Below are 42849 nucleotides of genomic sequence, written 5' to 3' on the forward strand. Positions count from 1 at the left end.
GCAAAGCGTTGCTGGAAAATTGACAAAGGCACCATTAACGGTTCCTTCGATAGTCCGTCGTGCGCAGTATGAGAATCTTAAGGCTCTTTTGGAGAAGCTTGAGACTGATAAACATTTTGTGGAACGTTGGCTTTGGGTTGAAAAAACGCGTATGAACAGAACAAGGAAGAAGCGTTATGAGTTAGTGAATTTGGACGATGCCGGACTACAAACTGCAGCTTGACAAACAAAAACTGGAGTTTTTTTCAAATTATCAAGATAAAAAATCCGAAAACTCAAGTATTTGGAGCAACCAAAATGAAAATCCAACCATTGAGCAACAGAGTTATCATCAAGCCAATAAAAGAAGAAGAGAAGACAGCCGGAGGTATTGTTATTCCGGACACTGCCAAAGAAAAACCCCAGGAAGGCAGAGTCGTTGCCGTGGGGCCGGGAAAGTGGGACGACTGCGGCAAACGCATGGCCCCGGAGGTTAAAAAGGGAGACCGTGTATTGTTTGGCAAATATGCCGGCAGTGAAATTAAAATCGATGGAGACGCGCATATCGTTATGCGGGAAGACGACATCCTGGGAATTTTAAATTAAAAAAGGAGGTACACACCATGCCTGCGAAAATGATCAGCTACGGATCAAAAGCCCGCGATGCAATGGTCTTGGGCGTCAACACCCTGGCCGACGCTGTAAAAGTAACCCTGGGTCCCCGGGGAAACAACGTGGTTCTGGAAAAATCCTGGGGCACCCCCCTTGTCACCAAGGACGGTGTCACCGTGGCCAAGGAGATTGAATTATCCGATAAATTTCAGAACATGGGGGCCCAAATGGTCAAGGAAGTGGCCAGTAAAACCAGCGACACCGCCGGTGACGGAACCACCACGGCAACGGTTCTGGCCCAGGCCATCTATGTTGAAGGCCAGAAACTGGTGTCCGCAGGGGTGAACCCCATGGCGCTGAAACGCGGCATTGACAAAGGGGTCGACGCAGTTGTGGCCCATCTTAAAAAATTATCCAAACCCACCCAGGATAAAAAGGAAATCGAACAGGTGGGAACCATCTCGGCCAACAATGATCACACCATCGGAAAACTGATCTCCGAGGCCATGGACAAGGTGGGCAAGGAAGGCGTCATCACCGTGGAAGAGGCCAAAAGCATGGAGACCACATTAGATGTGGTGGAGGGCATGCAGTTCGACAGAGGATACTTATCGCCTTATTTTGTAACGAATGCCGAAAAAATGGAAGCCGTGCTCAAAGATCCTTACATTCTTATCCATGAAAAGAAGATTACCGTAATGAAAGATATGCTGCCGTTGCTGGAAGAAATTTCCAGAAGCGGCAAGCCGCTTTTAATCATTGCCGAAGATGTGGACGGCGAGGCCCTGGCCACCCTCATTGTCAATAAACTGCGGGGCAGCTTAAAAGTGGCGGCGGTGAAAGCACCGGGATTCGGGGACCGCCGAAAGGCCATGCTTGAGGATATCGCAATTTTGACCGGCGGCCAGATGATTTCCGAGGATTTAGGCTTCAAACTGAAAAATATCAAAACAGGAAATCTGGGCACCTGCAAATCCGTCAAAATAGACAAAGACAGCACCACCATTGTGGACGGCGGCGGCGTCCAATCTGCCATTGAGGGCCGTGTGAAGCAGATCCGAATCCAAATCGAAGACACTACCTCGAACTATGACCGTGAAAAGCTGCAGGAGCGGTTGGCCAAGATCATCGGCGGCGTGGCGATCATCAATATCGGGGCGGCCACAGAAACTGAAATGAAGGAAAAAAAGGCGCGCGTTGAAGACGCATTAAACGCCACACGGGCTGCTGTTGAAGAGGATATTGTCTCCGGAGGCGGCGTTCCCCTGGTCAGGTGTATACAAGTTCTTGAAAACATCAAGGCCGAGGGCGAGGAACAAAACGGGATCAAAATATTAAAGCACGCATTGTCCGAGCCGTTGAAACAGATTGCCAGAAATGCCGGTATGGAGGGATCGGTCGTCCTGAACACGGTATTGCAAGGTGATGGCGACTTTGGATACAATGCCCGGACCGACACCTATGAAAATCTTCTGGCGGCCGGTGTTATTGACCCCGCCAAGGTAGTACGCTTCGCCCTTCAAAACGCCGCCTCGGTCGCAGGCCTGATGCTGACCACCGAAGCCATGATTGCTGAAAAACCTATAAAAAAGAAAGGGTCAACCGCTTCTGCCGGGAAAGGTATGGAGGATATCTACTAAATAGAAGCTTCCTGAAAAATATAGCCGGAGCGGGTTTCATAATCCGCTCCAACACCATAAACCGGGAAATAAACCGCCTGGGCTATCTTCTTTTTTAAAGTTGGGGCAACTAAATAATATCTTTTGCTATCCTTTTAATTTTAGTGTAGGAAAGGACTAAAAGATGCAAACAGCATCAAGCATCAATTTTGAAGAGCTGATGAATGCAGTGAATTGATGGCTTCTGAGCATCAAAGCTTATACAATTTATCTTAAATAAGTCAGGTCAACATGCCCCTCAAAGAAGAAAAAGACGTCAGCTTACCGCAATCAAAATCCAAGAGTCAAACAACCAGGAAAAAAGAAGCAACCGGCAATATTGAAAGAAAATCACCCCCCCAATTATTTCCGGTTGTGGGGTTGGGCGCATCAGCCGGGGGATTGGAAGCATTAAAGGCTTTTTTTGCAAAGGTGCCGCCAAAAAGCGGCATGGCTTTTATTGTTCTGGTACATATGGCGCCGAACCAGCCGAGCCTTATGCAGGAGCTACTTCAAAAAATATCATCGATTCCGGTGTCAACCGCAGAAGACGCAACGCCACTTGAGCCGAACAGAGCATATATCATTCCCCCGAACAAGGATATTTCAATTTACAACGGAAACATTCAGCTCCTGGATATGACAACAAAACGGGGCCTGCTGCCTATTGATTTCTTTTTCCGGTCGCTTGCCCAGGATCAGGGAAACCATGCAGCAGCTATTGTACTGTCAGGTATGGGCACGGACGGTACGCTGGGTATCAAAGAGATCAAAGTGAATGACGGGCTTGTATTTGTTCAATCCGAGGACTCGGCTGGATATGACGGTATGCCCCGCAGCGCAATCAATACCGGAATAGTCGATATGATCATGGCTCCGGCGGACATGCCTGAAAAACTCATCCAATATTTTTCACACGCTGTCCCGCGGTCCCAGGATACCCCAGCTGGGCTTCCCTTTAAGGAAGAGAGCTGGATCCATAAAATTTATGCCATTCTTCGATCACATGTCGGTCATGATTTTTCATCCTATAAGCTCAATACAATTCTCAGGCGCATCAACCGTCGGATGAGCCTGAACCATATCAGCCGTCACGAAATTTATGTGCGCTACTTAAGGGAAAACCCCGAGGAAATAGATGCCTTGTTTCGAGAGCTGTTGATTGGTGTGACCAATTTTTTCCGTGATCCGGAATCCTTTGAGGTGCTGAAGACAGATGTCCTGCCGGATCTTTTAGGCAGCCTAAGGCCTGACGCCACCTTCAGAGCCTGGATTCCGGGATGTTCAACCGGTGAGGAAGTTTATTCTTTGGCCATAATATTAAAAGAGGTCCTTGATAAGAATCCAAACCGGATAAACCTGCAAATATTTGGTACGGATATTGACAACCGGGCCATCAGCAAGGCCCGTGAGGGTGTTTACCCGTTCAGTATCAAAGCGGATCTGGGTGAGGAGCGTGTGAATCGTTTCTTCATTAAAGAGGGAGATTTTTACCGTATACGAAAGGAAATTCGGGATTGTGTGGTCTTTTCCGTTCAAAATATTATCAAAGACCCGCCGTTTTCCCGGCTGAACCTGATGTGCTGCAGGAATCTGCTGATTTACCTGAATTCGGATGCACAAAAAAAGCTGCTGCCCCTGTTTCACTATACACTGACCCCGGGCGGCGTTCTTATGCTGGGATCTTCCGAAACAATAGGGGGCGCAACGGATCTTTTCCAAGTCATCAATAAAAAATGGAGAATTTTCAGACGTCAGGAAGTGTCTAAAGCCATGCGGCATCTTGTCAACTTTCCCACCGGGCCATTGGACATAGAACATCCCAAGGATTCATCTGTTGGAACTTCTCAAATCAAAACGTTCGACTCCAGCTATCTGACACAAAAGGTGGTGTTGGAACAGTTTGCCCCAACTGCCGTTCTTACGAACACCGATGGCGACATCATAAATATACAGGGCCGGACCGGCAAATACCTTGAGACCCCCAGCGGTCCTCTCACCAACAACCTTCTGGATATGGCCCGCGAGGGTCTGCGCATAGAACTTTCAGCAGCCCTTAGGGCTGCCGGCTCATCAGGTGTTAAAGTGACCAAGAGAAGACTTTCTGTAAAAACCAACGGAGATTATCAACTGATCGATCTGCACGTTTGCCCTTTGAAGAAACCCGATGAACTTGCCGGACGCTTACTTGTGGTTTTTGAGGATATCAAATCAGAATCCTTGGACGAAGCCGGGAATCTTGTTGGTAAAGATGCTTCCTCGCTTGCACCACCCCGCATTACCGAGTTGGAACGGGAACTGCAGACGACCAGGGAAAGTCATCAGACGACCATCGAAGAACTGGAATCGTCAAATGAAGAGCTCAAATCAACCAATGAAGAAATTCAATCAGCCAACGAAGAGCTTCAGTCCACCAACGAAGAACTGGAGTCCTCCAAGGAGGAGCTCCAGTCGCTGAACGAAGAACTGCAAACCGTCAACGCAGAGCTCCAGGGCAAAGTGGAGGAGTTGTCGGCAGCCCATGATGACATGCGCAACCTGCTGAACAGTACGGAAATCGCCAATATTTTTGTGGACAATAACATGCGGGTCCGGCGATTTACACCTGAAGCCACAATGATTATCAATCTCATTCAGACAGATATCGGCAGGCCTATCCAGCATGTTGTCAGTAACCTGAAATACGGCAACATGATCAAAGATCTGGAAAACGTCCTGCAGTATTTGACACCCGTTGAAACCGAAGTGCAGACCAATGAAGACAAATGGTTCAACATGCGCATCATACCCTACCGTACCACGGATAACCGAATCGACGGCGCTGTGATGACGTTTACAAGCATTGAAGATCAAAAGAAAGTCCATAGCCGGCTTGAAACCTCGTTAAAAGAAGCGGAAAATGCTTGGGAACTCGTGCGGGCCATATTTGATATAAGCGAAGACCCAAAGGTGGTATTGGATGTAAACAGCTGCATAGTTATCGCCAACAATTGCTATATGACACTTATGGATATAGACCGGAAATACCTTACCGGAACGGATTTTATCCCCACCCTCAAAATAGTGTCTTCACAAAAAGAAACGTTGGGAACACAATTGAAAGCAGCTATGGAAACAAATAAAGATTTCATCTCGGATATGATTAGTTTTGAAACCGCCTCCGGGGAAAAAAAGTATACGATTAAAGGGACTATTCTTAAAGGGGATAAAAATTGCCCATACCGTATTCTGCTTCAATTCATACCCGAACAATCCCCAATAACAGCCATGGACTGACCTGGTCTATCAACACCCAGGCCCACCCCATAACAAAACATAAGAGGAATTTAAAATTCATTAACTTTTACATAAAATAATGCAGGTTCATTATGAATACCAAGGATAACCAACTCGATGGCAATGTTGAACTTAGATGCAAGGCTGAAAAAAAAATAAAACAAGAAGCAAAACTGTTGTCAAACGATTTAACCGCAGCCTTGTCACGCGAAGAAATCGGTCAACTAATTCACGAGCTGGAGGTGCACAAGATTGAGCTGGAAATGCAGAATGATGAACTACGTTTGGCCCAAGAGGAACTGGAGCGCTCCCACAAGCGCTATTTAGACCTTTATGATTTTGCACCGGTGGGCTATTGTGTCATCAATGAAAAAGGACTCGTTTTGAAGGCCAACCTCACTGCCGCCACCCTCCTCGGCCAGACCCGAAGTGACCTGATAAACAGACCGATCTCTCTGTTTATCTTATCTAGGGATTACTATATATTCAATCACCACTGGAAAATACTTTTTGAAACCGGTAAACCCCAGACCTTTGAACTGCGAATGCTGCGAAACGGCAAATCGCTGTTCTGTGCGCGGCTGGATTCTGTGGTCGCGGAGAACGGTGGAGAACCGCCAGTCGTCTGCCAGATTACCATCACTGACATCTGCGAATCCAAGCGTATAGAGTATGCATTAAAAAAAAGAGTCAAGGAGCTGAATCTTTTATTCCGTTTTTCCGATCTGTTGGAAAAACCGGATATCGGTTTGGATGAGGTAATGGAAAAAATGGTTCTGTTGATTCCCCAGGCCTGGCAGTTTCCTGAAATCACAGAAGCCTGTATTGATCTGGAAGGGCAAATTTTTCAAACAAAGGATTTCCGGAAAACGCAATGGATGCAAACAAGTGATATTGTCATTCAGAAAAAGAAAATCGGGCAAGTGATGGTATGCTATACAGAGAATCGGCCGGAATTTAATGGTGAATTGTTTTCGATAGAAGAGGTTTGTTTGCTCAATGCCATGACGGAAAGATTGGGGCATATCATAGAGCGAGTCCGGATGACAGAGGCAATAAGCCAAAACGAGATGTTCCTGAGAACGACCATTAATTCGATAACAAAGCCGTTTGCCGTTATAAACGCAATGGACTATACCGTTGAATTAGCCAATGAAGCTTACGGCGGGGAAAAGATGGTGGGGCTTAAATGCCATGAAATCTTATTCCAGCGGGGCACTCCTTGTACCGGTGATGACTATACATGCCCGGTGCAGGAAGTCAAGCGAACGGGAAAACCCTTTGTTGGAGAACAGTTATACCACGATGAGCAGGGAAATCCGTTAAACATCGAAACGTACGCCTTTCCGGTATTAGACCAGAACGGACGAATCGCTCAGATCATAAAATACCAGATTGATATTACCGCCCGCATACAAACCGAGTTAGAACTGCAACAAAAGGCTAATGAACTGGAAGATATGAATGCGGCTTTGAAAGTGCTGCTGAAAAGAAGAGAACTGGATAAAGACGAAATTGAAAAAAATATATTTGCCAACTATCAAATGCTGCTTACCCCCATTATTCAAAACCTGAAAAACACACTGACACAAGAAGATCAGGAAGAAATAGTCAAGATTCTGGAGTTGAGTTTAAAACACATCCTTTCCCCGTTTTCAAAAAAATTATCAGATAAACTGATAAATTTAACCCCTACGGAAATTCATGTGGCCCAACTTATCAAATCGGGAAAATCCAACAAAGAAATATCACAAATCCTGAACTGCTCTTTTCACACCGTCTCCCGACACCGGGATAATATCCGGGCAAAAACAGGGCTGAAAAACAAAAAAATAAATCTTCGGTCATTCCTGTTGTCCCTCGAATAATCCCCTATTTTTAATAGTCGGTTTATATGTTTTTTTATAGTCTTCTATCGTGTTGACTTGTAATCATCCCCCCCCTATCCTCATTTAGAAGTTTCCAGGCTCTGTAAGCTTGTTACATCTGGAAATCCATACACTCAATCAATTTGGAGAAGATAAGGAGAGAAATTATGACCATCAAAAAAAAATATCTAAAAAACAAATCACAGTGCAAGGTGACTTTCCTGGCTCAAAAAGAGATGACAGATGGTGCAAAAAAAATCCATGTGGTGGGTGAATTCAATCAATGGGACAAATGCGCAACGCCCATGAAAAAGAACAAAAACGGGACCTTTGCTGCTACGGTGAACCTTGATCTTAATAAAAAATATCAGTTCAGATACCTTGCGGATGGGGAGAACTGGTTCAATGACACGAAAGCCGATGCTTATATTCATTGCGCTTACGGGGATTGTGAAAACTCGGTAATTGTCATTTAACAAAGAAGGAGAATGTCTGAAATGGCGAGCGGAACAGTAAAGTGGTTCAATGAAGGTAAGGGGTTTGGCTTTATTTTACCGGATAGCGGTGGACGGGATATTTTTGTCCATCATTCTGCAATTAACACTCCCGGCTTTAAGGCTCTTAATGAGGGAGATAAGGTGACCTTTGATGTTGAACAGAGAGAAAAGGGACCTAATGCCGTGAATGTTATGGTTGTTTAGTTTGCCTCAGGCAGCGGAAGCCGGACGAAACACGGAGTTATATTATATCCAAATATCAGTGAGTTATATTCAGTATAAACATAATTTGAGTAAAAAAATAGTTAAGTTCAGAATATTTGGACTATAGGAGCGCCCGATGCCTCATGATTTTGAAAAGCCCAGAATTCTATTCGTAACGCCGGAAGTGTCTTATCTGCCGGAAAAAATGAGTGCCATGGGCACTTCCCTGAAGGCGAGAGCCGGTAAGTTGGCGGACGATTCCGCCGCACTCATTCATTCCCTGTATAAACAAGGTGCAGATATCCATGTGGCGCTTCCTGATTACCGCACCTTGTTCAATAATAATGAGAGTTCTTTGTTTCAACGACAGCTTAGCAGGACAAGAAACCACGACAAGGAAGCAAGGGTTCATCTGGCTGAAGATCAAATGTTTTTTTATAAAGAAAAGATATATTCCGATTTTGACCAGGAAAATATAAAAAGCTCACTGTCCTTCCAGCGAGAGGTGATCAACACGATTATCCCCCGCGTTCAACCGGACCTGATTCATTGCAATGATTGGATGACGGGGTTAATTCCTGCCATGGTAAAAAGACTTGGAATACCCTGCCTTTTCACTATTAATAATATTTATAACAATAAGGCCTTGTTGTCTTCCATCGAAGACAGGGGAATTGATACAGCGTATTTCTGGCAGGACCTTTTTTTTGAACGGCAGCCCTTGAATTATGAAGAAACCCGCGGCTCTAATCCGGTGGATTTTCTTGCCAGTGGTATCTTTGCAGCTCTTTTTGTTAATACGACCTGTCCTGAATTCCTAAAAGAAATGATTCAAGGGCAGCATCCGTTCGTTACTCCACCCATTCAACAGGAACTTTCAAACAAAGTCACTCAGGGATGCGCATCAGGGATCTTGAACTGCCCGGATGAATCATGCCTGCCAAAAAACGATACAGCCCTATTTAAAAATTATGATGAAAAAAACCATATCGACGGTAAAAAAACCAATAAAATTTTTCTCCAGGACAGTTTGGGATTGCCCAAAGATCCACTGAAGCCAATTTTATTCTTGCCGTCATGTATGGACAAGGTCCATAATAGCTCGTATTTCATTTCAACGATAATGTATGAGCTTCTTGCCAGGGCCCGGCATCAGAATTTAGAAATTATTTTTACAGCCGGAGGAACGATTAGGGGACTGATAAAGGATACTATTCGGGATGTTGGTTTAACAAACAGGGTCGCTGTCAGTACACCGGAGAATTCACTTTTACGGGCGGCCTATGCTGCATCAGACTTTGTGTTGGTTCAATTTTCAGTGGAACCCGTCAGTTCTGAAGAAATTACCGGGCTTTTATATGGGAGTCTTCCTATTGTGCATAATAATAACGGCAATCATCAATCCGTCACTCCCCTGGACGTTGTGCATAACAGCGGGAACGGATTTTTATTCAATCAATCTGATGTAGGCAGCTTGATGAGAGCAATTGATAAGGCGATGATGTTTTACAGCTTACCACGGGACGTAAAGAACCCTCAAATATCCAGGATCATGAAACAAAGCCATGAAAGGTTTGATCATTCGGTGACAGTAGAACAGTATCTTTTATTGTATGAAAAAATGCTGAAGCGTCCCGTTTGTTAATCAATAAAAAAGAGGCTGTTCCCTAAATTTTTACCCTTCAGGAAAGAGAATATTAATGGAAAATAGAAATAATAGTGAAAAAATAGTATCTTCTTATTATTCAACACAAATAACAGGAGACGTATCTTTCGGGACTTCCGGACATCGAGGCTCATCATTAGACGGTACTTTCAATGAGAAACATATATTATCTATTTCTCAAGCGCTTTGTGATTATCGAAAAAAAAACAAAATCTCTGGGCCCCTGTTTTTAGGTTATGATACTCACGCGCTTTCCTTCCCGGCTTTTAAAACCGCACTGGAAGTTTTTGCCGCAAACAATGTGGAGGTTTTCATCCACGGGAATTGTGAATATACGCCCACCCCAGTCATTTCGTTTATGATTCTGGAGTTCAACCGGACTAATAAAAAGAGTCTTGCAGATGGCGTTATTATTACGCCGTCTCATAATCCGCCCGAAGACGGCGGATTTAAATATAATCCGCCGCATGGGGGGCCTGCTGATATTGAAATAACAAATTTCATTGAAAAAAGAGCAAATCAGCTGATAAATTCTAAAAATTTGGGGATTAAAAGAATTGCTTACAAGAAAGCCCTTTCAGCTTTGTCTACGTATGAAAGGGATTTTATCACCCCTTATGTAGAATCTTTATCCGATGTGATAGACACAGAAACGATTCATCAATCAAAAATCAAAATTGGAATAGATCCGATGGGTGGTGCCGGTGTAAATTTTTGGGATCCTATTGCTGATAAATATGGATTTGATATTGATGTTGTCAATTCAACAGTTGATAAAACTTTTAGCTTCATGCCCCCGGATTATGATGGAAAAATAAGAATGGATTGCTCCTCACCCCATGCGATGGCAAACCTAATCAAGCTTGCAGATAAATACGATATTGCATGGGGAAATGATCCGGATTTTGACAGACATGGAATTGTTTGCCCGGATGGCCTGATGAATCCTAATCATTATTTATCCGTGGCCATTTGGTACCTGCTCCAAAACAGGCCGTTATGGGAAAATAACCTTAGCATAGGAAAAACCTTAGTCAGCAGCAGCATGATTGATAAAGTGGTTATGGGATTCAACAAGACGATTTTTGAAACGCCTGTTGGATTCAAATGGTTTGTTAACGGTTTGATGGAAGGAAAAATTGCCTTTTGTGGTGAAGAGAGTGCCGGCGCAACTTTTTTAAGAAAAAACGGAGATGTTTGGACTACAGATAAAGATGGGTTTATCTTAACATTGCTTGCGGCTGAGATTCTGGCGAAAACCGGACAAACGCCATCCCAAATTTATAAAGACACATTGGTACCTGAATTTGGAAATCCTTACTATAAAAGGATAGATGGCCCTATAACCAATGAGCAAAAAACAATACTTTCACAAACATCTCCGGACTCAATAAAGGCTACATCATTGGCAGGTTTATCAATCGTTAACATTCAGACAAAAGCCACGGGGAATAATAGCCCCATAGGAGGTATAAAAGTCAATCTATCGGATGGGTCATGGTTTGCCATTAGGCCATCAGGTACTGAACCGAAAATGAAACTCTATATTGAAAGCTTTGGAGGAGAAGATCTCTGGGAAAAAATTCATGATGAAGCCCTTAATCTAATATTCCGTATCCCCAAAGAAGGATAAGAAAAGAAGGATAAGAAAACTGAAAATTAAGGAGATGCCATGTCCAGAGATATTGTAATTATACTTTGCATAGGATTATTTGCAGCTTTGATTTTTATCGCTACAGATTATCTCTTCTAAATTTGTCCGTGCCGGTTTTGTCCGCGGCCACCCGGTAAATTACCCATTGAAACCCAGATGGCGGTTGTTCAGGATAAAATTCTTCGAAGCATGTTTTTCAAATCATTTTTGGTATAGGGCTTTTGAAGGAAATGAGAGCCCTCTTCCACGACTCCGTTGGGGAAAAAAACATCTGTCGTATACCCCGATACATAAAGGCATCTAATGCCGGGATGCTCACGAATCAGTTTATCGGCAAGTTCCAGGCCGTTCATTCCGGGCATAACGATATCCGTCATAAGCAACTGGATCTCCCCAGGGTGCTCAGCTGCAATACGCAAGGCTTCCCTGGGAGAATCCGTAGCCAATACCGTGTACCCCATCTGCTCCAGTGTCTCACGGCATAGATTAAGAAGTGTTTCCTCATCCTCCACAAGAAGAATGGTTTCATTCCCTTTAGATGATACGTTCGTATCAGTATCGTGCACGACTGAAGGTATCACATCCCGGGACTCAGGCAGACGAACCGTAACGACGGTTCCTTTACCGGGCTCACTATGCACATGAATACTGCCGTTGTTCTGCTTAACGATACCATAGACAGTGGACAGTCCCAGACCGGATCCCTTTGAATCTTCTTTGGTTGTGAAAAAAGGCTCGAAAATGTTGTCCAGCATGGATGGTTCCATGCCGCAGCCGTTGTCCCTGACTGATAGCGTGACATAATCCCCCACAACAACATCCGAATGCTGGCGGCAGTACTTTTCATCCATAAAGACATGTCCGGTTGCAATGGAAATCTGACCGATGCCAACAATGGCATCTCTGGCATTAATACACAGGTTTACCAATATCTGATCCAGTTGGCTTGGATCTATATTTACCATTCCGATATCTTCGCCCGGTAAAAATTGTAGATCAATATCCTCTCTGAGCAAACGCTTAAGCATATTGATCATATCCTGGATCTTCTTATTTAAATCCAAAATCTTAGGTGAAACCGTCTGCTGGCTGGCAAAAGTAAGAAGCTGCCCCGTCAGGCCTGCCGACCGGTTGGCAGCGGAACTGATGGCAACCAGCCTTTCATAATTCGGGTCCTTGGGCGTCACAGTCTGCAGCATCATGTCGGAATACCCTAAAATGATGCTGAGCATGTTATTAAAATCATGGGCAACGCCCCCGGCAAGTCGGCCTACGGATTCAAGTTTCTGGGAATGAATCAGTTGCGCTTCTAACTTTTTCCTTTCCTCCTCGGCTTTTTTTTGCTGGGAAATATCCAGGGCCATCCCTTCGATGTACTCAAGTTTGCCGTTATCATCCCGGACAGACCTGGAGTAGAATGACAGCCAGACTGTTCCCCCGTCTGCAGTTCGAAACTCGGTGTGAAAATTTGTCACCTCTTTTTGCGTTTTTATCTGCCGGATGAATTCTTCTCTACGGCCAGGGGACACATAAAGCTGTTCTCCGATATTCGAGATGGACTGAATTAAGTCCTGGGGGGATTTGTAGCCAAGCATTCGTGCCATAGCAGGATTGACATTAATGAAATGGCCGTCGGGAGTGGACTGGAATATACCCTCCACCGCATTTTCAAAAATAGTTCGATATTTTTTTTCTGCAGTTTTAATTTCCATCACCTGCATATTCAGCGTATCGCGCATATCCCCAAGAATACCAATCAAAGATTGAAACTCACGATATGGAATTTCGTGTTCAGGCATAATATCTTTTCCCAGTGCATACGCATCGGATATGGCGTTAAGGCGCCGAAAAAGATTTTTTAAAACAGCTCTGAAAAACAATCCCGTTACCAGGGTCAGAGCAAAAATAATTATGGCAAGTATACCAAGGCCCGATAAAAGAATCTTATGATTACGGTGGATCAACCCTTGTGTGGTAAAGGCCACATCAATATGTCCCACAAGCCGGCCTCCATGGAAGATATCACTCGATTTACCGATAACCGGTGCGTTTCGATTCCGAAAATAATTAAAAAACGAAGTATTCAGATTATCCCGGATTTCAAGATATTCAAACAGCTCATTATCGGTATATGCCTGGGCAATTTTTTGTATATTTTCACGGTCCATATTCCATAAAGGAATTTCAAGAACATCATCTATTGATGAAATAAACTCATCCGCTTTTTCCTCCAGTTGCCGGTATTCACTCTTTGACACGGCAACATACAAAATACCGGCAACGGTCAATGCAACCACAGTCACAGTTAACGTTAAAAGTAGAGTCAGCGTACCGGCAAGGGATCGTTGTTTCAACGCATCCTTTAAAGCGGGGGTCTTCCTGATCTGATCTGCCATATGTTCCTGCCCCTTTATATGTCTTCAATTGGATAGAGTGTACTTGTTTAAGAACTGCGCTATTTCACCGGAGTCTTTCATTTGTTTGAGTTCTTGGTCAAATAACGCCCGAAAACTAATCATTGATGAGTTGTTCCGGGTAACAGGCCATCAGATCTTTCAGCGTAGACAGGGCTTCTGAAAAATCAAAATTTTCAATCTGATGCTTTAAGGGATCGATATCTTCACTCTTAATGATGGTCATCAGATCCGGATGTACTTTTTCCCAGATTTTATAAGCCCTCATATCGTTCTGCTTTAAAAATTCAACGAGTTGACCCACCATTGATTTAAGTTCTACCGGATTAACGGTATCCTGTTCAATGGCAGGGGGTTTGTTCATCCCCTGAATTTCTCGGCAAACTGCGGAGATCTCCTTTTTTAAATCACCAAAGGCCTCATTGAGTTCCTGATCTCCTGCACCATTGCGCACAAGATTTTCATACGATGCTGCAATCTCCTGTAATTCATGCATTCCAAGCGTTCCTGCCGATCCTTTGATAGAATGGGCCATACGCCGCACTAACTCCATATCCTTATTCTGGAGTGCGATTTCAAAACGTGCCGGCAGATCAGCCTGCTGCTCTAAAAATTTGTCCAACATCTTTTGATAAATTTCTATTTTTTTCACATAGTTTAAGCCGGTTTTTTGATCAATGTGACTGTAGACACCATCGTTCTTACCCCGGCATAACGACTCAATCGCGTCACCATCATTGAGCCCCTCAATACCATCACGGCCAGGTATCCATCGAGCCAGGATAGCATGCAATTGCTCGGGCTCAAAGGGCTTTGCAACAAAGCCGTTCATTCCGGCCTCAAGACAACGTTTGCGGTCCTCCTCAAATGCATTGGCGGTTAATGCCACAATGGGAACATGTCTGCCATTCGGCGTTTCTCTTATTTTCCGGGAGGCTTCCAAACCATCCATGACCGGCATTTGCATGTCCATGAGAATCAGGTCATATTGATTTGACTCCACTTTCCTGCAGGCCACACGGCCGTTAAAGGCCGTATCCACAGACAATCCAAATTGTTCCAGAATACTTTTAGCCACTTCCTGGTTGATCTCATTGTCTTCCACCAGAAGAACACGGGCATTTTCGCGAAGTTTTATCAACGCTTCACAGACATCGGACTTGATATCTGTGCTGTCGCCAATTTTAAATACGGCGGTAAACCAGAAGGTGCTGCCCTTTCCAAGTTCGCTGTCAACGCCGGCATCCCCGCCCATCATACGCGCCAGTTGCCTGGAGATGGCCAGTCCCAACCCCGTACCACCATGTTTACGGGTTGTCAGGGAATCTGCCTGTACAAATGAATCAAACACGCAAGCTTTCTGGTCATCACTGATACCGATACCGGTATCCTTAACCTCAAAACGCAACTTAACGTCATGGGCACGCTTTTGGAAAACAATCGCATTCAAAGTAATCCGGCCCTTTTCGGTAAACTTCACGGCATTGCCAAGATAGTTGACCAGTATCTGTCGAAGGCGTAAGGGGTCACCGATGACAGGCAGCGTATTCAGTGCAGGATCATTGTTTACAATTAACTGTAGTCCTTTATGGAAAATCGGTTCCTGTATCATGCTGCAGACATTATCAATGATGGCGGATGTTAAAAAAGTGGTCTCTTCCAATATTAAAGCCTCCTCTTCAATTTTCGACAAATCAAGTATGTCATTAATGATATCCAGCAGATGTTTACCGGATCGAATGATCTTAAAGACCATCTCTTGCGGCTCCTCATCCTTGATATGCCCGCGGATCAGATGGGCAAACCCGATAATGGCATTCATCGGGGTCCTGATTTCATGGCTCATATTGGCAAGGAACGTACTCTTGGCCTGATTGGCGGCTTCGGCCTGCTGTTTGGCGGTCTCAAGCTCAACAGTCCTCGATTTCACCAGTTCTTCAAGATGCTGACGGTGATCGCTCAACTCTTGTTCGATCCGTTTCTTCTCGGTGATGTCCTCTTTAATCGCCACAAAATGGGTTACCGTGCCGTCCTTATCACGCAAGGGAGTAATGACTGCAGATTCGAAGTATTTTTCACCGTTTTTATGTAAATTTATAAATTCTCCGCTCCACGATTTTCCTTTCCCCAGGGCATCCCACAGCTGTACATATGTTTCCCGGGGTGTTTCTCCTGATTTAAGAATACGCGGGGTTTTTCCAATCACATCATCTCTGGAATAGCCGGTCATTTCCGTGAAACGCTGATTGACGTAATCTATAGTGCTGTTCCTGTCAGTGATGACAACGGCATTGGCACTTTGTTCCACGGCCAGGGAAAATTTGCGCAAATGCTCTTCATTCCGGGTCCTTGCCGTAATATCGTGGGCAATCCCCAGAATACCGATGGTCTCATTCTTATCATTCTTCAAAGGGGTTTTGATGGTTTCCAAGAGTTCCATATGGCCATCAGAGGGAAATGTTACCCACTCTTCGTTCATGGTGGCCTTCCCTGCCTCCACAGCACCCCTGTCCCTTTGCCTGAAAGCATCCGCAATCTCTTTATCAAAGAAATCATAGTCGGTTTTGCCCACAATCTCCCCTACTTTTGCCCCTAACATGGCTTCAAAGCGACGATTGCAGAAAAGAAACACGCCGTTATTGTCTTTGAGCCACACAAGATCCGGAATGGCTTCTAAAAGGGTTTTGAATTGCCGCCGCTGCTCTTCAAGCCAGAAGGCGATCTGCTTTTTCTCCGTAATATCCCTTGCAATCTTTGATGCCGCCCAAACAACACCGTACTTATCATATATAGGAGAAATTGTAACAGATACATCAATGACGGTACCATCTTTGCGCACCCTCCGGGTTTCAAAGTGTTCGATATTGATGCCCTGTCTTATTTTTTCAAGAATTTTTTGTTCCTGAACCCATAAATCGTGGGGAAACAGTTGCTTGATGGGCCGTCCGATGATTTCATCCGCCTTATATCCGAAGATCTTTTCCGCCCCCCGGTTCCAGCTGAGGACCGTACCGTATACGGTTTTAGAAATAATGGCATCATCTGACGAGTTCACGATGGCTTCAAACTCCTTTAGCCGGCTTTCCATCTGCTTACGTTGGGTGATGTCTGTCCAGGAGATATGGATAAATGTCCTGTCTTCAAAACGTATGGGCGTCAATGTCACTTCGGCAAAAATATGGGTGCCGTCTTTTTTAAGATACTCCCATTCAAAGCGATGACTTCCCTGTGTCAAGGCGATCTTATGGACCGCCTTGACTTTCTCTATAGATAGTTCTCCATCCGGCTGATATTTAGGGGAGATATCTTCGGGAGAGATTCCGTGCAACGCCTCGGGCTCGTCATACCCTAAAAGCTCCAGAGCCGCCTGGTTGGCATCAATATACCGTTCATTTTCCATCAGAAACACCGGAGATCGGGATTCGTTAAATATCTTGCGAAACCGTACCTCGCTTTGCCGCAAATCGTATTCCGCCTTTTTATGCCCGGTGATGTCGATTCCAACACCGTCCCAAACGATGCGTCCTTCAGCCTCCTTGACCGGATGGGTGTTAAACTGCATCCATAATACCCGGTCATTATCCAGATCAAACTTAAATTCTTCCGTGATTATGGACATATTTTCGGCACTGTCTGCCATGACCATACGAAAAATGGCTTCAGAATTTTTATCCATGCGTGACAGCACCAATGACGGATCCTTGATGATCTGTTCGGGTGAACAATCAAACAGCTTTTGCACCCCCTGGCTGATGTAGGAAAACGCTCTTGTGCCATCTGGAAATATGGTAAAACGAAAAACAAACCCCCCCGGTATATTATTGCTCAGCGAGTCAAAACGCTGATCTGCAATTCTTTGCGCATGCTCTATTTCCATTCCCTTGATTTTTTTTTGCTGATACAAATTCTGAAACAAGACGAAACAAATAATAGTAATCCCGGCACAAATGGTAAAGCCTTCCCCAAGCAACAGCACAATCAGCAAACATGTAAGAGATAAAATATATTTAAGCATGTTAACGCTATCCTTGTGATGGAATTAATGGCTGTTATTTAGTTGATTTTGCATCCTGGGGGTCATTTTGTTCCTTATACCGGGCCGCGATGTCCTGAAAATCATCCATCCGTCGATTAAATGCATCGACGATATCCGGATCAAAATGAACTCCGCGCCCCTCATTGATAATTTTTACAGTGACATCCATGGGGTATGCAGATTTATAAACCCGGCGGCTGGTCAACGCATCAAACACGTCGGCCAGTGACATCAGTCTTGCAGCCAGCGGAATATGGTTTGAAGCCAGCCCTTTAGGGTAACCGCTACCGTCCCACTTTTCATGGTGATAACCGGCAATATCCATGGCAACATAGAGAAAATCGACCGCTTCTTTATCGTCCTCATTGCCGATAGCCCGCTGAATGGCGTCCGCCCCTATCTGAGAATGGGTTTTCATAATTTCCCACTCTTCCGGGGTAAGCTTGCCCGGCTTATACAGAACATGGTCCGGAATACCCACTTTACCGATATCGTGAAGCGGAGCGGCCTTTGCATAGATCTCAATGGTCTGTTGAGTAAGAACGTCGGTATACAGGGAGTGGTCAACCAGATCCTCAGCTATAATCTGCAGGTAATTTTGTGTGCGCAGGATATGATTCCCCGTCTCGTCATCCCGGGCCTCAGCCAGACTGGCCAATGCCCGCATGCTGATGTCCTGGACTTTTTGATACTGGCGGATTCTCCGTTGAATTTCCGATTCAAGCCAGTTGTTCTGGTTACGCAGAATATCCCGTGCCGCCTTGATCTCAAGCTGCCCTTTAACCCGGGCCAGCAAAATAGGCGCGCGAACCGGTTTGGATATATAGTCCATGGCACCAAGGTCGAACCCTTTGGTCTCGTCTTCGCACGTGTCCAGCGCCGTTATAAAAATAACGGGAATGTCACTGGTATCCGGGTTGTTCTTCAAATGTTTGATTACCTCATACCCGTCCATTCCCGGCATCATAATATCAAGAAGGATAAGGTCCGGCAAAGGGGTGGTACAGGCGGCGGTAAGGGCTTTAGGACCTGAATTGGCAACGCGGACCTGATAATAAGGCATCAGCAGTTCACCCAGGATGGCCAAATTATCCGGCGTGTCATCCACAATGAGTATTGTTTGTTTTTCCATTACATTTTTTATCATTTTAGATTCTTTTCCCCTTACACCCAACGCATAAATATATCAAAAATTTTTCCCCGTAATTTTTATTGTTTTCAGTCCGTAGAGTCTTTAGTGATCCAATATTGTGATAAGACAGGCAGATACATTTTGTGCTGAATGAATAATAGCGTAAGTTAAAAAAAACTTTCTGGACTCTCCGATCAACGGATAATTGGAAATTATATACTACCTGTATCTTACTCTATTTGAAAATACCATTATTTTAATTTTGCGGGAACGTTATTTTTATAAAAAATGTCACCATCGGGGTGTCTTTGATGGTCTTTGCCTTATTGCCGGCCATTATTTACAATTGATTTTACAGCAATTCGCATCAATGGCCACAAGGTCAGCAAAAAACTATGCAACTGCGCCCTGCCCCCAAAAGTATGTATTTCTTGACAAACAATAGCATCCTGGACTATAGAAACAGGCACACTTCGTAACATTTTCCACGAATACAAAACCGCAACTCTTAATTCACCATTTTATTTTATTAAAGGAGACAAAAATGAAACCCGGAAAATATCTATCCCTATTGGTTGCCGTCCTCATGGTTCTATCTTGTGGTGTTATGGCACAGGCCGAAAGTAAAGGAGAACTGATGATGGCCACCACCACCTCCACAGACAACACAGGCTTGCTTGATTATCTGATTCCTTTTTTTGAACAGGACACCGGAATCGCCCTGAAATGGACGGCCACGGGGACAGGCAAAGCCCTGAAACTTGGCCAGAACTGTGACGTGGATGTGCTGCTGGTCCATGCCCCCCCGGCAGAAAAGGCCTACATAGCCGCGGGTTTCGGCAAAGACCGACGGGAAATCATGTATAATGATTTTGTGATCATCGGCCCGAAATCAGACCCGGCCGGTGTAAAAGGAAAAAATATTTCCCAGGCCCTGTCAGCCATCAAGACAAACCAAGCCTTTTTCATGAGCCGGGGAGATGATTCGGGTACCAACAAGAAAGAGAAACTGCTCTGGAAAAATGCAGGAATTGAATTGCCGGACAAGGAACAATGGTACGTCCAAACCGGCCAAGGTATGCTGGCCACCATTAATGTAACCCAGGAAAAAAACGGCTACACCATGACCGATCGTGGCACCTATATCAAATATCAGGACCAGCAGGGCGGGGATGCCTCCTTGATCGTGCTGGTGGAAGGGGACGATATCCTCTTGAACCAGTACTCGGTGTTGACTTTAAATCCTAAAAACTGCCCTGATGCCAAGTATGACCTGGCCTTAAAATTTTCCGACTGGATGGCCTCGGAAGCTGCCCAGACTAAAATCGGCGAATTCCGGCTCCTGGGAAAAAAATTGTTTATCCCCAATGCAAAATAACGCCCATGGTCCACAAGCCAACAACAAACAATGCAAGACTAAAATGGGCACCGCAGGCGCTTCGCCCTCTTGTTTCTTGTATCTTGTTTCCAGTTTCATGAAAACCGGCATCGATCAACCCAGTGTTGTAAAGGTTATTAATGGCATTTCTGCTTGAAGGGTTTCTTAAAGCGATCCAACTGCTGATCAGTGGAGATATCTCCACCTGGTCAGCAGTTTCAGCCACAGTCCAAGCTTCCACCGGGTCCATGCTGGTCAGTCTTTTAACCGGACTGCCCTGTGGATTCATTCTCGGTTACTTTGACTTCAGGTTCAAACGCCCCATAAGAACGATTTTGGACACACTTTTGGCCCTGCCTACGGTTTGTGTCGGGCTGATTGTCTATGCGTTTATCTCTTCCAAAGGCCCTCTGGGCGATATGGGCCTCTTATTTACCCTGACCGGTATTGCCGTTGGCCAAACCATCCTGGCCTTTCCTGTGGTGACGGCCATCACGGCCTCCATCATTGAGAATATAGACCCTGCCCTGAAGCTGACCCTGGTTTCATTAGGTGCAGGAAAAAAAGACATCATTTTGACCTGCCTGTGGGAGGTCCGGTTTGGTATTCTTGCCGCCGCTGTTACGGCATACGGCCGTGTCCTCACCGAGGTGGGCATCTCCATGATTGTGGGCGGTAATATAAAATATCACACCCGGACCATGACCACGGCCATAGCCCTGGAAACCAACAAAGGCATGTTTGCCGACGGCATTGCGTTGGGCATTGTTTTAATGCTTATTGCATTTACGGTAAACCTAAGCCTCTCTTTCCTGAGGAAAAGGTAGAATAAGATGACTTTCCCGGCACCTTTATACACCCTTTGCCGCATCTGCCATTACTATGGCAGTAAAAAGGTGCTTGACATTGACGAATTCAGCATCCCGACGGGAAGCATATTAGGCATCTCCGGCCCCAACGGCAGCGGTAAATCTACGCTTTTAAAGCTGCTGGCATTCGCCATGGCCCCCAGCCGGGGCGAAATCCGTTTCAACGGCCGCAGGGAACACCCCATGTCCGCCAGGATTAGATCCAAAGTTACCCTGATGACCCAGACCCCCTATCTGCTCAGACGCTCGGTCCTGGATAATGTCATCTACGGCCTTAAAATCAGGAAAGAGACCCAAAAATTAAAACAGCGGGCAGCCCTGGCTCTGGCTGCGGTGGGCCTGGACTATGATGCCTTTCACAACAGGGCATGGCACCAGTTGTCCGGCGGAGAAGCCCAGCGGGTGGCCCTGGCGGCCAGGCTGATCCTTGAGCCCCGGGCGCTTTTGCTGGACGAACCTGTGGCCAGTGTGGATGCCGAAAGCGCCCGCCTCATTCGCCGGGCCTCTTTGGCGGCCCGGGACAAATGGGGCTGTACCCTGATCATTGTCAGCCATGATTTGACCTGGCTCAATACCGTCAGCGACACCCGGGTCTCCATGGAAAAAGGCCGGATTTTTACCACCCACGAAGAGATCATATTTCCCCCACCCTACCAGGCACAGACCGGTAATACCGTCGACTGGATTCTGCCGGTGTCCGGCGGCCGGGATATCCCCCTGCCCTGCAAAACTGGGGAGACTGCCCTGATACCGGCGGACAAGATCAATATCGCCAGGGACGGTGAAAACCAACTCCACGGAGAAAACCGGCTCCCTGTCCTGGTCACCCGAATGGCATTGGAACCTAAAACCGGCCGTATTGAGGTGGACTTTGACGCAAACGCCTTCAGGCTTACCCTTTTATTATCAAAAGAGCAAGCCGGTGCATTGAACCTGCAACCGGGAGAAAAGAGAACCCTGGTTTTCAGAACCCGGGATATTTTCTGGCGTTAAATTTTTTTTTGTTGTGGGCCCAAGCCTGGGTGTAGAGAGACCAAGGACGGCCCATGGCCGTTATTCATGCTGCATGGGAATATTCCACTTTTTCATGTATTTCCAGATGGCTGCCCGGCTGAAGCCCGTTTGCCTGGCAGCTTCAGCTTTATTCCATCCTGACTCATGGAGGATGGCCAGTAAACGCTCCCGGTCCAGGGGCCGGCGCTGCTTTTTACGGGGCGGGGAAGGCGCCGGGTATGGGTGAGATGGTTCAGCATCGGAGGTCTTTTGTCCGATGATTTCTACAGGAAGATCTTCGAGTTCAATCTGGCGGCCTGAACAAAGCACAAATGCATGTTCAACGGCATTGGCCAGTTCCCGGATATTTCCGGGCCAGTCATATTCCATGAAGGTTTTCAAAACCGGTTTTGTAATACCGGTAACGGTTCCGCCGGATATTTTATTATTCAGCTTAATAAAGTGGTTGATCAGCAGCGGGATGTCTTCTCTACGATTTCGCAGGGGCGGCAGATAGATGGGAAACACCTTGAGGCGATAATACAGATCCTCCCGGAAGAGGCCGTCATCAACAAGTAATTTCAAATCCTTATTGGTAGCGGTAATGATCCGGATATTCACCTTGCGCTTTCGGGACTCTCCAACGCGTTCTATCTCTTTTTCCTGAAGTACACGCAAAAGTTTTATCTGGATATAAGGTGAAATTTCACCAATTTCGTCTAAAAAAATAGTGCCTTGGTCAGCCTGTTCAAACCTGCCGATCCGATCCCGGTTCGCTCCGGTAAACGCACCTTTGACATGTCCGAACAACTCGCTTTCCAGTAATGATTCGGACAAAGCGCTGCAGTTAACCGTAACCATGGGCCTGTTCCTTCTTTCACCAATGGAATGAATGGCCCCGGCCACAAGTTCTTTGCCCGTTCCGCTCTCACCTTGGATAAAAATAGTCGTTTCGCTGGCGGCTGACGCCTTTATAAAAGAGAAAACATTCTGCATGACCTGACTTTTGGCGATGATACCGCCCAGCCGGTTCAATTCGCCCAGGCGGCGGGTGGCTTCTTCCATCTTCAGCCGGGCATTTTTAAGCTCAGTCAAATCAATAACGGTTTCGATCACCCCTATAATCTGTCCGCGATTATTTCTAATGACCCGGGCTTTTTTGCTCACTGAAAGGGCATGCCCTTCCCGGTGGCTGATCATGCATTCGGTGGGTGTGGTTTTACCGTTTTTAAGTACCCTGCAGTCATGCATCCCGGAAGGGCAGTCCCTGCCGAAACAATAACTAAACTTTAGTGTCTGGCAGCTTTTTCCTTTCATTTCTTTAAATGAATATCCGGTAATGGCTTCCATGGCCGGATTCCAGGCGACGATTTTTCCAGTGGGATCCAGCACAAAAACGCCGTCACCGATAGCTTCCAGCAACCGCTTGAGCAGTTCGTTTTTCTCGATCGCCTGTTGAATGTTTTCCATAGTTGGATTTCTTTATTTTTGAATGATTCAGTGGCGCAACTTGTAGCGCTACTAAAACTACTTTCTATCATAAGTGGCGGACAAGAAATTGTCAATCTTTTGTGGTGTTGAAATGTATCAGAAAAAAAATTTTATATTTATAAATTATATTGAATAGTTACATAAAACTTAAAGCATTAAAAGAATCTTCGGCATGATCCTTGTAATAACTATGTTTAGCCGGACAGCCAATAGCTGAAAGGCGCACCAAGTTAACCTAACATAAGGAGATTAGCCATGAGTAAAACAAAAAAATACATGATGGTTCATAACTCGCCAGGTGTTGACTGGGAAGTCATTAAGGAGAACTGGCGCAAACTGGCAGCTGTTGAAGCAGCTACCTGGGTCAGAACTTACTACAACGAAAAAACCGGCATACGCTTCTGCATCTGGCTGGCTCCCACCGAAGAAATCCTGAAGGATATTTTTACTGAAATCGGCATCAGCTGGGAAAGCATCACCCAGGTAGAGGAAACCGTCCCCGATGTTTGGAGAGGAACATGGGCGGACGATCTTGCCGAAGCATATCAGAGAGCTGAGATGTAAGAGATGAAGTATAAAGATATCCGGGTGCATTCTGAAATACGCTCTGGATTCGGTGGTCCTCAGGAGCGTGGGCGTCCCGCCCGCGCTCCCGGATATAACAGCCATGGGCTGACCTGATATATCAGCTGCCAGGCTCAGCCCACAACGAATATTGAAACATCTCTGTGGGTTACAGAGAGTTCCTTATAAAAAAACAAAATGGGTCAGTGATTTAAACCCCGTTCCTTAATTGTCAAAAATGCCGCGCAATTTTACACTAAGCTGTTCCAGGGAAAACGGTTTCTGGATGAAGCCGACGCATCCCCGTGACAAAATCTCTTTGGCCTGTCCGCTGAGGCTGTAGCCACTGGCAAGCAGTACCTGGACCTTGGGATTGATCTCTTTTAACGCATCAAAAATCGCACCGCCGCTCATACCCGGCATGATCACATCCAGTATCACCAGGTCAATCTCCCCGGAGAACTCACGAAAAATTTCCACCGCCGTTTTACCGTCGGTTGCAGACATCACTTTGTATCCCATTGATTCAAGCATGGGTTGCCCCACCTGCAGGATGACCTCTTCATCATCAATAAGCAGCAGGGTCTCAGTGCCCTTTGAAATTATTTCGCACAATGCGGGCTCAGGTTCGATATCGCCATCCGAGGCGGGCAGATAAATATAAAAGGTGGTTCCTTTGCACGGTTGGCTGACAAAATCAATGGCGCCACCATGATTCTTGATAATACCATAGGCGGACGCAAGGCCCAGTCCGGTGCCGCGGCCCATTCCTTTGGTGGTGAAAAACGGTTCGAATATCCGTGCCTGGATTTTAGGATCAATACCAATGCCGGTATCCGAGATTGAAACGCAGACATATCGTCCCGGCTGAATGTCAAAGGCCTTGGAAAAGGCGGCATCCAGAACCATGTTTTTGGCTTCAATGACGACCGTTCCCCCTTCGGGCATGGCCTGCCATGCATTAATGTAAATGTTGAGCAGAACCTGTTCAATCTGGTTTTTATCAGCTATGACCGCCCACAAACCATACTCTATATTCTCTTCCATCTGAATCTCTTTGCGTGTGCGGCCGAACATGCGGGCGGTATCCACGACAATCTGATTAAAATCCAAAGGCTTGGCCAGGTACTTGCCGCCCCGTGCAAATCCGAGCAGTTGCTGGGTTAGCTTGGTTCCGGAGCTGACGCAGGACTCAATGCTTTTCAATTTTTTGTAATGGTACTCTGAAGGCTGAGTCCTGAGCATCATCAACGAAATATTGCCCTGAATACCCATCAGCAAATTGTTGAAGTCGTGGGCCACGCCGCCGGCCAGGGTTCCAATGCCCTCCAGCCGCTGGATCTGGTGCAGTCGTTCTTGAAACTTTTTCTTCTCCGCTTCGGCATTGAGCCTTTCGCTGATATCCAGGACAACGCCGCGATAACCGATCTTTTCACCGTTGTTATCAAGAATGGGGGCGGTTGAGACGTCTACGGTCCGCTGGTCACCGTCCTTACGGGTAATTGTCAGACGGGACAAATTGCCGTTCACTCCGGATCGATACGTATCAGAAAGCTTTTCAGGTACTTGCCGCGACGCCTCTGCATTTAGCAAAATGGAATAATCCATCCCTTGAAGCTCTTGAACCGGATATCCCAGAATCACGGCCAGAGAATCGTTGAAAAAGGTCAAGTGACCGTTGAGATCCACTTCGTAATAGCCGTTGTTGGTATTCTCTATGATGGACCGGTATTTTTCTTCACTGCGTCTAAGGGCCTCTTCTTTCTCTTTGCGTGTTTCAATTTCATTGCGCAATTGTTCGTTACTCTTTTGCAGATCCCGTGTGCGTTCTTTCACAAGATCCTCCAGCTGATCCTGGTACCGGCGCAGTCTGAGTTCGGCTTTTTTTCTATCGGTAATAATACGTAGCGAACCGATAACTGTTTGCGCATCTTCAGCCTCATTGCGTTTTAAGGTGGCCGAAACCGAGCCATAGGCAATTTCACCGTGTTCGTTTTCCAGCGTAACTTCCCAATCAGTCAAAGAGCCGTCATCAAATAGTTTGGATAGAAAGCGCTGGTAATCATCGTCACTTTTATAGAACTGCTTGAGATTGATGCCGATAAGCTCCATGCGATCCCGCTGCATCAACCTTTCCACAGAGGGGCTTATTTCTAAAATTTTGCCTTCAATGTTGCATTCAAAATAGATGTCCTGAATGTTTTCAAAGATCAGGCGATATTTTTTTTCACTGGTTTGCAGCGACTCCTTCATCTGTGAAAAGGCCGTAGCGGTTTCGTCTATCTCTTTAAATATGGAACGGGTGTTGAAACTGGCGGTCAAATCATCCTGCTTGATGGCAAGGGCCTCTTTTTCCAGCCCCATCAAAGGCCGTGTGATACTGCGAAACAACTGTAATCCCACTAGGGTGGCAATTACCGAAAATGCCAGGGTAATTCCGATATTAAAGGATCGATTATCCTTGAGTGCACCCAGATAGTCATTTTCGGGTATATACACACCGATCATCCAGGGCCAGTGTGAGTCTGAAAACTGGGTGAACATGGTATTGTATATATCTCCGTTATGGGTAAATTTGGCAAACTGGGAGTGGTCGAGCTTCAGCAACCCGGTTTCTGTTCTCTGCCACTGAATGGCATTAAAGGCAGAACGGCTCAGGTCATCGTCCAACTCACCAATTTTAACCATTCTGAAATGGTTGGCCTGGGTTCCTTCGACCTGTTTAATTTTCGAGATGTCGGGAAATGCCACCACATCTCCGTTGTTGTTAAGCATAAATGCACGGCCACGCTTGCCGATTCGTAACCGGCTGATAAAAGTGGACAAGTCATCAATCTCAATATCCACACCCACAATACTCTGTAATTGGCCGTTTGCTGCAAAGCTTGGACCTGCCACTGTGATTCCGGGTTTCTGTGATGAAAAAAAGATGTAGGGGTCTGTCCAGATAATCGCCTGTTCGGCAAGGGATTTTTTATACCATGGACGCTGCCGGGGATCATAGGTATCATTGGGATCTTCGGATGTTTTAACCATGCTGCCGTCCGAATTCCGCCAGATCATCCGGGTTTTTTTCACGCCATTGATATGATTAATTACCTTGGTCCGAAATCCGCCGGGGGTCTGTGCATTACTGCGGTTGACATAAAAAAAGTCACCATTGGGCATACCGATATAAATACCGGCAAAATGGGAATACAAGGATAATTGATCCAGAAAATAACGTTCAAGCACATCATATTGCTGATTGCGACTTCCCACCACCTCTGAAGCCAGCAGACGTTTGGTTAAAAGGGCCGCCCGTTGGGCCAGCTGGAGATGGTTTCTGGATTGGGTCATGGTCAGGTCCGCAATGTTCTGCATCACGTCACAGGCATGTCCGGCCAGCATCCGCTGGGATGAAACATAGGAAGATGATGTGATCAGGATCTGCATCCCCCAGATGAGACCAAGGCAACCAAGAACCATTGCCCACCGTATCGATATTTTCATTTTTTTCCCAACGTATTTTTTTTGTTGTGCATCATGTCGCTTTTATCCTTAACTGAATCAACCCTGCTTTAGGACAGATCTCTGGGAATTGTCAACAGAAACCGCAATACCTGATCCACCGTCAAAACAAAGGATGTCATGAAAAATGCAATAAAAAATGATATTTCTTAAGATCTTGCAGCGAGATACTGTTATATGTTCTATTTTCCTATCAATTTGAGGCAAACTGCGTCAAGAAAAACAATTTAAAAAAGTGTGCCGTTGTTTTCATAACTATGATGCGTCTGGTGTATTGGGGGGTTTTTTGATAATATTATCAGTAATCATATTGTTCCTGCTGCCTTGGGTCGCAACGAAAAAGTCCGATCAAAAGGCAAACAAAAAGAAGGTTTCATTTTTTCTGCGTTAATAGGACACCTTTAAGTCAAGGACCGGGGCGCGGACGTCAAAAATCAAATCCGGGCTCACCCCAAATCAAAAGGAGGCGTTGATCTTAAATGATAAAACAAAAACGAAATCTTTTAGTTTCCCTGCTAATCACGTTGTTCATCCTGACGATCAGCCTTGTACCCTGCACGGCATCCACAAATGACAGCCAGGAGGAACTGGCCCCTGGTAGGGTCCTTGCGAAACAGGCGGTAAAAGAGAAAAAAAGGTGGATTACTGCGGACCATTCAAAATTCGACCTCTTGCAGCAGGAGTTCACCTCAGGCCCGGAAGTCACAGAGGCCTGTCTGGACTGCCATAATGAGGCAGCCCTGCAATTTCATAAAACCATTCACTGGACTTGGAAAGCCCTGGGCAAAGACCCCGCCACCCCGTTGGGAAAAGGCGGGTATTCAGTTAACAACTTTTGCATTATTGCAAGCAGCAATGAGGCACGTTGCACATCATGCCATGCAGGATATGGCTGGAAAGACAAAGACTTTGATTTTACCGATCAAACCAGGGTGGACTGCCTTGTCTGCCACGAAAGCACCGGCACCTACAAAAAATTTCCAACCGGTGCAGGCCATCCGGCCAAGGAACCCACAGTATTTAAAGAAAACAAAAAAACATACAATCCGCCGGAGTGGAACAATGTGGCCCAAAGTGTTGGCTTGCCCGGGCGTAAAAACTGCGGGGTCTGCCATTTCTACGGCGGTGGCGGTGACGGCGTTAAGCATGGTGATCTGGACTCATCCCTGATCAAACCCGACAAACATTTGGATGTTCATATGGGTATTGACGGCCAGAATTTTAACTGCACCCGGTGCCACTCCACATTAGAGCATCATATTGCCGGACGGATCTACACCCGGCCGGCGGCGGAAAATAAAAAATCGTTAATCGAGGATGATCTCACATCGAAAATCACCTGTGTCTCATGCCACGGCAGGGAACCCCACCAGCACAATGCCAAGGCCAATGACCACACTGACCGGGTGGCATGCCAGAGTTGCCATATTCCTAAATTTGCCCGTATCAACCCTACCAAAATGTACTGGGACTGGTCCGCGGCAGGAAAAATGAAGGACGCAAAGCCCTATACCCAGAAGGATGAACTGGGGAAACCTGCCTATAACACCAAAAAAGGCATATTCAGGTGGGAAAAAAATGTGGCGCCCGAATACTTCTGGTACAACGGCTCCATTGACCATCTCACATTGAAGGATACCATTGACCCATCCGGCGAAGTGGCGGTCAGCAAGCCGGCCGGAGACATGACCGATGAAAAGTCACGCATCTTTCCGTTCAAGGTCCACCGGGGTAAAATCCCCTATGATAAAATCAATAAAAAACTTGTGGCCCCTCACCTGTTCCCCAAGGATAAAACAGATAAGGCTGCATACTGGAAAGGATTTGACTGGAATACCGCGATCCGGTACGGCCAAAACTATTTAAACCTGCCCTATTCAGGGGAGTATGATTTTGTTGATACCTCCTATGTGTTTCCCATCACTCATATGGTCGCCCCCAGGGATAATGTCCTTTCATGCACCGAATGCCATATTAAAGAGACCGGACGGCTGGCGGCCCTGACCGGCTTTTACATGCCCGGGCGGGATCACTTTGCCATGGTGGACTGGGCAGGGTGGATACTTGTGATCGGATCATTAGCAGGTATCTCCCTCCATGGCCTGGGACGTTTTTTTACGAGAAACGGAAAACATTAAAAAAGGGACACAATACCATGAATCAAACCAAAAGAATTAAAATATACCTGTATACCCGTTATGAAAGATTCTGGCACTGGCTGCAGGCCGCAATCATCATATTTCTTATGATCACAGGCTTTGAAATCCACGGCACTTACACCCTGATGGGATATGAAACCGCAGTAAAAGCCCATAACTTTGTGGGTATTTCATGGCTGATACTTTTTGCCTTTTTTGTATTCTGGCTGTTCACCACAGGCGAGTGGCGTCAATACATCCCCACAACCAAAAAACTCATTGATGTAGCGCGATACTATGCATCCGGAATTTTCCAGGGCAAACCCCATCCGGTTGAAAAATCGCCCGGTGCCAAGCACAATCCCTTGCAGCGCTTGACCTATCTGGCACTGTCCGCGTTGATGCTGCCGGTCCAGATGGTTTCGGGCATGTTCTATTACACCTGGAACCTTTGGGGGGGCGTGGCCTGGTCCCTGGCACCGGTGGCACTGCTGCACACCCTGGTGGCATTCTTCCTGCTCTCGTTTCTGGTGGTGCATGTTTACATGACCACAACAGGTCACTCCATGTTCAGCCATATTGCAGGAATGATCACAGGATGGGAAGAGATTAACGAAACCACCACGATCCATGAATGGGAGGTGGCCGACAAGCGCCGATCCTGACCTAAGAGCCTCTTTGATAATCGATCTGCCCAAGACGGCCATCATCTTTTCCGGGAGATGGCCGTCTTTCCATTTTTTTACGCCACTGCAAAAAATAAATGTAAAAATGGAAAGGAAACATGTATATTCATCTCTCTTTTTTTTGCAGCACCAAAAATGCTGTGTTTTTTTACGGATATTTACTTGTTATTGTAAAGGATTGGTGCAGTGAAAAAACTTCCAACGCCCTGCTACCTTATTGATGAAACCAAGCTCCATAAAAATATGGAGAAACTGGCAGCCATCAAAAAGCAAAGTGGTGCCAAACTGCTTTTGGCCCTGAAGTGTTTTGCCGCATGGGGCATTTTCGATCTGATGAAGCCATACATGGACGGCACCACCAGCTCTTCATACTATGAAGCCAGACTCGGATATGAAACATTTGGCAAGGAGACCCATGCTTACAGTGTTGCCTACAGCAGTGAAGATATAAAAAAAATCTCGGTATTTTCAGATAAAATCATCTTTAACTCCCTGTCACAGCTTGAACAATTTTACCTTGAATGCACCAACGTTACCTGCGGCATCAGAATCAACCCCGGTGTGAGCTACAGCCATTTTGACCTGGCAGATCCTGCCCGCACCTTTTCCCGGCTTGGTGTCACCTGCATAACGGACATTGAAGCGGCCATGCCCATGGTTTCCGGGGCCATGGTTCACTTTAACTGTGAAAATGAAGATGTGGCGGCGTTTGAACAGATGCTGGCCGTCATCAGCCTTAAATACGAAACTTTTTTAAAACAGTTGGACTGGATAAGTCTGGGAGGAGGCATCTCCTATACCGAAGACCATTTTAACAGCCAACGCTTTGCTCAAATCATAAAAAACTTTTCACAAAAATTCGGCCTGCAGGTCTATCTGGAACCGGGGGAAGCAACCGTGGCCCATACTACCCATCTTGTAACAACTGTGCTGGATATCGTTGAAAACAACAAAAAAATTGCCATTGTGGATGCCTCCATTGAAGCGCATATGCTGGATCTGCTTATATACAGAGAATCCGCTACGTTTGAAAAAACGATTGCCCAGGGGGAATTTTTATATCAGATTGCAGGCAGATCCTGTCTTGCCGCCGATATTTTCGGAGAGGGTGGTTTTCAAAATGAACTTCAGATCGGTGATACCATCATGATTAAAGATGCTGCCGGGTACACCATGGTGAAGAAAAACTGGTTTAACGGTTTAAAAATGCCGTCGGTGGCTATCAGGCGTACCAACGGGCAAATTGACCTATTACAGAAATCTTCGTATACGGATTATAAAAAAAGCCTATCAACAACTGAATTAAGGATTTAACAGTGCTTTATGGCATACGTTTTATTTAGGTGGGGGTGAAAAACACCCGCTTGGTTAAAGAAAGGAAATAATAATGAAAAAAAACGTGATGATTATCGGTGCCGGGGGCGTGGCCAATGTCGCGGCCCATAAATGCGCACAAAATAACGAGGTTCTCGGCAATATTGTCATTGCCTCAAGAACGCTGTCAAAATGTGAAAAAATCATCGACAGTATTAAGCGCAAAAACAGCAAAAAAAGTGATGAATATTCCATAACCGCCTACCAAATAAACGCCATGGATGTTCCTGCCACCGAAAAATTGATCAAAGAAACCGGCACCTCGATTGTCATCAACGTGGGCACGGCATTTATAAATATGAGTGTTCTTAGGGCCTGTATCAATACAGGTGTGGCCTACATGGATACAGCCATTCATGAAGAGCCGGATAAAATTTGTGAAACACCACCCTGGTACGCCAATTACGAATGGAAACGTCTTGACGAGTGCCGTGAAAAAGGAATTACGGCCATTCTCGGTGCAGGCTTTGATCCGGGTGTTGTGAATGCCTATGCCGCCTATGCCGACAGGTATCTTTTCGATGCCATTGATACCATTGACATCATGGATGTGAATGCCGGAAATCACGGGAAATACTTTGCCACCAATTTTGATCCTGAAATCAACTTCCGTGAGTTTACCGGCGGGGCATGGACCTATATTGACCGCCAATGGGTGAAAAAAGAGATGTTTGAGGTAAAACAGGTTTACGATTTCCCGGTGGTGGGAAAGATGCCCATATATCTTAACGGGCACGATGAGCTTCATTCCCTGTCGAAAAATATTGATGCGGATTCCATCCGGTTCTGGATGGGATTTGGTGACCACTATATTAATGTGTTTACCGTGCTCAAAAACATCGGCCTGCTTTCAGAGCAACCGGTCACCACGGCCGAAGGATTGGAGGTGATTCCGTTGAAAGTGGTCAAGGCATGCCTGCCGGACCCGGTGTCACTTGCCCCGCAATATACCGGAAAAACCTGCATTGGGGATCTGGTAAAGGGAAATATCCATGACGAAAAAAAAGAAGTATTCCTTTACAACATCTGTGACCATGAAGCCTGTTATAAAGAAGTTGAAAGCCAGGCAATTGCCTATACCGCCGGAGTTCCTCCAACAGCTGCAGCCATGCTGATTGCCCAAGGCGCTTGGGACTGCAAGGAAATGAAAAATGTTGAGGAACTGGACCCCGCACCGTTTTTAAAAATACTCAATCAGATCGGTCTGCCGACCAGGATGATCAAAGACGGGGAAGACAGGCCGCTGGCCTTGTAGAAAAAAGGGCACGGGCCGTCTGGATTGTTAATTCATATCGGCCCACAACAAAACGTTAGTGTATCAATCGTCTTTCCGTGGAAATATTATTTTCCGGCCCCCTTTTTTCAAAATAGCCTCTATTGCTTTAGCAGGCAAAGGCCGGCTGAACAGGAAACCCTGGGCCTCCACACACTCTTTCTTCATCAAAAAATCAAGTTGCCGGTCATTGTCGATACCTTCGGCAACAACCCTGATATCCATACCCTTGGCCATTGACATAATGGCTGCGATAATGGATTGATCATTTTTTCTGGAATCTACGCCCAGGACAAAAGATCTGTCAATTTTAAGACAATCTATGGGCAGATCTTTCAGGCGGCTGAGGCTGGAGTATCCGGTACCAAAATCATCCACGGACACACCGATACCTTTATCACGCAGCGCATTAAGGATATAGGAAACTTTATCCATATCCCCGGCAAAATGACTCTCAGTGATTTCAATCTCAAGATGCTTAGCCGCCATGCCGGTCTCTTCAAGAATAGTCTCAACCACAGACAAAAAGTCAGGATGGGTAAACTGCTTAACCGACACATTAACGGCAACCCGTTTTACGGACAGTCCATTTTTCATCCATTTGTTCATCTGTGTACATGCGGTCCGCATAACCCACTCCCCTATGGGGATAATCAGCCCACACGCTTCGGCAATGGGAATAAACTCTACAGGCGAAACGCTGCCAAGCACATGGTTATCCCAGCGCAGCAGGGCCTCCATACCGATCAACTCACCGGAAGGAAGATCCACCTGGGGCTGATAAAACAGATGCATCTCATCCCTGTCAATCGCCTGGCGCAATTGACTTTCTATGGTCAGCCGTTTTAAGGCCGTATCATTCATGGATTCTTGATAATATTTAAAATTACCCTGACCATTACTCCTCTTGGCAAAATACATGGCCAAATCCGCATTTTTCAATAAAGTTTCCACAGTGTCACCGTCATCAGGAAAAATAGCAATGCCGATGCTCGGGGTTACCATAAATTCATTTTTCCCGATGGAAACCGGTTTTGACACATTTTCAACAATACGCTGGGAAACAACAGCTGCCTTATCCAGATCATCTATTTCAGGCAGCAGCACCGTAAATTCATCCCCACCCAGCCGTGCCGCAGTCCGCTCCTTGACTGACCGGGAAACCGTATCAGATAAACGCAGGCTTTTGACAAGACGGGCTGCCATGATTTGGAGCAGTTCATCCCCAACGCTGTGGCCCAGGGTGTCATTAATTCGTTTAAAATCGTCCAGATCAATAAAAAGCAGCGCCCCCCTTTGCTGATCCCTCAGGTGTTGATTGATTAACCCATTGAGCCTGTCCAGAAAAAGGGCCCGGTTGGGCAACCCTGTCAGGTTGTCATAAAAGGCCAGTTTATTCAGCCGCCCCTTTATTTCTCTGTTTAACTCCCATTTCCGTGTCAGGGCATGGGCCATCTGGAGCACTTCCACGTTGTCAAAGGGTTTTTTAAGAATTAAAAGACTATCGCTCTCTCCCAGGACTTTTTGAATCTCCGGCCAGGAATAGTCAGCGTAAGCCGTGCAAAGGACCACCTGCAATTCAGGGGCGGCCTCCCACAGATGACTTATTGTCTCAATACCGTCCCAACCCGGAGGCATGCGTCCGTCAACAAAAGCCAGAGAAAAAGGATTTCCCGCCTCATTAGCCTTATGCACCATATCAAACCCCTCCTGGCCCTGGAAGGCATATTCAATCTCAAATTTAACATGATTATCCGGGGTTTTGTCAGTGGTCTGATCATCAAACAGCAAGGATTCCATATCTTCCAGTTCGCTGTTTGTTTCTGACGCCTTGCCGAGAATCTTTCTAAAATCCTCGTGGATGGCAGCATTATCGTCAATTACAATAATACGATAACTGGATTTTTTTTCCTGGATGTTCATGATGTCTCCTGTATGGATAAGGGAAGCATCAAAGTAAAAACCGCACCACAACCGGGCCCGGCACTTTCGGCTGTCAGGCTGCCGCCCAGCTGCTTTGCGGCAAGGGCACCGGAATGCAGGCCAAATCCGTGCCCGGTTTTCCGGGTTGTAAAGCCATGCTGAAAAATACGGGTCAAATTTTCAGGTTTTATGCCAATCCCGTTATCCGTCACGGACATGCAGACCGTATTATTTTGCCCCTTGTATATTCCCAGGGTGATGATTTTTTCCTCTTTGCCGCTGTCTGTGCAGGCGTATTTTGCATTATTTATAAAATTTAACAGAATCTGCAAAACTTTATGCTTGTCCACCACCACAGCAGGCATATCTTCATACACTTTTTCAACGTTGATTTGATGACGGACCAGAGCGCCTTGATTGAGCATCAAAGCATCTTCCATCAATTTTTCAGCGGCAATGGTTTCGCTGATCCCCGAGACCCGCCCGTAATTTTGCTGCATGGCAACAATCTCCTTGATGTGCTCAATGCGGCCGGCCAATGCTTCTGGTTCGGAAAACAGCCGGCCATGCTCATCTGCAAGGGCGTTGCCAAGGGATGTGAGATATTTGGGGATCTGTTGACCTTTTGGATCACGGGCCATAAATTGTGCCAAATCCTCCGGGGAAAGGTCCATCATCTTGGCAATCTTTAACAGATTTCCGGCCCTGGATCCACGAAGGGTATCCAGGATCAAGGTGGCGGAGACGTTAACGCTGTTGAGCACATTACCGACATTGTGAAGTACACCCGTTGCGACTTCTGCCATACCTGCGGCCCTGGAGACCTCCACCAGTGACGTCTGGGCAACGGAGAGGTCGGACAAGGCTTTTTCCTTGGCCTGGACCTGATCCTCAAGCTCCCAGGTCCGCTGCTTTACCTGCAGTTCAAGGGTGTCCCTGGCTTTGATCAAATCTTTTTGAAACCCCTGCCTGGCAACGGTCGCCCCAAGCATGTCTGCCAAGGCCCTAAAACAACTGGTCTCAGCCGCTGTCCATTCGCGCATATTATCACAATCCTCAAGGGCAAAAAGTCCCCACCATTGCCCCTCCACAAATACAGGAATAAGGATCAGAGACTTAATTTGCGAATACGCTAAAAGAATCTGCTCTGCATCACTGCACTCCTGCAAAGAAAGAGACAGAGCCTGACCTGCCGCAAGTATCTCTACCCAGTTCGCCACCCCCCATTTTTCAAAACAGATCATCTTATATTCCGGACCTTCCAGCTCCGGCAATATGCCGGGGGCAGTCCACTCAAAGCATTTTTTTGAACACAAAATGCCGGAGTCTTCCTTTACAACTGCATGAAATACAGCCCTGCTGATATCGGCAGCTTCTCCAATGTCCTCAAGTACCTTGACGACACTGTCTTGCCAAGCTTGATCCTGTAAAAAATGAGAAGCAGCAAACCGGACACTTTCTAAAATCTTATTCCTTTTCATCAGGGTATCGGCCATGGTGTTTACAGAAACAGCCAGTGCCCCGAGTTCATCAGTCCTACTCGTATCCACCCTGACAGACAGGTCCCCTCCGGCAATCTGTCGAACCAGTGACTGAAGCGTCAGGATGGGCCGAACGATCTGCCGTGCATAGACAATAGAGCCAAAAAGGCTGATGAGGATACAAATCAGTGCAAGAACAGCAGTGCTTTTGTACAAACTTGCAACACTATTATCATACTCTTTGAGGGAAAGGCCCACGTGAATCCAGCCCCACTGAATCCCTGAATAATCAAATGGCTGGGCAAAATGGAAAAGACGCCTTTGAAACAGGGGACTTAGCTCAACCTGCCATGAAGTCTCACGTAACGGTCTGACAAAATGGGAATCGGTTAACTGGGACACCTGCCATTTTTTTTGCTCAATAACCAAGGCAAAACCGTCATTTTTCATGATGATTAAAAACTCAATATCAGGATCCCCTTTCATCAGGATCTGGGCGGAACTGACAACACTGGAATAATCCTCGTTGACTGCCGCACTTGCAGAAACATCATGCAGGGAAGCGGCCAGACCTTTGGCTTTGGAAGCCAGGGCGTCAACGAAGATCTCCTTTTGCCTGGGAATGGTAATCATCATGAAAACCAACAGGGGGATGATGGCCATAGCCCATCCAAGGAGCGCGGTACGCTTAAAAATGGTCATAAGCCCGCTCCTTTTCTTTTTTTGGAAACGCTGTTTTTTTAATTTCGGTCAATTGTCTGCTCCTTTGGCTTTCCCGGATTCTGGCAGCCCCGAAAGGATATGATCCTTTTCCAATAAAGAGATGGAGTCGGCAAGTTCCTCTTTGGATATCTGTTGCATCCCGTCTATCTGGAATATGGTGAGCAGTTGGGCTCCGGATAACGATTCAACTATTTTTTGAAGATCTCTCAGCAGCAACTGCTTAACCGGAGATTGATATGTTTTTCGAAAACAAAGTATGACCGGGATATAGGGTGGAGATGTGGCGACAATTCTCATCTGCCGGGCAATCTGGGGATTAAGCTCCGCCATGATATCAAATCCTTTCCGGTGGACCAGACAGGTGTCTGCCTGTTTGAAAAATACCGGAAGCACCGCATTGTTTATCTTTTTTACCATTTTATAATTTTTAAAATGCACCCCGGGCCTGTCCAGCCCCTTTTCCGATAAAAGGACAGCCAGCCAGTTCAGGCTCAAGGAAGTTCACGCATTGTCCAATACCCTCAAATCTTTTTTTTTCAGAGCCCAGACTTCATTAGCCGGGCTGTTTTGGTGGACGAGAAGTAAATACTCTTCTGCTATACTACCCGACTGTTTGACGGCAAGCAAAGCATCTTCACTCACAAGAGGCTGTATTGAAAACAGCTGCGGGGTGGTGATGTAAACCACATCCACCCGCTTTTCCCCCAAATCCGTTTTTATCTTTGATAGAGCCGAATAGATTAAGACAGTGGGCTCTGCTGGAATGCCAAGTTCTTCAGTCAGGCTCTTGGTCCAGGCGCGGAGGGCAGCTTTGACATCATTTTCATTGATCTCTCCCATAACCGTCCGAATAAATCCGAACCGAACCATTTCATTACCTCTTCCCCTTTCAGCCGCTGAATTTTGTGCACATACGCTGACGGGAATCAGCATAATTAAACAAGTCTTCACTTTAAACCCACTAATCTATACTTATTTTGCCACGTCCCGGATTCCAGCCGGGATGCTTTGGTATCAGCACCAAACAGGCGCCGGTGTTTTTTGATCAGTTCCATTGTGGGCACAAGGCTTTCAAAGGGCTGGAACGTAAGATCGTCCATTTGAAAAATGGTAAGAATCTGGCCGCCGGCAGGTGTTTGGTCCCAGTTTTCAATATTGTTCAGCATGATAGTCTTAATTCTGGATTGATAATTCTTTCGAAATCCTAGAAAACCGGGCACATATGCCTTGGAAGCGGCCAAAATTTTAAGCTGATGTAAAATCTGGGGATTAAGTTCCGCCATGGTGTCAAACCCTCTCCGGGTCACCAGACAGGCATCGGCCTTGCCGAAAAAAACAGGGAGAAGCGCAGCACTGCTTTTATTGGCCGAAACCATCTTGTCAAAAAAGTGTTCTGCTGACGGTAGCCCTGCTTCTGCCAGTTTAACATCCAGCCAGATGGTCGAAAGGACAGTTTTCGCATTTTTTGAAAACTTTAGAAAGCCCCCTTTAAGATCTTTAATATCTGCAAAGCGGCTTTCTTTCCGGGCAAGCAGCAGGTATTCTATGGTTATGGAGCCGCCATAGACGGCGACAACAAAAGGTTCCCGGTCAATCAGATGCTGCAAATCAAAAAATTCAACTGCGCTTAAATTGATAAGATCAATCATACCGTTCTTAAGCGCGATTTCGATCTCCCTGACACCCTCGTAAATTTTCGGCTGAACGTTAACAGGAAAACTATCCGTAACTACCAGTTTCGTTGACCAGAGCTTTATTGCGGCCATGGTATCATTCTCGTTAACCTCACCTACAATTGATCTGGAAAACCCGACATGGACGATCTCTTCCGACCAGACCAGACCGGCCTGCAGGCAGACTGCAGCGGCCAACAGCACCTTGATCCACGCCCGAAACGGCAAAGGCTTTGTTGGATGGTTTCTTTTCATCTCTGTTCTTACCGGATTACTGAATCTGTTTTAACACCTCAGTGCCCACGATCAAATCCAGGCGGGAGAGCAGGGCCACATGTTCATATCTGGCTTTGTAATGTTGGGCTGACATCATGGCCTCCATTAACTGGGCCTGGATAACATCATCGGTTTCCACCAGCTCGTTCTGGTATGCCCGCACGTTAAGTCCCCGGTTTTCCGTGGCAGCGGTCAGGGCACTTCCCGACGCGTCACAGGATTTTTGGGCTGCGCCAAGGGAGAGGATAATATCCCGCACCTGAAGCCCTATGCCCTCCTTGAGCAAGAGTTGTTCCTCTTTAATCTTGGAAATGGCAGCCCGGGCGGCAGCAATCTTATTTTTTGTAAGCATACCGTTAAAAATGGGAACTTCAACGCCGATTCCAAAGGTCCATCCTTGTTCGTTTTCAGGGGTGGCAAGGCCGCCGTCACTGTCCGGCCACCACTTATGAAGATCGCCGGTCAGGGCAAGCTTGGGGAAATAACCGCTTTTGGCGGTTTTCAGTCCGCCCTCCGCCGCCTTTAGCCCGGCTTCCACCTTGGCCCAATCCGGATTAAACGCAAAGGCCTTTTCCACCATTTCGCCCATATCAATGTTTAACGACGAAAGGGGGATTTTTGTATCTTCATTGTATTGGCCAGGGCTGCCCGGGACATCAGCTTATTTTTTTCAAGCAAGGCGACCATGGGTCTTAAGGTATCCACCATGACCTTATTATTGAGCCAGTCTGTCTTTTTCACCGTGCCTGCCCCCTCTTTATACATGGTTTCGGTCAGGTTCAAGGTGGCGTTCATCCGGGACAAGGTGTCAAGGCCGACCTGGTGAAGCTTTTTGGCCAGCACCGCCCCCCAGTAAAACCGCTTGACGTCGTCAATAATTTCAAGATCCGTACGCCGGACTTCCTGTTTCATCATATCCACAAGCCCCTGGGTCTGCTCTCTATACCCTTTTCGCATTCCCCCGTCATATAAAAGCCAGGTCCCTTCAATGGTGGCGGTATAGCTTTTTTCAACTAATACGTCGATCTCCTGCTCCGGGGAGGTGATGGTCATATCCCCCATTATCGTTGGCAGGGTCATGGTCGTTGCCGGATAGTCGAAATTAAGCGCCTCGTCCAGCCGCGAAAACCCATGGGACATGTCAAGATCACGAAAATACTTGTGAAGAGAAGGACCGGGAATAATGGACATGAACTCTGAGGTATCTTTAAAAATTCGGGGCGGTCTCCGGATGTCTTTGCCCGTGAGCGGCCGGATTCTCTCCACTATATTTGTTCCCTGATATCCCATGGCCCCTCCTGTTTATCAGTAAATGCCTAAACCGGATATCAGCAACTCCCATGCCCTGTTCACTTTTATTATCAAAAACTAAATAACCGCATGATGCCGGAAAAAAAAACAACGGCCCGTCCGTTTTTTTTACATTGTTTTTCTTATTTTCTTGATTAAAATCATACTATATAGTATGTTATTCTCACTATATCGGTCTTGCTAAGACCTACCAACAAAAAAAATCATACTATTATTTAATAAAAGGCCAAACCGCACATGAAAAAAATAGAGCAAAACAAAAAACAAAAGATAGACAGCATACAGAAAGCTGCCCGCAAATTATTTCAATCAAACGGCTTCATTGGCACCAGCATGGATAAAATCGCCGACCAGGCCGGTGTTACCAAACAAACGGTGTACAGATATTTCGAATCCAAAGAAGTACTTTTTAAATCGACTCTGGAAGCACAGCGCCTGGAGGCGGAGGCGAACAATGACTTTTTGGAAGCACTGGACCTGGAAGACGCGACAAAGGCCCTGGAAACCTTTGCAATCGGATTCATTAAAAGGCATTTGTCCAAAGCGCATCTGGCCAATATCCGCCTGCTGGTGTCCGAAGGCCCCATGGTCCCGGAGATAACACGCGCCTTTTATGCCGTTGGGCCCAGCCGAACCAAAACCCGCCTTGCCCGGTTTTTCAAGGATCGATTCAAGATTGATGACGCCAAGTTCGAGATCGACGCCTTTCTCGGCATTCTTCTATCCATGCGCATGACCGTACTCACCGGGTTGAATGCGCCGCCTTCCCCGGAAAGAATTCGTCAGCACTCGACCAAAGCGGTTAAGGCAGTTCTAAAATTGTTGGATTTATAAAAAAGAATGACATCAAACATAAAATTCGGCCGATGTAAAAAAGCCATTCCCATAAAACAATAAAGGAGGCCCCAACATGAATGTATTCCCGTTAACAAACCAAAGTGCCTGGAAAAATCTGTGGCTCAACGCTTTAAAGAATGATCCTGAAGAAAAAAAAGGGACGGATCATTTTAAAAAGTGGGACAAACGTGCCCGGGTGTTTGACAAACGGTCTGCCACACCCGAGGCGGTTGCCCGAAAAGAACGCATCTTATCCATGCTCAGGGAAGCCGGTGCGCTTCAACCCGGAAGTTGTGTTCTGGATGTCGGCGCCGGATCAGGCAACTGGGCCATTCCCATTGCGAAAATGGGGGCAAATGTAGTAGCGTTGGAACCTTCCGCCGGCATGGTCGAAATACTCAGGGAGAAGATGGCGGCCAAGGGCATTGGCCCAGATCAAATCCGTATCAATCAGAAGACATGGCAGGATGTAGATGTGGAAAAAGAGGGGCTGGCAGGCCAATTCGACTTGGTATTTTCCTCTATGAACCCTGGCGTTTGCGATCCTGCGACATTGGAAAAACTTATGCAAGCCTCTCGAAATTTCTGTTACTTGAGCACCTTTTCCGGCGGTGGCTGGCGCGGTTGCTACAACGATTTGTGGCTGGATATCACCGGCCAAAAGCTTGAATCCACATCATGGGATTTCATATACCCCTTTACCTATGTCTATTCCCAGGGATATCGTCCCCAAATCGATTTCAGTGTCTGGTCCCATGACCGCGAAGAGACCATTGATGAGGCTGTGGAAAATATTCTTTTTTTTGTCCAAGGCATGACAAAGGTCACGCCGGAAATCCGCCAAAAGTTGAAAGCCCATGTCACGCGCCGAGCCGTTGATGGAATTTTTCATCAAAAGCAGACCGTTTGCCAAGGTATTATGCTGTGGCAGGTTGCATGACAACGAGGGTTTCCGCTATTTGATCGAATTTGGAATCGTCCTTGATGCCAATTTTACTGAATGTGCTTTGTAATCCGCAGGTATCGAAGAAAAACGTTTTCAGCAATTCTATGGATTTTACACAAAGAACCTTGGATCGTACCCATCCCAGGGGCAAAAAACATCAATCATCTTCGGGAAAATGTAAAAGCTCTCCAAATAAGTTTGAACAGTCATGAAATGGTTGAGTTGGATCGTAAAATTCAGGAACTGAATATAGTGGGTGCACGTGCATCGGAGGGCTCAGAGAAGTTAACCCATCTTTTTGAAAAAAAACGACAAAACGCCCATTATTCCTTAGTTTTTATGGCCCTACGTAAAGTAGCTTACTATAATTTCAGCACGTTACGTAGAGATTTTTTAATCATGGCGAA

Annotated in this window: 32 protein-coding genes and 1 pseudogene; 21 read left to right on the forward strand and 12 right to left on the reverse strand. The window is 46.2% G+C overall.

Going from position 1 to position 42849, the window contains the following annotated elements; genetic code table 11:
- From B147_RS32500 to B147_RS0117415, 9 genes are all read left to right on the forward strand, one after another.
- The coding region (locus B147_RS32500; protein ID WP_033397570.1) for a hypothetical protein at positions 1 to 223 on the forward strand (223 nt) is incomplete at its 5' end.
- A gap of 74 nt (positions 224 to 297) precedes the next feature.
- Entirely contained in the window at positions 298 to 585 is a 288-nt protein-coding gene (gene groES, locus B147_RS0117380) for a co-chaperone GroES (protein ID WP_020588477.1), read from the forward strand.
- A gap of 17 nt (positions 586 to 602) precedes the next feature.
- A complete protein-coding gene (gene groL, locus B147_RS0117385) occupies positions 603 to 2231 on the forward strand; it encodes a chaperonin GroEL (RefSeq protein WP_020588478.1) in 1629 nt (542 codons plus the stop codon).
- 270 nt (positions 2232 to 2501) lie between these two features.
- On the forward strand, positions 2502 to 5525 hold the full coding sequence (locus B147_RS0117390) for a chemotaxis protein CheB (RefSeq protein WP_020588479.1): 3024 nt from the start codon (positions 2502 to 2504) through the stop codon (positions 5523 to 5525).
- Between the two features lie 92 nt (positions 5526 to 5617).
- The gene (locus tag B147_RS0117395; RefSeq protein WP_020588480.1) at positions 5618 to 7393 is read left to right on the forward strand and encodes a PAS domain-containing protein; all 1776 of its coding nucleotides are present in this window, start codon (positions 5618 to 5620) and stop codon (positions 7391 to 7393) included.
- Positions 7394 to 7560: 167 nt separating this feature from the next.
- Entirely contained in the window at positions 7561 to 7869 is a 309-nt protein-coding gene (locus tag B147_RS0117400) for an isoamylase early set domain-containing protein (RefSeq protein ID WP_020588481.1), read from the forward strand.
- Between the two features lie 21 nt (positions 7870 to 7890).
- A complete protein-coding gene (locus B147_RS0117405) occupies positions 7891 to 8094 on the forward strand; it encodes a cold-shock protein (protein WP_020588482.1) in 204 nt (67 codons plus the stop codon).
- 136 nt (positions 8095 to 8230) lie between these two features.
- Positions 8231 to 9739, forward strand: coding sequence for a glycogen/starch synthase (locus B147_RS0117410; RefSeq protein ID WP_020588483.1), 1509 nt, complete (start codon positions 8231 to 8233; stop codon positions 9737 to 9739).
- A gap of 55 nt (positions 9740 to 9794) precedes the next feature.
- Positions 9795 to 11393: a phosphohexomutase domain-containing protein gene (locus B147_RS0117415; protein WP_020588484.1), complete on the forward strand. Its 1599-nt coding sequence runs from the start codon at positions 9795 to 9797 to the stop codon at positions 11391 to 11393.
- A 188-nt stretch (positions 11394 to 11581) separates the two neighbouring features.
- Here B147_RS0117415 and B147_RS30465 read toward each other — a convergent pair whose 3' ends face one another.
- The 3 genes from B147_RS30465 to B147_RS0117435 all read right to left on the reverse strand — a co-directional run bounded on the left by B147_RS30465 (position 11582) and on the right by B147_RS0117435 (position 19011).
- Positions 11582 to 13810 (reverse strand): ATP-binding protein, encoded by a 2229-nt coding sequence (locus B147_RS30465; RefSeq protein WP_020588485.1) that lies wholly within the window; start codon positions 13808 to 13810, stop codon positions 11582 to 11584.
- A 115-nt stretch (positions 13811 to 13925) separates the two neighbouring features.
- On the reverse strand, positions 13926 to 17843 hold the full coding sequence (locus tag B147_RS30470; protein ID WP_020588487.1) for a PAS domain S-box protein: 3918 nt from the start codon (positions 17841 to 17843) through the stop codon (positions 13926 to 13928).
- Between the two features lie 34 nt (positions 17844 to 17877).
- On the reverse strand, positions 17878 to 19011 hold the full coding sequence (locus B147_RS0117435) for a response regulator (RefSeq protein ID WP_020588488.1): 1134 nt from the start codon (positions 19009 to 19011) through the stop codon (positions 17878 to 17880).
- 529 nt (positions 19012 to 19540) lie between these two features.
- Here B147_RS0117435 and B147_RS0117445 point away from each other — a divergent pair.
- The 3 genes from B147_RS0117445 (at position 19541) to B147_RS0117455 (ending at position 22236) form a co-directional block, all read left to right on the forward strand.
- Positions 19541 to 20374 carry an ABC transporter substrate-binding protein gene (locus B147_RS0117445; RefSeq protein WP_020588490.1) on the forward strand — a complete coding sequence of 278 codons (834 nt, stop codon included), beginning with the start codon at positions 19541 to 19543 and terminating at the stop codon, positions 20372 to 20374.
- 140 nt (positions 20375 to 20514) lie between these two features.
- Positions 20515 to 21201 (forward strand): ABC transporter permease, encoded by a 687-nt coding sequence (locus tag B147_RS0117450; RefSeq protein ID WP_020588491.1) that lies wholly within the window; start codon positions 20515 to 20517, stop codon positions 21199 to 21201.
- Between the two features lie 6 nt (positions 21202 to 21207).
- The gene (locus tag B147_RS0117455) at positions 21208 to 22236 is read left to right on the forward strand and encodes an ABC transporter ATP-binding protein (protein ID WP_020588492.1); all 1029 of its coding nucleotides are present in this window, start codon (positions 21208 to 21210) and stop codon (positions 22234 to 22236) included.
- 60 nt (positions 22237 to 22296) lie between these two features.
- Here the strand turns inward: B147_RS0117455 and B147_RS0117460 are convergent, their stop codons facing one another.
- A complete protein-coding gene (locus tag B147_RS0117460; RefSeq protein ID WP_020588493.1) occupies positions 22297 to 23706 on the reverse strand; it encodes a sigma-54 interaction domain-containing protein in 1410 nt (469 codons plus the stop codon).
- 276 nt (positions 23707 to 23982) lie between these two features.
- Between B147_RS0117460 and B147_RS0117465 the strand changes: the two genes are divergently transcribed.
- On the forward strand, positions 23983 to 24291 hold the full coding sequence (locus tag B147_RS0117465; RefSeq protein ID WP_020588494.1) for a DUF4242 domain-containing protein: 309 nt from the start codon (positions 23983 to 23985) through the stop codon (positions 24289 to 24291).
- A 225-nt stretch (positions 24292 to 24516) separates the two neighbouring features.
- Here B147_RS0117465 and B147_RS0117470 read toward each other — a convergent pair whose 3' ends face one another.
- Positions 24517 to 27783 (reverse strand): PAS domain S-box protein, encoded by a 3267-nt coding sequence (locus tag B147_RS0117470; protein ID WP_026259709.1) that lies wholly within the window; start codon positions 27781 to 27783, stop codon positions 24517 to 24519.
- A gap of 497 nt (positions 27784 to 28280) precedes the next feature.
- Between B147_RS0117470 and B147_RS0117475 the strand changes: the two genes are divergently transcribed.
- The 4 genes from B147_RS0117475 to B147_RS0117495 all read left to right on the forward strand — a co-directional run bounded on the left by B147_RS0117475 (position 28281) and on the right by B147_RS0117495 (position 33254).
- Positions 28281 to 29939: a tetrathionate reductase family octaheme c-type cytochrome gene (locus B147_RS0117475; protein WP_020588496.1), complete on the forward strand. Its 1659-nt coding sequence runs from the start codon at positions 28281 to 28283 to the stop codon at positions 29937 to 29939.
- A gap of 17 nt (positions 29940 to 29956) precedes the next feature.
- Positions 29957 to 30604 (forward strand): cytochrome b/b6 domain-containing protein, encoded by a 648-nt coding sequence (locus B147_RS0117480; RefSeq protein ID WP_020588497.1) that lies wholly within the window; start codon positions 29957 to 29959, stop codon positions 30602 to 30604.
- 207 nt (positions 30605 to 30811) lie between these two features.
- Positions 30812 to 31939 (forward strand): carboxynorspermidine decarboxylase, encoded by a 1128-nt coding sequence (nspC, locus tag B147_RS0117490; protein WP_020588499.1) that lies wholly within the window; start codon positions 30812 to 30814, stop codon positions 31937 to 31939.
- 73 nt (positions 31940 to 32012) lie between these two features.
- Positions 32013 to 33254 carry a saccharopine dehydrogenase family protein gene (locus tag B147_RS0117495; protein ID WP_020588500.1) on the forward strand — a complete coding sequence of 414 codons (1242 nt, stop codon included), beginning with the start codon at positions 32013 to 32015 and terminating at the stop codon, positions 33252 to 33254.
- A 63-nt stretch (positions 33255 to 33317) separates the two neighbouring features.
- Here the strand turns inward: B147_RS0117495 and B147_RS0117500 are convergent, their stop codons facing one another.
- The 7 genes from B147_RS0117500 to B147_RS32510 form a co-directional block, all read right to left on the reverse strand.
- The gene (locus B147_RS0117500; protein ID WP_020588501.1) at positions 33318 to 35195 is read right to left on the reverse strand and encodes a GGDEF/EAL domain-containing response regulator; all 1878 of its coding nucleotides are present in this window, start codon (positions 35193 to 35195) and stop codon (positions 33318 to 33320) included.
- Positions 35192 to 37378: a sensor histidine kinase gene (locus B147_RS0117505; protein WP_020588502.1), complete on the reverse strand. Its 2187-nt coding sequence runs from the start codon at positions 37376 to 37378 to the stop codon at positions 35192 to 35194. The genes B147_RS0117500 and B147_RS0117505 overlap by 4 nt, the downstream gene beginning before the upstream one ends.
- Before the next feature lie 48 nt (positions 37379 to 37426).
- Entirely contained in the window at positions 37427 to 37894 is a 468-nt protein-coding gene (locus B147_RS0117510) for a PhnD/SsuA/transferrin family substrate-binding protein (protein WP_020588503.1), read from the reverse strand.
- 6 nt (positions 37895 to 37900) lie between these two features.
- Positions 37901 to 38239, reverse strand: a complete 339-nt coding sequence (locus B147_RS0117515; protein ID WP_157237935.1) for a hypothetical protein — start codon at positions 38237 to 38239, stop codon at positions 37901 to 37903.
- A gap of 107 nt (positions 38240 to 38346) precedes the next feature.
- The gene (locus B147_RS0117520) at positions 38347 to 39327 is read right to left on the reverse strand and encodes a phosphate/phosphite/phosphonate ABC transporter substrate-binding protein (RefSeq protein ID WP_020588505.1); all 981 of its coding nucleotides are present in this window, start codon (positions 39325 to 39327) and stop codon (positions 38347 to 38349) included.
- A 16-nt stretch (positions 39328 to 39343) separates the two neighbouring features.
- Positions 39344 to 39937 (reverse strand): TolC family protein, encoded by a 594-nt coding sequence (locus B147_RS32505; protein ID WP_051085680.1) that lies wholly within the window; start codon positions 39935 to 39937, stop codon positions 39344 to 39346.
- 8 nt (positions 39938 to 39945) lie between these two features.
- Entirely contained in the window at positions 39946 to 40638 is a 693-nt protein-coding gene (locus B147_RS32510; protein WP_051085681.1) for a TolC family protein, read from the reverse strand.
- Between the two features lie 258 nt (positions 40639 to 40896).
- On the opposite strand from B147_RS32510, the gene B147_RS0117530 reads away from it, so the two are divergent.
- From B147_RS0117530 to B147_RS32970, 4 genes and pseudogenes are all read left to right on the forward strand, one after another.
- Entirely contained in the window at positions 40897 to 41493 is a 597-nt protein-coding gene (locus B147_RS0117530; RefSeq protein ID WP_020588506.1) for a TetR/AcrR family transcriptional regulator, read from the forward strand.
- Positions 41494 to 41569: 76 nt separating this feature from the next.
- Positions 41570 to 42436 carry a class I SAM-dependent methyltransferase gene (locus B147_RS0117535; protein WP_020588507.1) on the forward strand — a complete coding sequence of 289 codons (867 nt, stop codon included), beginning with the start codon at positions 41570 to 41572 and terminating at the stop codon, positions 42434 to 42436.
- A gap of 60 nt (positions 42437 to 42496) precedes the next feature.
- Positions 42497 to 42616, forward strand: a pseudogene (locus B147_RS33555) (hypothetical protein); the annotation flags it as partial.
- A gap of 48 nt (positions 42617 to 42664) precedes the next feature.
- The coding region (locus B147_RS32970) for a hypothetical protein (RefSeq protein WP_245569041.1) at positions 42665 to 42849 on the forward strand (185 nt) is incomplete at its 3' end.

Origin of the sequence: Desulfobacter curvatus DSM 3379, assembly GCF_000373985.1 — a bacterium.
Classification (GTDB): Bacteria; Desulfobacterota; Desulfobacteria; order Desulfobacterales; family Desulfobacteraceae; genus Desulfobacter; species Desulfobacter curvatus.

Coding starts and splice junctions, on each gene's coding strand:
- groES (WP_020588477.1), top strand. CDS start 298: ATGAAAATCCAACCATTGAGCAACAGAGTTATCATCAAGCCAATAAAA.
- groL (WP_020588478.1), top strand. CDS start 603: ATGCCTGCGAAAATGATCAGCTACGGATCAAAAGCCCGCGATGCAATG.
- B147_RS0117390 (WP_020588479.1), top strand. CDS start 2,502: ATGCCCCTCAAAGAAGAAAAAGACGTCAGCTTACCGCAATCAAAATCC.
- B147_RS0117395 (WP_020588480.1), top strand. CDS start 5,618: ATGAATACCAAGGATAACCAACTCGATGGCAATGTTGAACTTAGATGC.
- B147_RS0117400 (WP_020588481.1), top strand. CDS start 7,561: ATGACCATCAAAAAAAAATATCTAAAAAACAAATCACAGTGCAAGGTG.
- B147_RS0117405 (WP_020588482.1), top strand. CDS start 7,891: ATGGCGAGCGGAACAGTAAAGTGGTTCAATGAAGGTAAGGGGTTTGGC.
- B147_RS0117410 (WP_020588483.1), top strand. CDS start 8,231: ATGCCTCATGATTTTGAAAAGCCCAGAATTCTATTCGTAACGCCGGAA.
- B147_RS0117415 (WP_020588484.1), top strand. CDS start 9,795: ATGGAAAATAGAAATAATAGTGAAAAAATAGTATCTTCTTATTATTCA.
- B147_RS30465 (WP_020588485.1), bottom strand. CDS start 13,810: ATGGCAGATCAGATCAGGAAGACCCCCGCTTTAAAGGATGCGTTGAAA.
- B147_RS30470 (WP_020588487.1), bottom strand. CDS start 17,843: ATGCTTAAATATATTTTATCTCTTACATGTTTGCTGATTGTGCTGTTG.
- B147_RS0117435 (WP_020588488.1), bottom strand. CDS start 19,011: ATGATAAAAAATGTAATGGAAAAACAAACAATACTCATTGTGGATGAC.
- B147_RS0117445 (WP_020588490.1), top strand. CDS start 19,541: ATGAAACCCGGAAAATATCTATCCCTATTGGTTGCCGTCCTCATGGTT.
- B147_RS0117450 (WP_020588491.1), top strand. CDS start 20,515: ATGGCATTTCTGCTTGAAGGGTTTCTTAAAGCGATCCAACTGCTGATC.
- B147_RS0117455 (WP_020588492.1), top strand. CDS start 21,208: ATGACTTTCCCGGCACCTTTATACACCCTTTGCCGCATCTGCCATTAC.
- B147_RS0117460 (WP_020588493.1), bottom strand. CDS start 23,706: ATGGAAAACATTCAACAGGCGATCGAGAAAAACGAACTGCTCAAGCGG.
- B147_RS0117465 (WP_020588494.1), top strand. CDS start 23,983: ATGAGTAAAACAAAAAAATACATGATGGTTCATAACTCGCCAGGTGTT.
- B147_RS0117470 (WP_026259709.1), bottom strand. CDS start 27,783: ATGAAAATATCGATACGGTGGGCAATGGTTCTTGGTTGCCTTGGTCTC.
- B147_RS0117475 (WP_020588496.1), top strand. CDS start 28,281: ATGATAAAACAAAAACGAAATCTTTTAGTTTCCCTGCTAATCACGTTG.
- B147_RS0117480 (WP_020588497.1), top strand. CDS start 29,957: ATGAATCAAACCAAAAGAATTAAAATATACCTGTATACCCGTTATGAA.
- B147_RS0117495 (WP_020588500.1), top strand. CDS start 32,013: ATGAAAAAAAACGTGATGATTATCGGTGCCGGGGGCGTGGCCAATGTC.
- B147_RS0117500 (WP_020588501.1), bottom strand. CDS start 35,195: ATGAACATCCAGGAAAAAAAATCCAGTTATCGTATTATTGTAATTGAC.
- B147_RS0117505 (WP_020588502.1), bottom strand. CDS start 37,378: ATGACCATTTTTAAGCGTACCGCGCTCCTTGGATGGGCTATGGCCATC.
- B147_RS0117515 (WP_157237935.1), bottom strand. CDS start 38,239: ATGGGAGAGATCAATGAAAATGATGTCAAAGCTGCCCTCCGCGCCTGG.
- B147_RS0117520 (WP_020588505.1), bottom strand. CDS start 39,327: ATGAAAAGAAACCATCCAACAAAGCCTTTGCCGTTTCGGGCGTGGATC.
- B147_RS32505 (WP_051085680.1), bottom strand. CDS start 39,937: ATGGGCGAAATGGTGGAAAAGGCCTTTGCGTTTAATCCGGATTGGGCC.
- B147_RS32510 (WP_051085681.1), bottom strand. CDS start 40,638: ATGGGATATCAGGGAACAAATATAGTGGAGAGAATCCGGCCGCTCACG.
- B147_RS0117530 (WP_020588506.1), top strand. CDS start 40,897: ATGAAAAAAATAGAGCAAAACAAAAAACAAAAGATAGACAGCATACAG.
- B147_RS0117535 (WP_020588507.1), top strand. CDS start 41,570: ATGAATGTATTCCCGTTAACAAACCAAAGTGCCTGGAAAAATCTGTGG.